The 57671-nt window shown below is 52.8% G+C and carries 56 protein-coding genes and 2 tRNA genes (1 of these 58 running past the window's edge); 24 read left to right on the forward strand and 34 right to left on the reverse strand.

Going from position 1 to position 57671, the window contains the following annotated elements:
- From tssK to tssB, 3 genes are all read right to left on the reverse strand, one after another.
- Nucleotides 1-184, reverse strand: a 184-nt coding sequence (tssK, locus tag KW828_RS12745) for a type VI secretion system baseplate subunit TssK (RefSeq protein WP_218336697.1), incomplete at its 3' end; no start/stop codon positions are given.
- A 13-nt stretch (nt 185-197) separates the two neighbouring features.
- Nucleotides 198-1745 (reverse strand): type VI secretion system contractile sheath large subunit, encoded by a 1548-nt coding sequence (gene tssC, locus KW828_RS12750; RefSeq protein ID WP_218336698.1) that lies wholly within the window; start codon nt 1743-1745, stop codon nt 198-200.
- Nucleotides 1746-1778: 33 nt separating this feature from the next.
- The gene (tssB, locus tag KW828_RS12755; protein WP_218336699.1) at nt 1779-2276 is read right to left on the reverse strand and encodes a type VI secretion system contractile sheath small subunit; all 498 of its coding nucleotides are present in this window, start codon (nt 2274-2276) and stop codon (nt 1779-1781) included.
- Between the two features lie 1177 nt (nt 2277-3453).
- Here tssB and KW828_RS12760 point away from each other — a divergent pair.
- Nucleotides 3454-3831, forward strand: coding sequence for a MerR family DNA-binding protein (locus tag KW828_RS12760; protein ID WP_218336700.1), 378 nt, complete (start codon nt 3454-3456; stop codon nt 3829-3831).
- 70 nt (nt 3832-3901) lie between these two features.
- Here KW828_RS12760 and KW828_RS12765 read toward each other — a convergent pair whose 3' ends face one another.
- Nucleotides 3902-5284 carry a glycoside hydrolase family 28 protein gene (locus KW828_RS12765; protein WP_218336701.1) on the reverse strand — a complete coding sequence of 461 codons (1383 nt, stop codon included), beginning with the start codon at nt 5282-5284 and terminating at the stop codon, nt 3902-3904.
- Between the two features lie 213 nt (nt 5285-5497).
- On the opposite strand from KW828_RS12765, the gene KW828_RS12770 reads away from it, so the two are divergent.
- Nucleotides 5498-6673, forward strand: a complete 1176-nt coding sequence (locus KW828_RS12770; RefSeq protein WP_218336702.1) for an esterase — start codon at nt 5498-5500, stop codon at nt 6671-6673.
- Nucleotides 6674-6730: 57 nt separating this feature from the next.
- On the opposite strand, the gene KW828_RS12775 is transcribed toward KW828_RS12770, so the two are convergent.
- On the reverse strand, nt 6731-8827 hold the full coding sequence (locus tag KW828_RS12775) for a pyrroloquinoline quinone-dependent dehydrogenase (protein ID WP_218336703.1): 2097 nt from the start codon (nt 8825-8827) through the stop codon (nt 6731-6733).
- Nucleotides 8828-8837: 10 nt separating this feature from the next.
- Nucleotides 8838-9203, reverse strand: coding sequence for a hypothetical protein (locus KW828_RS12780; RefSeq protein ID WP_218336704.1), 366 nt, complete (start codon nt 9201-9203; stop codon nt 8838-8840).
- A gap of 267 nt (nt 9204-9470) precedes the next feature.
- Here KW828_RS12780 and KW828_RS12785 point away from each other — a divergent pair, with 267 nt between their 5' ends.
- Entirely contained in the window at nt 9471-9881 is a 411-nt protein-coding gene (locus KW828_RS12785; RefSeq protein WP_218336705.1) for an ASCH domain-containing protein, read from the forward strand.
- A 263-nt stretch (nt 9882-10144) separates the two neighbouring features.
- Nucleotides 10145-11755 carry an FAD-NAD(P)-binding protein gene (locus KW828_RS12790; protein ID WP_218336706.1) on the forward strand — a complete coding sequence of 537 codons (1611 nt, stop codon included), beginning with the start codon at nt 10145-10147 and terminating at the stop codon, nt 11753-11755.
- 324 nt (nt 11756-12079) lie between these two features.
- Here KW828_RS12790 and KW828_RS12795 read toward each other — a convergent pair whose 3' ends face one another.
- Genes KW828_RS12795 through KW828_RS12805 form a run of 3 tightly spaced genes read right to left on the reverse strand, consistent with a single transcriptional unit; the run spans nt 12080 to nt 17463 of the window.
- The gene (locus KW828_RS12795) at nt 12080-13285 is read right to left on the reverse strand and encodes a Bcr/CflA family efflux MFS transporter (RefSeq protein WP_218336707.1); all 1206 of its coding nucleotides are present in this window, start codon (nt 13283-13285) and stop codon (nt 12080-12082) included.
- A gap of 3 nt (nt 13286-13288) precedes the next feature.
- On the reverse strand, nt 13289-16369 hold the full coding sequence (locus KW828_RS12800; protein ID WP_218336708.1) for an efflux RND transporter permease subunit: 3081 nt from the start codon (nt 16367-16369) through the stop codon (nt 13289-13291).
- Nucleotides 16366-17463: an efflux RND transporter periplasmic adaptor subunit gene (locus KW828_RS12805; RefSeq protein WP_218336709.1), complete on the reverse strand. Its 1098-nt coding sequence runs from the start codon at nt 17461-17463 to the stop codon at nt 16366-16368. Before KW828_RS12805 ends, KW828_RS12800 begins: the two co-directional genes overlap by 4 nt.
- Before the next feature lie 173 nt (nt 17464-17636).
- Between KW828_RS12805 and KW828_RS12810 the strand changes: the two genes are divergently transcribed.
- Nucleotides 17637-17963: a hypothetical protein gene (locus KW828_RS12810; RefSeq protein WP_218336710.1), complete on the forward strand. Its 327-nt coding sequence runs from the start codon at nt 17637-17639 to the stop codon at nt 17961-17963.
- Here the strand turns inward: KW828_RS12810 and KW828_RS12815 are convergent.
- A complete protein-coding gene (locus KW828_RS12815) occupies nt 17927-19084 on the reverse strand; it encodes an MFS transporter (RefSeq protein WP_218336711.1) in 1158 nt (385 codons plus the stop codon). The genes KW828_RS12810 and KW828_RS12815 overlap by 37 nt on opposite strands.
- Complete coding sequence (locus tag KW828_RS12820; protein ID WP_218336712.1) at nt 19081-19605, reverse strand: TetR/AcrR family transcriptional regulator; 525 nt, start codon at nt 19603-19605, stop codon at nt 19081-19083. The genes KW828_RS12815 and KW828_RS12820 overlap by 4 nt, the downstream gene beginning before the upstream one ends.
- Nucleotides 19606-19766: 161 nt before the next feature.
- On the opposite strand from KW828_RS12820, the gene KW828_RS12825 reads away from it, so the two are divergent.
- The gene (locus KW828_RS12825) at nt 19767-21218 is read left to right on the forward strand and encodes an AMP nucleosidase (RefSeq protein ID WP_218336713.1); all 1452 of its coding nucleotides are present in this window, start codon (nt 19767-19769) and stop codon (nt 21216-21218) included.
- 45 nt (nt 21219-21263) lie between these two features.
- Here the strand turns inward: KW828_RS12825 and KW828_RS12830 are convergent.
- Nucleotides 21264-21339 (reverse strand) — tRNA-Asn (locus tag KW828_RS12830).
- A 121-nt stretch (nt 21340-21460) separates the two neighbouring features.
- Entirely contained in the window at nt 21461-22897 is a 1437-nt protein-coding gene (locus tag KW828_RS12835; protein WP_218336836.1) for an EmmdR/YeeO family multidrug/toxin efflux MATE transporter, read from the reverse strand.
- 187 nt (nt 22898-23084) lie between these two features.
- On the opposite strand from KW828_RS12835, the gene KW828_RS12840 reads away from it, so the two are divergent.
- A tRNA-Asn gene (locus tag KW828_RS12840) sits at nt 23085-23160 on the forward strand.
- Between the two features lie 728 nt (nt 23161-23888).
- On the opposite strand, the gene KW828_RS12845 is transcribed toward KW828_RS12840, so the two are convergent.
- The 7 genes from KW828_RS12845 to KW828_RS12875 form a co-directional block, all read right to left on the reverse strand.
- On the reverse strand, nt 23889-25376 hold the full coding sequence (locus KW828_RS12845) for a hypothetical protein (protein ID WP_218336714.1): 1488 nt from the start codon (nt 25374-25376) through the stop codon (nt 23889-23891).
- A 249-nt stretch (nt 25377-25625) separates the two neighbouring features.
- Entirely contained in the window at nt 25626-25877 is a 252-nt protein-coding gene (locus tag KW828_RS12850) for an acyl carrier protein (protein WP_218336715.1), read from the reverse strand.
- A 17-nt stretch (nt 25878-25894) separates the two neighbouring features.
- Complete coding sequence (locus KW828_RS12855; protein ID WP_218336716.1) at nt 25895-28099, reverse strand: hypothetical protein; 2205 nt, start codon at nt 28097-28099, stop codon at nt 25895-25897.
- On the reverse strand, nt 28096-29250 hold the full coding sequence (locus tag KW828_RS12860) for a hypothetical protein (RefSeq protein ID WP_218336717.1): 1155 nt from the start codon (nt 29248-29250) through the stop codon (nt 28096-28098). Before KW828_RS12860 ends, KW828_RS12855 begins: the two co-directional genes overlap by 4 nt.
- Nucleotides 29251-29326: 76 nt before the next feature.
- Nucleotides 29327-30421 carry an IpaC/SipC family type III secretion system effector gene (locus KW828_RS12865; protein WP_218336718.1) on the reverse strand — a complete coding sequence of 365 codons (1095 nt, stop codon included), beginning with the start codon at nt 30419-30421 and terminating at the stop codon, nt 29327-29329.
- A gap of 77 nt (nt 30422-30498) precedes the next feature.
- The gene (gene sctE, locus KW828_RS12870; protein ID WP_256350166.1) at nt 30499-32391 is read right to left on the reverse strand and encodes a type III secretion system translocon subunit SctE; all 1893 of its coding nucleotides are present in this window, start codon (nt 32389-32391) and stop codon (nt 30499-30501) included.
- Nucleotides 32372-32920 carry a SycD/LcrH family type III secretion system chaperone gene (locus KW828_RS12875; protein ID WP_218336720.1) on the reverse strand — a complete coding sequence of 183 codons (549 nt, stop codon included), beginning with the start codon at nt 32918-32920 and terminating at the stop codon, nt 32372-32374. Before KW828_RS12875 ends, sctE begins: the two co-directional genes overlap by 20 nt.
- 316 nt (nt 32921-33236) lie before the next feature.
- On the opposite strand from KW828_RS12875, the gene sctJ reads away from it, so the two are divergent.
- The 3 genes from sctJ (at nt 33237) to KW828_RS12890 (ending at nt 35495) form a co-directional block, all read left to right on the forward strand.
- The gene (sctJ, locus tag KW828_RS12880; protein ID WP_218336721.1) at nt 33237-34139 is read left to right on the forward strand and encodes a type III secretion system inner membrane ring lipoprotein SctJ; all 903 of its coding nucleotides are present in this window, start codon (nt 33237-33239) and stop codon (nt 34137-34139) included.
- 80 nt (nt 34140-34219) lie between these two features.
- On the forward strand, nt 34220-34786 hold the full coding sequence (locus KW828_RS12885; protein ID WP_218336722.1) for a hypothetical protein: 567 nt from the start codon (nt 34220-34222) through the stop codon (nt 34784-34786).
- Nucleotides 34779-35495 (forward strand): hypothetical protein, encoded by a 717-nt coding sequence (locus KW828_RS12890; RefSeq protein ID WP_218336723.1) that lies wholly within the window; start codon nt 34779-34781, stop codon nt 35493-35495. The genes KW828_RS12885 and KW828_RS12890 overlap by 8 nt, the downstream gene beginning before the upstream one ends.
- 113 nt (nt 35496-35608) lie before the next feature.
- Here the strand turns inward: KW828_RS12890 and KW828_RS12895 are convergent, their stop codons facing one another.
- Together KW828_RS12895 and KW828_RS12900 are read right to left on the reverse strand one after the other, a co-directional pair.
- Nucleotides 35609-35854, reverse strand: coding sequence for a DUF2543 family protein (locus tag KW828_RS12895; RefSeq protein ID WP_218336724.1), 246 nt, complete (start codon nt 35852-35854; stop codon nt 35609-35611).
- Nucleotides 35855-35942: 88 nt separating this feature from the next.
- Nucleotides 35943-36692: a DeoR/GlpR family DNA-binding transcription regulator gene (locus KW828_RS12900; protein WP_218336725.1), complete on the reverse strand. Its 750-nt coding sequence runs from the start codon at nt 36690-36692 to the stop codon at nt 35943-35945.
- Between the two features lie 84 nt (nt 36693-36776).
- Between KW828_RS12900 and KW828_RS12905 the strand changes: the two genes are divergently transcribed.
- Together KW828_RS12905 and KW828_RS12910 are read left to right on the forward strand one after the other, a co-directional pair.
- Entirely contained in the window at nt 36777-37370 is a 594-nt protein-coding gene (locus tag KW828_RS12905) for an NUDIX domain-containing protein (protein WP_218336726.1), read from the forward strand.
- Nucleotides 37367-37975 carry a class I SAM-dependent methyltransferase gene (locus KW828_RS12910; protein ID WP_218336727.1) on the forward strand — a complete coding sequence of 203 codons (609 nt, stop codon included), beginning with the start codon at nt 37367-37369 and terminating at the stop codon, nt 37973-37975. The genes KW828_RS12905 and KW828_RS12910 overlap by 4 nt, the downstream gene beginning before the upstream one ends.
- Nucleotides 37976-38019: 44 nt before the next feature.
- Here the strand turns inward: KW828_RS12910 and KW828_RS12915 are convergent, their stop codons facing one another.
- A complete protein-coding gene (locus KW828_RS12915) occupies nt 38020-38910 on the reverse strand; it encodes an oxidoreductase (protein ID WP_218336837.1) in 891 nt (296 codons plus the stop codon).
- Between the two features lie 74 nt (nt 38911-38984).
- Complete coding sequence (locus KW828_RS12920; protein ID WP_218336728.1) at nt 38985-39764, reverse strand: SDR family oxidoreductase; 780 nt, start codon at nt 39762-39764, stop codon at nt 38985-38987.
- 155 nt (nt 39765-39919) lie between these two features.
- Here KW828_RS12920 and KW828_RS12925 point away from each other — a divergent pair, with 155 nt between their 5' ends.
- Nucleotides 39920-40480: a TetR/AcrR family transcriptional regulator gene (locus KW828_RS12925; RefSeq protein ID WP_218336729.1), complete on the forward strand. Its 561-nt coding sequence runs from the start codon at nt 39920-39922 to the stop codon at nt 40478-40480.
- Between the two features lie 18 nt (nt 40481-40498).
- Here the strand turns inward: KW828_RS12925 and KW828_RS12930 are convergent, their stop codons facing one another.
- Together KW828_RS12930 and KW828_RS12935 are read right to left on the reverse strand one after the other, a co-directional pair.
- Nucleotides 40499-40885, reverse strand: a complete 387-nt coding sequence (locus tag KW828_RS12930) for a DUF4440 domain-containing protein (RefSeq protein ID WP_218336730.1) — start codon at nt 40883-40885, stop codon at nt 40499-40501.
- A gap of 196 nt (nt 40886-41081) precedes the next feature.
- On the reverse strand, nt 41082-41972 hold the full coding sequence (locus KW828_RS12935) for a LysR family transcriptional regulator (RefSeq protein ID WP_218336731.1): 891 nt from the start codon (nt 41970-41972) through the stop codon (nt 41082-41084).
- 144 nt (nt 41973-42116) lie between these two features.
- On the opposite strand from KW828_RS12935, the gene KW828_RS12940 reads away from it, so the two are divergent.
- Both KW828_RS12940 and KW828_RS12945 read left to right on the forward strand, forming a co-directional pair.
- Nucleotides 42117-43517 carry an amidohydrolase family protein gene (locus tag KW828_RS12940; RefSeq protein ID WP_218336732.1) on the forward strand — a complete coding sequence of 467 codons (1401 nt, stop codon included), beginning with the start codon at nt 42117-42119 and terminating at the stop codon, nt 43515-43517.
- Nucleotides 43518-43552: 35 nt separating this feature from the next.
- Nucleotides 43553-44005 (forward strand): DMT family transporter, encoded by a 453-nt coding sequence (locus KW828_RS12945; protein ID WP_371316125.1) that lies wholly within the window; start codon nt 43553-43555, stop codon nt 44003-44005.
- Nucleotides 44006-44258: 253 nt separating this feature from the next.
- Here the strand turns inward: KW828_RS12945 and KW828_RS12950 are convergent, their stop codons facing one another.
- Together KW828_RS12950 and KW828_RS12955 are read right to left on the reverse strand one after the other, a co-directional pair.
- Nucleotides 44259-45143: a hypothetical protein gene (locus KW828_RS12950; RefSeq protein ID WP_256350152.1), complete on the reverse strand. Its 885-nt coding sequence runs from the start codon at nt 45141-45143 to the stop codon at nt 44259-44261.
- A gap of 319 nt (nt 45144-45462) precedes the next feature.
- Nucleotides 45463-46347: a LysR family transcriptional regulator gene (locus tag KW828_RS12955; protein ID WP_218336733.1), complete on the reverse strand. Its 885-nt coding sequence runs from the start codon at nt 46345-46347 to the stop codon at nt 45463-45465.
- Between the two features lie 99 nt (nt 46348-46446).
- Between KW828_RS12955 and KW828_RS12960 the strand changes: the two genes are divergently transcribed.
- Complete coding sequence (locus KW828_RS12960) at nt 46447-47172, forward strand: SDR family oxidoreductase (RefSeq protein WP_218336734.1); 726 nt, start codon at nt 46447-46449, stop codon at nt 47170-47172.
- Between the two features lie 68 nt (nt 47173-47240).
- Here KW828_RS12960 and KW828_RS12965 read toward each other — a convergent pair whose 3' ends face one another.
- On the reverse strand, nt 47241-47888 hold the full coding sequence (locus KW828_RS12965; protein ID WP_218336735.1) for an EcsC family protein: 648 nt from the start codon (nt 47886-47888) through the stop codon (nt 47241-47243).
- Nucleotides 47889-48059: 171 nt separating this feature from the next.
- On the reverse strand, nt 48060-48506 hold the full coding sequence (locus tag KW828_RS12970) for a helix-turn-helix domain-containing protein (protein WP_218336736.1): 447 nt from the start codon (nt 48504-48506) through the stop codon (nt 48060-48062).
- 100 nt (nt 48507-48606) lie between these two features.
- Here KW828_RS12970 and KW828_RS12975 point away from each other — a divergent pair, with 100 nt between their 5' ends.
- Entirely contained in the window at nt 48607-49824 is a 1218-nt protein-coding gene (locus KW828_RS12975; RefSeq protein WP_371316124.1) for an MFS transporter, read from the forward strand.
- 66 nt (nt 49825-49890) lie between these two features.
- Here KW828_RS12975 and KW828_RS12980 read toward each other — a convergent pair whose 3' ends face one another.
- Nucleotides 49891-50385, reverse strand: coding sequence for a heme-binding protein (locus tag KW828_RS12980; RefSeq protein ID WP_218336737.1), 495 nt, complete (start codon nt 50383-50385; stop codon nt 49891-49893).
- Nucleotides 50386-50391: 6 nt separating this feature from the next.
- Nucleotides 50392-50802: a hydroxyisourate hydrolase gene (uraH, locus tag KW828_RS12985; protein ID WP_218336738.1), complete on the reverse strand. Its 411-nt coding sequence runs from the start codon at nt 50800-50802 to the stop codon at nt 50392-50394.
- A gap of 133 nt (nt 50803-50935) precedes the next feature.
- Here uraH and hprR point away from each other — a divergent pair, with 133 nt between their 5' ends.
- The 3 genes from hprR to KW828_RS13000 all read left to right on the forward strand — a co-directional run bounded on the left by hprR (nt 50936) and on the right by KW828_RS13000 (nt 53486).
- Nucleotides 50936-51616 carry a response regulator transcription factor HprR gene (gene hprR, locus KW828_RS12990; RefSeq protein WP_218336739.1) on the forward strand — a complete coding sequence of 227 codons (681 nt, stop codon included), beginning with the start codon at nt 50936-50938 and terminating at the stop codon, nt 51614-51616.
- Nucleotides 51609-52964 carry a heavy metal sensor histidine kinase gene (locus KW828_RS12995; protein WP_218336740.1) on the forward strand — a complete coding sequence of 452 codons (1356 nt, stop codon included), beginning with the start codon at nt 51609-51611 and terminating at the stop codon, nt 52962-52964. The genes hprR and KW828_RS12995 overlap by 8 nt, the downstream gene beginning before the upstream one ends.
- A 66-nt stretch (nt 52965-53030) precedes the next feature.
- Nucleotides 53031-53486: a GNAT family N-acetyltransferase gene (locus tag KW828_RS13000; protein ID WP_218336741.1), complete on the forward strand. Its 456-nt coding sequence runs from the start codon at nt 53031-53033 to the stop codon at nt 53484-53486.
- 137 nt (nt 53487-53623) lie between these two features.
- On the opposite strand, the gene fos is transcribed toward KW828_RS13000, so the two are convergent.
- Nucleotides 53624-54022 (reverse strand): fosfomycin resistance glutathione transferase, encoded by a 399-nt coding sequence (gene fos, locus KW828_RS13005; RefSeq protein ID WP_218336742.1) that lies wholly within the window; start codon nt 54020-54022, stop codon nt 53624-53626.
- Between the two features lie 411 nt (nt 54023-54433).
- On the opposite strand from fos, the gene KW828_RS13010 reads away from it, so the two are divergent.
- Nucleotides 54434-54940, forward strand: coding sequence for an ATP-binding protein (locus KW828_RS13010; RefSeq protein ID WP_218336743.1), 507 nt, complete (start codon nt 54434-54436; stop codon nt 54938-54940).
- A 242-nt stretch (nt 54941-55182) separates the two neighbouring features.
- Nucleotides 55183-55527: a cupin domain-containing protein gene (locus tag KW828_RS13015; protein ID WP_218336744.1), complete on the forward strand. Its 345-nt coding sequence runs from the start codon at nt 55183-55185 to the stop codon at nt 55525-55527.
- 87 nt (nt 55528-55614) lie between these two features.
- Here KW828_RS13015 and KW828_RS13020 read toward each other — a convergent pair whose 3' ends face one another.
- Nucleotides 55615-56505, reverse strand: coding sequence for a LysR family transcriptional regulator (locus tag KW828_RS13020; RefSeq protein ID WP_218336745.1), 891 nt, complete (start codon nt 56503-56505; stop codon nt 55615-55617).
- Nucleotides 56506-56602: 97 nt separating this feature from the next.
- Here KW828_RS13020 and KW828_RS13025 point away from each other — a divergent pair, with 97 nt between their 5' ends.
- A complete protein-coding gene (locus KW828_RS13025; protein WP_218336746.1) occupies nt 56603-57109 on the forward strand; it encodes a phenolic acid decarboxylase in 507 nt (168 codons plus the stop codon).
- A gap of 357 nt (nt 57110-57466) precedes the next feature.
- On the forward strand, nt 57467-57671 hold the start of the coding sequence (locus KW828_RS13030; protein WP_218336747.1) for a hypothetical protein. 410 nt of this gene lie beyond the right edge of the window; only the first 205 of its 615 coding nucleotides appear in the window; the start codon lies at nt 57467-57469; its stop codon lies off the right edge, out of view.

Consider the following 57671-nt stretch of genomic DNA (forward strand, 5'->3'; position numbering starts at 1 on the left):
TAATCTGGATCAGGCCTGACGAAAGAAGAGTTTCATTAAACTCAATCTTTTCCACACCCCATGGGAATGGGCATGCCAGCGCTGATGCACCGGCACTGCGAAAAGACTCCCATTCTGCCTGCTGCTGGAACTGCTGAGGGGACAATAAAGCCCCCTCGTTCCACAGTGGACGATAAATTTTCATCCCTGCGACCGCCTTATGCTTTTGCTTTAGGCATCTGCGATACCAGTGACAGATTGACGTCCATGCCCTCGACCTGGAAATGAGGCACTGCAAAGAGTTTCACGCGGAAGAAACCCGGATTGTCCTCAATATCTTCAACGATGACTTTGGCATCGCGAAGCGGGTGAGAGGCCTGGAGGTCATCGCCTGGATCGGTCATTTCAGTTACCAGTCCTTTCACCCAGGTATTGAGCTCCAGTTCCAGCAGGCGGCGGTCCTTAGTGGTACCAATATTTTCACGCTGGATGAGCTTCAGGTAGTGCGCGATACGTGACAGCAGGAAGATGTATGGGAGACGGGCATTGATGCGGCTATTGGCGGTCGCATCCGCAGTGTCGTACAACGCAGGTTTCTGAGCAGAGTTAGCACTAAAGAAACAAGAATAATCTCTGTTTTTATAATAACTTAGAGGAATGAAGCCCAGATTCGAAAATTCGAATTCACGGGTTTCAGGTATCATCACTTCGGACGGGATTTTTACCTGATTACCTGTACCGAGGTCGTAAAGATGGATAGGTAGATCCTGAACCGCACCACCAGCCTGCGGACCACGAATTTGTACACACCAGCCGTTATTGATGAAACTTTTCACCATATTGGCGGCGAAGGCAAACGACGCATTCGTCCATAAATATTTCTCGTGGTCAGGCCCCTTCACTTCCTCAACGTAGTTGAAGCTGCGCACTGGTACGGTATCCGGACCATAAGGTAAACGTCCCAGTACACGCGGCATTGTCAAACCGATGTAACGAGAGTCCTCGGAGTCACGGAACGCTTTCCATTTGATATATTCAGCCCTGTCAAAATAGTTACCGATGTCTTTGATGGCGGCGACTTCTTCCATGCTGGATTTATGGAAGAATTTCGGTCCTACAGAACCAATAAACGGCATATGTGCGGCAGCTGAGACTTTTGATATATTGCGCAGCAATGCGACATCCTGAGCGGAAGAATCAAATTCAAACGACGAAATGATAGCGGCGATAGGCTCTCCGCCTGGTTGGTCGTATTCCATCGAGTAGGTATGGTGATAGAGACCACTCTGGATAATTTCCGGCGCGTCTTCAAAATCCTGACGTAGATCGTCTTTAGAGACATCAAGTATTTCTATTTTCACATTCTGGCGGAAATCTGTGCGGTCAACGGTGTGCTTAAGTCCGCGCCAGAGTGACTCTACACGTTGAAATTCTTCGTGGTGCATCACTTCATCGAGCTGGCGACTGATTTGATAATCAAGCTCTGCGATATGCGAATCGAGCAATGATTTATCCAGTTTCTCAACTTTTTGGCCTGATTTTGAAATGACCTGCATGAAAACCTGAATAGCTGCGGTCACGCGCTCATCTGCCGAGGCATCGGCCATGACGCTGTCGTCCTGATATTCAGTAAGGTTACCCAGGCGAGAAACTGGATTCAGATTAATTTTCTCAAACAGCGAGGCATACACACCGCTTGGGTTATTCTCATGTACAGTGGTGTTCCCCTGCACCGATAGTGTTTCAGTATTCACAGACATCAGCATCCTCTCTTAATCCATTAAAAAAACTTTCTGCTGTTATTCGGCAGGTGCAAGGGCATTCAATTCTTGTCTTAATTCTTCGCTCAGCGCCGGGTCTTTCAGAATGGCTTCAAGGGATCTACGGAACTCGGCGTTATCAAGGAGATTTGATTTGAGGTCCCGAAGGAGATTACGCATAGCTAACATGGCCCGGAGTTGCGGTATTTGCTTTGCTACTGCTTCAGGCTCGAAATCTTTCATTTCAGAAAAGCTAAGTTTGATCTTTTCTTCAGAACCATCGCCTCTGAGGGTGTTGGTAACGGCAATGCTGACTTCTGGATTAAACTCAGATAAAACGCTATTAAAGTTGTTTTTGGAAATATTCAACTTACTACGTTCAGAAAGCGGGAGAATTTCTTTGCCGTTACTAAAATCTCCCACCGCGAGGAGTTTTAAAGGTAACTCGACTTTCTTCTGGGCTGAACCTGTATGCAGGTCAAGCTGGATATTGACGCGTGCTTTTGGCACTTCATTCTGGAAGCTGGAGTCTGCCATATCATTCCCTTAGTTGGACAGGAGTGGTAGTTACCACAGGGTATCTTTACAAAATGATGATAGAACATATTGCTCACATAGATCAACTTTACAGATCAAAGATCTGTTATTAGAAAATTCTTAAGAATTTTCTGCTGAGCTGTAAAAAAATGCACCACTATGCATTGAGATCAAAGAAGAGGTGTTAACTACGTATGAAGTCATTTATTGGGACATTAACCATGATTAGCTCTCTTGGTAGTTGAATGTTACATATGTGATTTTTTGTTGATCTATATCAATGCAGTACAAAAAAGATATGATTGAACGCCTCAAAAACGATAACTAACTGTAATCATTGAATTTTTATTAGGTGTCACGTTAATGAAAAACCAGAACGTGAATTCCTCAAATAGCCATTTTTACTGGAATGATTAATTTTTACACTTATTACCCCTGCTCATTCCATAACTGCCTGATGACTTTCTGAACTATGCTCTGCAATCAGCAATAGTAGAGAGTGGAGCAAACACCGTAAAATATCATTCAGCCATTCCCCTTTCACAAAAGTTCAGATACACCGGAATCTGAATTTTATATAAATTATTTGGTTACAGCTCCCCTTTGAAACAAAGTCCTTTTTCGTACAATTGATAATATCTTGGCGTGATGAATACATCATCATTCATTCGCCGTAAAAATATCAAAAACACCAGGCATTACCATGATTTCAATAACTGATTTTCAGCTATAAACACATTCATCCAAAAAATATAAATTCAAATCGGTAATAACAGCGTTGGTTTCCATACTGAAAAAATTATTTAATTATGTTTTCAGCACAGACCGAACGTAACGTTCCGGTGAACTCACATTGACGACACCGCCCCATTCTGTATTCCACCACGTCGGCTAAGCCAATCAGTGCCGGGATATGCTCTGCACGGATCCCAAATTTCCCGGCAATAGAAATAATAGTGCCGTAACTTTGCGTGACGTTACCGCCGCCAAAATGAAACAGCTTTCCGGCACTGTCGCTTCACGTGTCGGTACGGGCCATCAGCGTATCAGCATTGGCGAGAAAAAAGCTTTCCGACAACCATGGCATCGGAAGTGAGCCGCGATACCAGGCGGTTTTCTACATCACCAGTTTTTCGCCGGGGAAAAATCTCTGACACGTAAAAATAATGGCGTAGCAGTGGTGTTCAGCCTGTCGGAGATTCTGCCCTCAACGCTGCGATTTTATGAAAAGAAAGGATTAATTAAGCCGTTGGGGCGTAACGGCCTGCGGCGGCAGTACCATCAAAATGTGCTCAAGACGCTACAACTGATCGCACTCGGGCAGACCGCTGGATTTACCCTCGAACAGATGCGCACGATGTTAACTCCCCAGGGCCACGTCGCCCTCAACCGTGACACGCTACTTCAACGCGGCGCAGAAATTGATGAAACCATTACCCGACTGCAACAGCTAAGCCAGGGCCTGAAACATGTCGCCCGCTGTACGGCACAGACGCAAACCGAGTGCGATGAATTTCAAAAAGTGGTCGCCCGAGGACGCAGGCTCATCAGGTAGCGCTTTTATCTGCCTGGCAGACTGCGCACAAGGCCGGTTTGACCCTGGCGCAGTTGCGAAACAATATCCGTTATTCTCGAACAATCGCCCCCGCATCTTTTTTAATCGCTGGCCCTTCCTTCACCACCAGATTAAGTCCTTTGGTTTCCAGCTCGGCATGACGAATACGTAGCCCCTGCGCCGCTTCGATATTAACATTGCTAAAATGGAATCCACTCAGTGGTGCTTCCGGCGTACCAATAATAAAGGCGGCCGCTTTACTGTCACCAGTAGAGCGTAAATTTTCGACGGTGATATTGCTGAAATGCGGCGTTTTGTACTTATCGAAGGGCTGTTTCGGATCGCTGTCCGGTGGATAGATCTGCTCACCCAGCGTAAAGCCGCCCGCCTCTAGCAACTTCTCGACTTCAGCTTCGACAATAGGTGCAGCTTTATAATAAGCAGAGAAGACCAGCGGCACCTCGACGTTATGCATTTTCGTATTGCGATAAATAATATTTTTGACCTCGCCGCCCTTGCCGCGCGGGCTTTTAATCCGGATACCATACATTGATCCTTCAAAGGTGTTATTTTCCACCAGTACATTATTCACGCCGCCCGCGCTTTCGCTGCCGATGGAAATGCCGCGTCCCTGTTTCAGGGTGTTATTGGCGATATAGATATTCTCCACTACGCCATCCGGGAAACGCGGATCCGCTTTTTCTGCTTTAATAGCGATGTGGTCATCGTTGCAGTCGATATAATTATTGGTGATCCGGATATTCTGACTGTCGATAGGATCAATCGCATCCGTATTAGGCGCGTGCCAGGGTGAAAGGATGCGCGTGCCATTAATATCAACATCGTGTGCATAACGGGTCACCACATGGAAGCTGGGCGAATGGGTGAGCGTCACGCCGTCGATCAGCACGTTATTCGACCGCGTAATATAAATCAGCCGTGGTCGATCAGTGCCGCCCTTTTTACCCGTTGCGCGGATATTTTCCCGCCAGCGCTCCCACCACACCGCCCCCTGACCATCGATAGTGCCTTCTCCGACAATTGCCACGTTTTGCGCATCGGCAATACTAATGAATGGCAGCCAGCCATTCTCAGCTTCGGCATATTTCGTCTTATCATCAGCCCGATAGGCGGCAATTTCCGTTGACGCCACCAGCGTGGCATCTTTCGCAAGCTTCAGCTGAATATTATCTTTCAGAAACAGCGGATTGGTTAAAAAATTACCCTTGGGTATCAATACGGTTCCGCCCCCGGCGGCCGCGCAGTCATCAATGGCTTTCTGGATCGCCCCGGTATTGAGCGCAATCTGTAACCGATGACCTTCTGCGCCGTATTCGGTGACATTACACACCTTATCGGGGAAGTTAACCGCACTTGCAGCCTGGGCGGCGTGAAGCGGTAATATGCCTGCCATCGCAGCGGCAGCCCACAGAGGAAGAGTACGAGGAGACATTTTTTTATCCTTTTTCATCTTATGATTTAGTGTTTTGTAAAATTAGCACCATCGTTTCTTTTTTTTGAGTGCGGGGATCACGCTTTCCAGCATGTAGGTCTTTTGCCTGAAAATCGTGTTGCATTTTTAGGCAAATGGCTGAATTGTGAGGCTTACTCGCAAAATAGCGACCAGAATTACGGCTATGAACCACACCACAACGAAGGACTGACTATGAAAAAGAACATCGCCCTGGCACTTGCCATCACGGCACTTCTTGGCGGCGCGGCGGCACCGGTTATTGCTGCGCCCTTCCCGACCACGCCGGATCAATCCCTGCCGGTCAGCCAATACGTGACCCAGGTCAACGCCGATAAAAGCATCACCTTCCGTCTGTTCGCTCCGGACGCAAAGCGCGTATCGGTGGTCACCGGCTCCAGCCCGGACAGCCTTGTCTCCCATGATATGAGCAAAGATGAACGCGGCATCTGTTCATGGAAAAGTGACGTGCTGACCCCGAATCTGTACGAATACTATTTTGATGTGGACGGTTTCCGGTCGATTGATACGGGAAGCCGCTTCCCGAAACCCCAGCGCCAGGTGAATACCAGCCTGATCCTCGTACCGGGCAGTATTCTCGATGACCGCGCCGTGCCGCATGGCGATCTGCTCACCGTGACATACCACTCGAAACCGCTGGGATCAGAGCGCCGGGTGTATGTCTGGACGCCGCCGGGTTATAACGGCCAGGGCGAACCGCTGCCGGTGCTCTACTTCTATCATGGCTTTGGCGATACCGGGCTTTCCGCCATCGATCAGGGGCGTCTGCCGCAAATCATGGATAACCTGCTGGCGGAAGGCAAAATCAAGCCGATGCTGGTGGTGGTGCCGGATACCGAAACGGATATTGCCGGGGCGATCCCGGAGAACTTCCCGCCCAAAGATCGCCGCAAAACCTTCTATCCGCTCAATGCCAAAGCGGCTGACCGCGAGCTGATGCAGGATATTATTCCGCTGGTGGACACGCGCTTTAACGTACGCAAAGATGCCAGCGGTCGCGCGCTGGCGGGCTTATCGCAGGGGGGCTTCCAGGCACTGTTTTCCGGTATGAACCACCTCGATAACTTCGGCTGGCTGGGTACCTTCAGCGGCGTTACTACCGCCACCGTGCCGGATGCGGGTATTACCGCGCAGCTCAACAAGCCGCAGGAGGTCAACAAGCAACTGCATCACTTCACCGTCGTGGTCGGCGAAAAAGACGCTGTCACCGGCAACGATATTGCCGGGCTGAAACAAGAGCTGGAGGCAAAAGGCATCACCTTTGAGTATAAAAACTATCCCGGCTTAGGTCATGAGATGGACGTCTGGCGTCCGGCCTATGCCGAGTTTGTGCAGAAACTGTTTAAGTAAACGCCAAAAAAAGTGGGGCCATCAGGCCCCACGCTATTTTACATTCGGTATGAACGATTATTCAGGCAGCGCGTACACCACCACCTGGTCACCTACCTGATCCTTCAGGATGGTATTACCACCGGCGACAAACGCCACATACTGACGGCCTTTATACTCATAGACCGACGGGTTAGCCACCGCAGGGGCTTCAACCTGATCGGCCCACAGCTCTTCGCCGGTATCCACCGAGTAGGCACGCACTTTCGCATCCATTGATGCGCCGATGAAGATCACCCCACCCGCCGTCACAGCCGGGCCGCCGATGGTCGGGGAGCCCCAGCTTTCAGGCATAAAGAAGCCATACTGCTGAGATGCGCCAACCGGACGACGCCATTTCACATCACCCGTATGCATATCCAGCGCCACGATCTCACCGAACGGCGGCTGCCAGCACGGCATACCCAGCCAGTTATTCGCCACCATCAGACGCAGACCATAAGGCGCGCCTTCCTGCGGTGCAAACCCGCTTTCGTTGCCGGAATCCTTATCCGCCTTGTCGTAATCTTCGCGGCTGTAGAGCTTCACGTACTGCACAATGTGGGAGGTGTTAACGATGGCGATCTGTTTTTCTGGATCGAACGCCACGCCGCCCCACTGAACGCCACCGGCACTGTCCGGATAGGTCAACGCGCCCTCACCTTTGGTGGTTGGCGGCGTGTACATGCCCTCGTAGGTCAGATTATCCCACAGGCGCGAACACTGACCGGCACCGACCATATCCGCCAGTTTCCAGATTTCCGGCTTTTTCGACTGATCCAGCAATGGCGCAGGTTTGGTCGGGAAGGGTTGCGTTGGCGAAAGCACTTCGCCCTGCACCGATCCGTCGCCCTGCGGCACCGGACGCTCTTCAATCGGCCAGACATCCTCGCCCGTCAGACGGTTTACCACGAACAAGAAGCCCTGCTTGGTCGCCTGGATCAGCGCCGGGATCTTTTTGCCATCAACGGTAATATCCATCAGCGTCGGCGCAGAGTTAATGTCGTAATCCCAGACATCATGGTGCACCCACTGACGGGACCAGACCACTTTACCGGTATTGATATCCAGCGCCGTGGTAGAGGTGCCGAGCGGAATAGGATCGACGCGGTTACCGCCCCAGTAGTTCGGCGATGGCGAGGAAACCGGCAGATAGACCAGACCATTCGCTTCATCGGCAGACATATGCGTCCAGACGTTCGCGGTACCGGTACGTTTACGCACCGCTTCCGGGATCGCTTCGAAGGTCCATTCCAGCTTACCGGTCTGGGCATTAATCGCGAACACGCTGCCCGGAGGCGCCTCCGCATAGGCCCAGTCTTTACCGGCCCAGCCCACTAACAGATGATTGCCAACGACCGTCGGCGGTTGCAGGATCGACAGCGGATATTTGGCGTTTACCGTGTTCCACTGATTAATATCCAGCACGCCATTTTCCGCAAAATCGGTGCACGGTTTACCGGAATCGGCATCGTTCGCAAAGAGTTTGCCATCCACGTTACCCATATAAACGATCTTCTGACACGCCTGCCCGGCTACCGGGTTTTTCGCCTGCCAGTAAGAGACGCCACGGTTTTTCAGTACCGGCTGGGTCAGTGCTTTACGCGAGGATTTTGTATCGTAGTGCCACTTCTCTTTACCGGTGCCGGGATCGAGCGCAATCAGGCGATCAAACGGCGTCCCGATGTACAGCGTCTCGTTGGCAAAAATCGGCGTTGCAGACCACACGGTGGCCGGCGTATCCCCTTTACCGTCTGACACATCGCCGGTATGAAACTCCCACACTTTTTTTAATTTACTGACGTTTTCAGCGGTGATCTGTTTCAGCGGGCTGTATTTCTGGGCGTTAAGCTGACCGTGGAAGCTGTCCCAGGTCGCGCCAGTCGGCACCAGCGAGGTCGCCGTCGTGCTGGCCGCCGCGACGTTTTGTCCGTCGCGCTGACCGGTTGAGGCTTCATCAGTGGTTTTGGTGGTTCCCGCATCCTGCTGATCCGCCGCATCCACATTCACTTTTTCCTGAGTGCCCATCGAGGCTTCAGCTGCTTTATCCTGCGCCTGGAGCGAGAGCGGCGCGACCAGCAGCGCCAGCGCCGTCATGCTGATTTTCATTAATGGATAGTGTTTATCGTTATACACGGGCGATCCCTCAGACATTGACGCGATGGTGGTGATGAACAGAACGGCGGCTTAGCATAATCAGACCGATAAGCCCGACGACCATGGCGGCAGTAATGATGTACTGGTGCAGCAGCGCCGCCGCAAAGCCAATACCGACCAGCATCACCAGCGTAATAATCACCAGAAAAATGCGCATACCGCGGCGAGTTGCGCCACGTAAAGCAAAGGTCAGCAGCGCCAGCACAATGCTGTCGATAGCCACGCCAAGCGCGCCAATGGTGCCGGTGACACCGGTAAGCGGCGTGTACCAGGCGTATAACGCCACTACAAAGCCGATTACGGCAGCCACCAGCAGCAGTAACGTGCCGGGGCGCGAGGGTTGAGAATGCAACATACCAGGAAATCTCCTTAGAAAAACGAGCCAATAAAAAAGGTCTTGCGGGCGGATGCGGCGGGTAGTCACGCAGCGAAATTACTTATAAATCAACGAAGCGGGAAAACAGCGGCATCGATCGCTCAACGCAATGAGTATAGAAGAGGGTTTATTAACAGAGTGTTAAAACGTGTGATATAAGCGGTGAGTTATGCTGGTGCAGCAAGATTTTCTTAACAGGGGATAATTCTCGCCCTTTGCATTATTCATCATTGAGAAGGACTTTTTATGGCTGCAATCGAAGATGTAAAACGAAAGTATCCAGGCGCAGAGGCCTGGCAGATGGGTGACAGCCCGGCGCTGGCCACTGAGCTTGCGGACCTGATTAAAAAAGGGATCAAAACGGCGTCCTGCGGCTCTTTTGCCTCCTATCAACAGGAAGCCTCTGCCCCGCGCATTGGGAGCTATAACATTATTCTTGATGGTCAGAATATCCCGGTCTGCGTGACCCGGCTGATTTCGATGCGGCTGGTGCGTTTTTGTGATGTGACTGAAGCGTTGGCCCGCAAAGAAGGCGAAGGCGATTTAAGCCTTGAATACTGGCAGAAAGAGCATCAGCGGTTTTTCACCCGCGAAGGGCACTTTTCTGAAGAGATGGAATTGATCGCTGAAGAATTCGACGTGGTTGAGGTGCTGTAAATCGGGCAATCTTTCTGAATGCCATAGCCGCCCCCCTCTCCCTGCTTACACGGCTGCCATTGCACGTTGCGGCAGGTTGCACGGTGAAAGGCCGTAACTGAAAGCGTGATCTGGCCGGTTCGTCTGTGATGAACTAGAGTGTTTTTACGTCTATATGGAAACCAGTCGTAGTTTCGTGCCGATAATCACCAGCACTCAGCGTCTGATGAGATCTGACATGGTTCAGCGAAGCGGTCATTCTTAATCAATCGTGAGTGGCAGTAATGAAAAAAATAGCCATCATTGGCTCCGGTCCTACAGGGATCTACACCTTATATTCACTTCTGAAAAACAGCGAACCGGCAGCCATCTCTGTCTATGAACAGGGCAGCGCGGCCGGCGTGGGTATGCCCTATTGCAGTGACAGCAATTCCAAAATGATGCTGGCTAACATTGCCAGTATTGAGATCCCGCCGCTGTTCGAGACGTATATTGACTGGCTCCGCCAGCAGAGCGTAGCGCATCTGGCGCGCTATGGGGTGGACACTGACTCCCTGCATATCCGGCAATTTTTGCCCCGCATGCTGCTGGGGGAATATTTTCGCGATCAGTTTCAGCGACTGGTTACGGAAGCTCGAAAAACGGGCTTTCAGATTGAGGTAAACGTCTCCTCCCGGGTTACCGATATTAAGGCCACGCAGGAAGGCGTTTTGCTACAGATCGAGGGGCATTTTAACCCGGTCAGCTTCGACCTCGCTGTCATCGCCACCGGGCATGTCTGGCCGGATGAAACCCCATCAAAACAGACCTATTTCCCGAGTCCATGGTCCGGACTCATGGAAGCCAAAATACCGGCATGCAAAGTTGGCATCCTTGGGACCTCCCTGAGTGCTATTGACGCCACGATGGCCGTCGTTGCCCAGCATGGCGAATTCATTGAAGAAGATAATCACGCTCTCCGGTTCAGGCTGTATCCGGGCAGTGAAGCATTAAACGTGACGCTGATGTCCCGCTCCGGCATTTTGCCGGAAGCCGACTTTTACTGCCCTATTCCTTATGAACCGCTACGTGTGGCCACGCCTGCCGCAATAACCGCCGAGATAAATGCCGGTCCTGAGGGCCTGCTGGATCGCGTTTTTAACCTGATGGTTGACGAAATCACCCTTGCCGATCCGCAGTGGAGTAAAAACACAGGTCTGAAGGGGATGAAGGTGGACGATTTCTGTGAGGCATGGTTCGCCAGCCGACACGCGAATGATCCTTTCCGCTGGGCCAGAGCGAATCTTGAGGAAGTTGAACGCAATAAACGAGACAAACGCACCGTACACTGGCGCTATGCCATTTTACGTCTGCACGAAGCCGTACAGGACACCGTTCAGCACCTCAATGATGAGGATCGTGAAAGGTTTCACACCACACTGGCCAGAGTATTTGTGGATAATTACGCCGCTATCCCCTCTCAGTCCATTCTCCGCCTGCTGGCCCTGCGTGAAGCAGGCCTGGTCACAATACAGGCGCTGGGACCTGACTACACCACAGAAGTAAAAGGCAGGCAGACCTCAGTGACGGTTGGCAATGACGTCCACACCTATGATGTTTTTATTGATGCGCGTGGTCAGCAAGCCCTCAAAACGAAAGATCTGCCGTTCCCGACACTCCGCCAGCAGCTTGAGGCCGCCGGGGATGATATTCCGGACGTCGGGGATGATTATACCTTACTGGATCCCGCCGAGGCCCGGGGGCGTATCGCCTTTGGTGCGCTGCCCTATCTGATGCACGATCAGCCCTTTATTCAGGGGCTCACCGCCTGCGCTGAAATAGGTGCCGCCATGGCTAAAGCCTGTATCCGCCAGGCGACAAGGGCGCGCAGACGTCTGCCTTTTATGGAAGTGTAAAAACCCTTAAAACGGTCAAGCCACTGACCTGCCTGGATAATCTTGTTCAGATAAGTCAGCAACGTCTGACACAACGCGGGCGTACCGCCTTTAATGCTCCGGTGATTAACCAGGCGCTGCGCCCCATCAGACACAGCACCTGCACCATTACCCCACTACCTCATCAATAACCTTCAAATAGAAAGATCGGCCTGCGCTCTTGGTGGTTTTTCATTCCGTGACGCCAGCCCGTTTCAGCTTTTCGGCAAATCCATTGAAATCTTCGCTTTTAATACCGAAAGCGTAGTGCGTGTAATCCTCGCGCCCCTGGAACAAAACGAACGTTCACCCCCGCACCCACATCGCCACCAGCGCCACCGCGCACGCTATCACCTGAATCCCGCCCAGCGCCACCACAGCCGGAAACGGCAGTATCGCGCTGAGCCATGTCGTCAGTGCCGCCGCCCCCATGGTCAGAAAACCCAGCATCGTGGAGGCCAGCCCGGCCTGTTTACCGAATGGCCCCATGGTGATGGCGGTGCCGAGCGGGTTTGCCAGCCCCATGCCCCACAGAAAAATCACCATCGACAGGCTGTACCAGACCAACCCCGGTGATGGCGGGCCTGCTAACAACAGACCGCCGCCGAGCAACGCAATGACAATCCCCGCGCAGGCAACGGCGTGCGCGCCGAAATGATGCGCCAGTCGCGGCGCGGCCATCCCGGCGGCAAACATCACAAACACCGTGGACGCAAAATACAGCCCCGCCTGAAGCGACGACAGCCCGATGCCGCTCATCAGGATGGCAGGCGCGGCGGCGAACGATGCAAACAGGCCGCTCATTACCAGGCTTACCGCCAGCGCAGGCAGGATGAAGGTGCGGTTTGCCAGCAGTCTGCCGTAGGCCACCAGCACCGCCGACACCGAGTGCGGCGCGCGTCGTTCAGCGGGATGCGTTTCACCAAGCGTGCGGGCGTAAAACACCGCAACGGCAAACGCCGCCAGCCCCACCATGATGAATATCGCCCGCCAGCCGAGCGTGGTCGCCAGTATGCTGCCCGCCAGCGGGGAAAATCCAGGAGCTGCGGCGGTGGCGATCATCGTCAGGGAGAGCGCCCGTGCTAAGGTTTCCCCTGCAAACAGATCGCGGGCGATGGCCCGCGCCAGCACGGCGGCGGCGCAGACGCCCAGCGCCTGGATCACCCGCCCGGCAATCAGCATGGCGAAGGTCCCGGCAAGCCCCGCCACCACTGTGCCGACGATAAACACCGCCAGCCCGCCCAGCACCAGCTTCATACGTCCGTAGCGATCCGCCAGCGGCCCCACTACCAGCTGCGCCAGCGCAAAGGTGATAAAGAAGCTGGAGAGCGTCAGCCCCAGCTCGCGGGCCGATACGCCCAGTTGCGCGCCGATCTCCGGGAACGCGGGCAAAATAATGTTCGTCGACAGCACGCTGATGGCGGACAGCCCCGCCAGCAGGGTGATAATTTTCCCGGTCAGCGGGCGCGCGTCGGCGGTTGCCGCAGGTGAAACCGTTGTCTTGTTTATCATGGTTCATCGACTCGTTGTGTCAGGGGTGAGATCCGGGCGGATTTTGAACCAGATGGCGTACATGGCGGGCAGGAACACCAGCGTAATGATGGTTCCGCCAAAGGTGCCGCCGATCAGGGTGTAGGCCAGCGTCCCCCAGAACACCGAGTGCGTCAGGGGGATGAACGCCAGGATCGCGGCCATCGCCGTCAGCAGTACCGGTCGGGCGCGCTGCACCGTGGCTTCCACCACCGCATGGAACGGCGCCAGCCCTTCCTGTTCGTTGTGGTGGATCTGCCCGATTAAAATCAGGGTGTTACGCATCAGAATACCGGAGAGCGCAATCAACCCTACCAGCGCGTTAATACCAAACGGCTGGTTGAACAGCAGCAAGGTCGGCACCACGCCGATCAGTCCCAGCGGAGCGGTGAGGAACACCATCACCATCGCCGACATTGAGCGCACCTGGAGGATGATGATCAGCAGCGTCATGGCGATCATGATCGGGAACAGCGGCGCCATCGCTTTAGTGGCCTTGCCGGACTCTTCAATGGAACCCGCCTGCTCGATGCGGTAGCCCGGTGGCAGCGTGTCGATGATCGGCTGCAAGGATTTAAGGATGGCGGTGGAAACATCCGGCGGTTGCAGATGTTCAGCGATGTCGCCCCGCACGGTCAGGGTTGGCATCCGGTCGCGGCGGCGCAGCAGCGGATCTTCCATCTGCACCGTCACCTCACCAATCTGCGACAGCGGAATGCGCTGCCCGTCTGCGCCCACCAGCGTAAAACCGGCGATTTTAGCCGGATCGAGGCGAATATCCCCCGCTGCGCGGCCCGTCACCTGCACCGAGCGAATGTCTTCCCGCACGCTGGTGATCGGCACGCCGGAGAGCAGGAACTGTAACTGCTGCGCGACGGCGTTCGACGTCAGCCCTACCGCCTGCAGGCGATCCTGTTTCAGGGTGAAATGCAGCGTCGGCACGCGCTGGCCCCAGTCGGTATTGACGGTGCGCATCATCGGGCTGGCCTGCATCACTTTCTCCACCCGCCCGGCGATGTCGCGCAGTATGGCGGCGTCTGGGCCAACCACACGGTACGCCACCGGATAAGGTGAGTACGGGCCGAATACCAGTTGCGTGACGCGCACACGCGCTTCCGGAGCCAGTCCGGCCGCTACCGCGTCGCGCAGACGGAACTTCAGCGCCTCGCGCGCTTCCTGGCTGTCGGTGAGCACCACGATTTTGGCAAACGACGGATCGGGCAGCTCCGGGGCCATCGCCAGATAAAAGCGCGGCGACCCCTGGCCGATGTACGAGGTGACAATTTTTGCTTCCGGCTGTTGTTGCAGCCAGGCTTCAATTTTGGCGGTGGTGGCGCTGGTCTGCTCAATGGCGGTGCCATAGGGCAGCTGCACTTCCACCAGCACTTCAGGGCGGTCGGAGGTCGGGAAGAACTGTTTTTTCACCAGCCCCATCCCGAGGATCGCCACGGTAAAGATGGCAATCACTGCACCGGCGACCACCCATTTACGGGCAATGACGCGGGTCAGAACGCGGCGGAAACGGTTGTAATGGGGGGTGTTGTAGATAGCGGCATGACCGCCCGCCACGGTTTTGATCGCCGGCAGCATTTTCACGCCGAGATACGGCGTAAATACCACCGCCACTACCCAGGAGGCGATCAGCGCAATGCCGACGATCCAGAACATGTTGCTGGTGTACTCCCCGGCGGTGGACTGGGCAAAACCGTTCGGCATAAAGCCCACGGCGGTTACCAGCGTCCCGGCCAGCATCGGCGCAGCGGTATGGCTCCAGGCATAGGCCGAGGCTTTTACGCGGTCATAGCCCTCTTCCATTTTTACCACCATCATTTCGATGGCAATAATGGCGTCATCCACCAGCAGCCCCAGCGCGAGGATCAGCGATCCCAGCGTGATGCGATCGAAGTTTTTACCAGAAGCTTCCATCACCACAAAGACAATCGCCAGCGTCAGCGGCACGGCGGCGGCCACCACCACGCCCACGCGCCAGCCCATGCTGACGAAGCACACCACCATCACCACCAGCAGCGCGACGAAGAATTTGATCATGAACTCGTCAACGGCAGAGCTGATGTTCACCGACTGATCGGTCACCTTGCTCAGCGTCATCCCCAGCGGCATTTCAGCGTTGATGCTGGCGGTTTCGGCATCCAGCGCTTTACCCAGATCGAGGCCGTTCCAGCCTTCACGCATCACCACGCCCAGCAGCAATGCCGGTTCGCGCTGATTGCGCACCATAAAGGTCGCCGGATCTTCATAGCCCCGCTCCACCGTTGCCACATCCGACAGCTTCAGCGTGCGGCCCTGCGCCACCAGCGGCGTGTCGCGGATCTTCTGCAACGTGTCGAACGCGCCATCAAGGCGGATGTTGATCTGCGGCCCGTTAGTATCAATGGATCCCGCAGGCGTCAGGACGTTCTGGTTATTCAGCGCCGCGAAAATCGCCTGCGGCGAAATGCCCAGCGTGGCGAGGCGGTCATGGGAGAAAGAGACGAAGATCCGCTCTGCCTGCTCGCCAATAATATTGACCTTCTTGACGCCTGGCACGTGCAGCAGCCGCTGGCGCAGGGATTCGGCGTCGCGCACCAGCAGGCGCTGCGGCTCCCCTTTCGCCTTCAGCGCGAACAGCGCAAAGGTCACGTCGGAGAATTCATCGTTGACCATCGGGCCAATAACGCCCGTGGGCAGGTTTTTAGCGTCGTCGCCGAGCTTTTTGCGTGCCTGGTAAAACTCCTCCTGCACCTGCGAAGGCGGTGTACTGTCCTGTAAAGAGAGCGTGGTAAAAGCCATTCCCGGACGAGTGAACGTCTCGGCGCGGTCATACCATTTCAGCTCCTGGAGGCGTTTTTCCAGCGGTTCGGCCACCTGGTCCTGCATTTCCTGGGCGGTCGCGCCCGGCCAGGCGGTAATGATCGTCATTTGCTTCACGGTAAACGGCGGATCTTCCGCGCGTCCCAGTTGAAAAAACGACAGCACGCCCGCCACGGTGATAAGCAGGATCAGGAACAGCGTGATGGAGCGCTCGCGCACCGCCAGCGCCGACAGGTTAAACTTTCCCTGACTCATTTCTGGCTCCCGGCAGCGCCCGCCGCGATGCGCACGGTTTGGCCTTCATGCAGCAGATGCACGCCGAGGGCTACCACCTGCTCGCCTGCCGTCAGGCTACCGGTGATCTGTGCCGCGTCATCCCCCAGCCCCCGCACCTGTACCGGTTTCCAGCGCACAGTGGCGGGCTTACCGGCAATCTGCCAGACGCCCGGCCCTTTTCCGGCATCGTAAATCGCCGCCAGCGGCACCTGCATCAGCGCATCCCGGCCTTCGCCTTCGGCAATGTGCAGCGTCACGGTGGAGCCGAGCGGTGCGGCGGCCAGCGCGCCTTGCAGCACGTAGCGGGCTTCAAAGGTGCGGGTGACCGGATCGGCCGCATCCGAGAGCAGCCGCAGCGTGGCGGGCACCGGCGGATGACTGCTGGCATAGAGGCTGGCCTGCGCCGCGCTGCCGATGGCCGGTCGCAACGTTTCCGGCAGTTGCACGGCCGCCTCCCGCTGCCCGGCCCGGGCGAGTCTGACCACCGGCTGTCCGGCGCTCACCACCTGGCCGGGTTCGGCGAGGGTTTCCATCACCACACCGTCGGCATCCGCCAGCAGCACGGCGTAACCGGTGGTGTTCTGCGCCACATTTGCCTGCGCCTGGGCAGCACTCAGATTGGCGCGGGCGGTGTCGGCGGCAGCTTTAATTTGATCGTAGGCCGACACCGACACCGCGCCGGTTTTCACCAGGCTGCGATAGCGGGCTTCATCGGCAGCGGCTTGTCGCGCACGGGCGCGGGCCGCAGACACGGCCTGTTGCTGCGCCTGGGCTGCCAGACTCAGGTCAACGGGATCGAGGCGCATCAGCGGCTGACCGCGTTTCACCGTCTGGCCGGTATCCACCAGCCGTTCCAGGATCTTGCCCTGCACCCGGAAACCCAAATCGCTCTGTACACGGGCGATCACTACGCCGGTAAAAACGCGAGACGATCCGCTGGCGCTGATCACCGTCGCCGCCCGCACCAGCGGGGGCTGGGTGCGCGGATCGTCGGTGCCGGGGGTGTCACCGCAGGCCGCGAGGGCCAGCGGCAGGAAACAAACAACAAGGGTGGCAGGTTTAAGCCTGAACATGGGATACCTGATCTAATGAACGGAACAATAGCGGCATTCTTAAGCGAGTGACCAAATTTGTCAATGGTCACAAAGGGCGGTATAAGAAGTTTAACGCGGCTATCAGATGCCGATTGACAGCAAGTGACCATTTGATAATGTAGTCACATTTGTAACGGTGGCGGGGGGGAAAGATGAAAAGGACAGGAATTCTCGGCGTGGATGCGCTGACCGACGTGCTGGTCAGGGATCTGTTTCGGACGACACCGGACGCGCAGGTGTTTCTCTCCCCCGCCAGCGGCGAGCGAGTGCAACGGCTGTCGCAGGAATTTCCCTGCTGGACGCTGGACGATCCGCAGGCGCTGGTGGATGAGGTGGAGGTGCTGATCATCAGCCTTGACGCCGACGCGCTGGCGGAACTCTGCGCCCGCGTGCAGCTGCGCCGCGGGTTAACCCTGGTGTCGCTGGTGCCGGGCGTCTCGTCTCAGGCTTTGCGAAAACGCTTTCGCCAGGTGGACTGAAGTGGCACCGTGCCGCTGAACCCGGCGCAGAGCGTCAGCGCGGCAAACATCGCCACGGCATAACCCGCCGACAGACGATCCATGATCAGTCCGAACAGCGGCGATCCGGCAGTCTGCCCCACCGCCAGCGTCAGAAAGCAGATCATCAGCCCCGTCGCCGGACGTTCCGGCAGCGCTGAAACGCCCCACACCAGATAGATACCGGAGATCGTAATATAGGCCGCGCCGAACAGCGCCCCGCCGATAAGCGTCAGCATGGGCGTGGTGCTCTCAAAGCCGATCAGCAGCATACCCGCCGCCATCGCCAGCAAAAACAGCCGGTGCATGAGATCCATACCAAAGCGCGCCACCAGCGTCCCCGCTGCCGCACCGGCAATGCCCGCTGCACCGGTCACCATCCACAGCACGCCCGCGCCGGTATCGCGCCACTCCAGCCGCAGCGCGACCAGCTGACTGCCGAAGGACCAGATCGCCGTGCTGCCCGCGCCCATTAACAGTGAGGCGACGATCAGCCGTTTCAGTGATGCGCTGATCGTCGGCAGACCGCCCGCGCTGTTGCTGGCCGCAGGGGAACGGTGCGGCACAAAACGCGCGGCGGCAATCGCCATTGCAAACGCCAGCGCGGCAAAGAGCGCAAACGCCAGCCGCCATTGACCGCCCATCGCCAGCGCCACGGGGCCTGAGAGCACCACGCCTGCGCCGGTTCCGGCATTAATGATGGTGTTTGCCGCGCCCTGACGATCCGGCTGCACCGCTGCCAATACCGCAGCCGCCAGCGGCGGCGACACCAGGCCCGTACTGGCTCCGGCGAGCATCACGGCAGCCGCCAGCCACAGCGGCGAGGATGCCAGCGCGATGCCGGTCATGCCCAGTGCCGCCACCAGCGCGGCGGTGAGCGCCACCGCGCGAGGGCCGATGCGCTCGGTCAGAACAGCTGCCAGCACGATGGTTAAGCAGTAACCCAGAAACGAGCCGCCGGAAATCAGGCCGCTCAGCGTCGGGGAAAGGGAGAGATCCGCGTCGATGCGCGGCAGAAACAGCCCGAAGGCGAAACGGGCGAAGCCATAGCAGACGGCGATCAGACTGAAGCCGGTGGCAATAAGCCAGGCGTTTTTACTCATGCTTTTGCCCCCGCCAGCAGCATTGCTGCCGTGTCGCGCGCCGTCGCCACGGTGCCCACCCCGCGATAAATGGCGGCCGCCGTTGCGCCCTCAAAGAGGATCAGGATCTGCTCCGCCAGCCGGTCATCTTCATGGCCGATTTCACGCGCCACCAGTTGGCGGATGGTTTGCCAGGTCTTTTCTTTATGGGCGCGGGTCACCGCCGCGATCTGCGGATTGTCACCGCCGGTTTCGCCGTAAGCCCGCAGAAACAGACAGCCCAGGCAGCCCTCTTCGCGCAGCCAGTCGTCCAGCGCGTCGAACAGCGCTTTAATGCTCTGCTCCTCCATCTGTGCGAAGAAGCGTTGATCCCTCTCCTCCAGCACCCGGACGATCAACGCCGTTTTGCTGCCGGCATGTTTATAGAGCGTGCGGCTCGACATGCCCGCCGCCTGCGTGAGCCGATCCATCCCGGTGGCATTAAAACCATGCCGGCTAAACAGGGATCCTGCGGCAGAAATGAGTTTGTTTTTTGTGTCCATCCATTAAAAGTAAAACGATCGGTTTACCCTGTCAAACTGACCGCGCGAATAACTTCCCGTTGCCGTTTCGCTGCTTTTCAGCCTTATCCCCACCCTTTTGTTTCACAATCCTGTGACATACTATCGGTATGGCAGCACATGAGAGAAACAAGGAGATGAACATGGATAACAAGGCGAGCCTTACCCCGGAACAGGCCCTCGACCAGCTCGAAGCGCTGTATGACCAGGCGGTCAGTGATTTGCGCGAGGCGATTGCGCTGTACATCGATCAGGGCACCCTTCCCGACACGCTCGCCCGTGCGCAGGGCAAATTTGTTTACCCGCAGCTGTCGGTGCACTGGGACGGCGACGCGCCGAATGCGCAGAAAACCCGCGCCTATGCACGCTTTACCCATCCTGGCAGCTACAGCACCACCATCACGCGCCCGGCGCTGTTCCGCGCCTATCTGCTGGAGCAGCTCACCATGCTGTATCAGGATTACGGCGCACGCATTGAGGTCGGTCCCTCTCAGCATGAGATCCCTTATCCGTATGTGATTGATGGTTCAGCGCTGACGCTGGATCGCTCGATGAGCGCGGGCCTCACCCGCCACTTCCCGACCACCGAGCTTTCGCAGATCGGCGATGAAACCGCAGACGGCATTTATCATCCGGCGGAATTCTCGCCGCTGTCGCACTTTGATGCCCGTCGCGTGGACTTTTCACTGGCACGACTGCGCCACTACACTGGCACGCCGGTCGAGCATTTCCAGCCGTTCGTGCTGTTCACTAACTACACGCGTTATGTGGATGAGTTCGTGCGCTGGGGTTGCAGCCAGATCCTCGACCCGGACAGCCCGTACGTGGCGCTCTCCTGCGCGGGCGGTATCTGGATCACCGCTGAAACCGAAGCGCCGGAGGAGGCGACTTCCGATCTGGCCTGGAAAAAACACCAGATGCCGGCCTGGCACCTGATCACTGCTGATGGTCAGGGGATCACGCTGGTCAATATCGGCGTCGGCCCGTCGAACGCCAAAACCATCTGCGATCATCTGGCGGTACTGCGCCCGGATGTGTGGCTGATGATCGGCCACTGCGGCGGCCTGCGTGAGAGTCAGTCGATTGGCGATTACGTGCTGGCACATGCTTATCTGCGCGACGATCACGTGCTGGATGCGGTGCTGCCGCCGGATATTCCAATCCCGAGCATCGCCGAAGTGCAGCGCGCGCTGTACGACGCCACTAAACAGGTCAGCGAGATGCCGGGCGAGGAAGTAAAACAGCGACTGCGTACCGGTACGGTGGTCACCACCGACGACCGCAACTGGGAGCTGCGTTATTCGGCGTCGGCGCTGCGCTTTAACTTAAGCCGCGCGGTGGCGATTGATATGGAAAGCGCGACTATTGCGGCGCAGGGTTATCGCTTCCGCGTCCCGTACGGTACGCTGCTGTGCGTGTCCGATAAACCGCTGCATGGCGAGATCAAACTGCCGGGCCAGGCGAACCGTTTCTACGAAGGGGCGATTTCTGAGCATTTGCAGATTGGCATTCGGGCGATTGATCTGCTGCGGGCGGAAGGTGAGCGTCTGCACTCGCGTAAACTGCGTACCTTTAACGAGCCGCCGTTCCGCTAAACGCTGAAAAACAAAAAGCCCGCTAAAAAGCGGGCTTCTTAAATTTGGCTCCTCTGACTGGACTCGAACCAGTGACATACGGATTAACAGTCCGCCGTTCTACCGACTGAACTACAGAGGAATCGTGTGAACGGGGCGAATATTAACGGCGCACTGTAGGCTTGTCAAAGCCTGATTTCAAAAAAGTGCGCGATTGCCGATTTATTCCGCATCCCGTACAAAAAGAGTGCAAATTCAGGCTATCACTCCGCTTTATTACGCAGTGGGCGCGGGTATTTCCCCAGCCAGCGACCGCTGACCATACGCCAGTAGAACAGCGCCCCACGCACCGCCCAGTCAAGGAACATCCCCAGCCAGACGCCGATCACGCCCATACCGAGCACGATCCCCAGCGTATAACCGGCCACCACGCGACAGCCCCACATACCGAGCATCGACACCCACATGGCAAATCGGGCATCGCGCGCGCCCTTCTGCCCGGCGGGTAATACCCAGGAGGCCGCCCAGATCGGCATAAAAGCGGCGTTCATCCACAGCAGGATTTTCACCACCTCCTGCACGTCCTGCTCCGGCGTATAAAACGCGGCGAGCAGCCCGGCGAAAGGCGCAGTGCCCCAGGCAATAATCGTCAGGCCTATGGTCGACAGCCAGAACACGTGCCGCAGCTGCCGTTCCGCCTGGCCGATCTGCCCCTTCCCGAGCCGCTTACCGGTGATAATGGTGGAGGCCGATCCCAGCGCGTTCCCCGGCAGGTTAATCAGCGCCGCCACGGAGAAAGCAATAAAGTTACCGGCGATCACGTTGGTGCCCATCCCAGCAACAAACATCTGCGTCAATAATTTGCCGCTGTTAAACAGTACCGATTCGATACTGGCGGGAATGCCGATGCCCATCACTTCCCAGATAATGGCGAAGTTAAGCGGTTTAAAATAACTTTTCAGCGTGATGCGCAGCGCCGGATTAAAGCCGATCATCAGCACCCAAATAATCGCCAGTGCGCCGATGTAGCGGGAAATAGTCAGCCCCAGCCCGGCCCCGGCAAAGCCAATACCCGGCCAGGAAAACAGGCCATAGATCAGGATGCTGCTGATAATAATGTTGAGGATGTTCATGCCGCCGTTGATCAACAGCGGAATTTTGGTATTGCCCGCCCCGCGCAGCGCACCGCTGCCAATCAGCGTGATGGCTGCCGCCGGATAACTCAGCACCGTTAATTCGAGGTACGTCAGCGCCAGCGCTTTCACTTCCGCCGTGGCTTCACCCGCTACCACATTAATGATCTGCTCGCCAAAATAGTGGATCAGCGCCGCCAGCAGTATGGCGAACAGCGTCATGATCACCAGCGATTGGCGTGCCGCCGAACGCGCCCGCCGCCGGTCGCGTTTACCGAGGCTAAAAGCCACCACCACCGTGGTACCCAGATCGACCGCGGCAAAAAAGGCCATCACCACCATGTTAAAACTGTCGGCGAGGCCCACTCCCGCCATCGCTTCTTTGCCCAGCCAGCTCACGAGGAAGGTACTCAGTACCCCCATCAACAGCACACAGGTATTTTCGAGGAAGATAGGCACGGCAAGCGGGGTGATTTCACGCCAGAAAAGCACACGGTAACTTTTTCGTTTAGCGTACCAGGGCGTACGGGCGACAGCCTGGCGTAAAGCGGCAGTGACGTTCAAAATGGACCTTAAAGAGAAAGTGAAACTTCATTTCAAATGATGAGTGAGAAATGCTAATCCTGCAAAGTATTTTCCACATAATTTGCTGGTAAATCCGGCAAATCGGCGACGGCTTCGCCAGACGAACGCCCGCGCGTAAAATGCGGTTTGACAAAAAGTTTTTCGCCGCTAACATTAGCCCCCACACGATTCCTCTGTAGTTCAGTCGGTAGAACGGCGGACTGTTAATCCGTATGTCACTGGTTCGAGTCCAGTCAGAGGAGCCAAATTTTAGTTTCAGGGCATTCCTGTGAGTCCTGAAGCGTTTAAAAGCAAGACATTATATACCCGGCCGTCCTGAGAAGGATTGCCGGGTTTTTTACATCCACAGTTTTGGGGCTTAATCGGAAATCTCACGGTTCGTTGAGAAAATGGAGCTACCGCCTGTGGCATTAACCGATACCACACTCCACAAACTCAAACCTTCGGACAAACCCAAGGACTTTCTGGAAATTACCGCCCGGGTAAAAAACCACGTAACCGAAATCATGCGTTATGAAGTGAAGATCTTCCAGGCGTTAGCATGCACGCTCTGTTACTGATGAATACGTTGTATCACTGGATGCGAAGACGAAAGACGCTAAACTCATCGCACAATATTACTGGCTCGTTGAATAAACAGCGATTATGTTGCGTTCACCTGATACAAATACTCAATATGGATTTATCTTTGATTGCCACACATTCATCACCCTTAAGCCAATAATTCCCAAACTGATACAGCTTTCCCGCCCGCTTGCGCGGTCTCCCCCCGGATCGTCCTGATCCTCCTTCGGTATCGATTCATGTTCTCTTTATGAGTGAAAGGGCCTGAGAAGGCCTTGAATGAATCCCGTCATGAGCGGGTGCAATGGATTTGTCTGCTACAGATCGAAAGGGTTGCGTGCGTCACTTTCCCGCGATTTCGCAGTCAAAGTGACGCACTGGGCAGGCCGCAGCTGGTCAGGTAGATATCTTATTTAGGATATGAAACTTGCTTAGGTTCAAAATGGTGAAAACTGACTGCGCTGTCCTTATTCAATGCGTAGACTTGACGATATGAGAACTTTTTATCTTTAACAAGTAAACTTGATTCGGGAGCATTGATACCTAAAATATGGTCAATTAACTCACAAGGACGACATTTTAATGGATAAGGGAAATTGGAGTCCTGTAAATACCAAACTCCATCTTTTTTATTAAAACATATCGCATGTGAAATATCATTTTTTCTACTATAGAAACGACAAATTAGACCATCCTGCATTTTCTCCAGAGTTTTTATATCAGCGAGATTGTTATACCAGACCGGCACGGGTAGATAAGGAGTATCAATTTGACCAGGCAGTCCATAAAGTTGATTTATTGCATCCGTTATTTTATCGCTGATGAGATAACCTGTAGTAATAGAATTAAAAATTTTTCCTGAATCGAAAATTTTCTTATAATCGACTACAGAATTTTTATCTAATAGTACCGTTGCTTCTCCGCGACTTAATGTCGATATTGCGGTTCGTCTGGTGATCTCGCCTGCATTTAACCGCTGATGTTGCATGGCTTTCAGTTCGCGTAACTCCGTACCCTTACGGTGTTGAACCGCTGAAAGCAATATTTCTAAGCGTCGTGGCGTAAGGGGCAGAAACGGCCTACCGTCTCTCGCGCACCAGCCCGCAAGATAATGGTTATTGGCATGCAAGACGCACGTCCCCGATTTATTGAACTGCAACTCGTGATACAGACCAGAACGGGAATCGATGCCACGATCGCTGCCCATATGTGGTTTTTGTGCTGCATACTCAAGGCTCTTTGAAAGCATATTATCGGCAGACAACGGCTTTTTGCCTAATGTTCGTGGTTTCGCAATATCCCATTCTGCTTGTTTATTCAAACGTAAAACTCGCAAACAATAGTCAACAATCGCCAGTCTTCGCTCAATAAAAATTTTTTGCAGAATGATTTCTTCGTTACGCGAAATACAGATATTCTTAATGTCTTTTACTTGCTGCTCATTGACTGATGAATTAACTATTTTCCCCTCTTCATCAGCAATCATTTGATACAGCGCCCCATAGAGACGACAATTTTCGCTAGCAGCATCTTTGAGCAACAGGTAACCAAGCCGGGCATTGACAACATCGGAACGAATATTTCCAGGGTTAATATTTGCCGAATTTTCCACCAACGACTTATATCTCACATTGAGCTTATCGTTCAGGCGCTGTAAGCTCTCAAACTGTTTTTCATATTCTGCTTTTCGCGCCTCACGTTGAGCATGGATAGGGTCGGGCAAATCTCCCCTCTGCGTGGTTTTATGTACAGTACTATTGACCGGGTGGACATTCTTAATACCCCTTAATGTCGTTGAAAGAAAATTTTTAACATTTGAATTAGCGCTGGCGAAAGAAAGCTTATACCTAAAGGTATCATTGTAACGCAGGGTTAATGACGGGATTATAATTGGCATAACTCACCTGATTCAGTTATAAAAATGCAATTTATATGCCCCTGTCAGAGAGTGCTATAAACGTTAATTTAATGATAATATTCTCTTCGGCTATACCCCGTTTACTTCATGCGTCTTCTTCAAAACAACGTCATATCCATTGGATATAGATATTGAGTTAAAACGGAGAAGTCAGCACGACAAAAAAGCGTCAATGCAGATTTAGTGAGTCTCTGCATTGACGCAATGGATGGAAAGCAAGCGAACGTTTTACGCTGGGTTACAACGAGCTAAAATAACACGTGATATTGAATCGAGAGTCGTGAAACCGCCTAACTCATCATCGTTGATGCTAATGTTAAGGCAGTCTTCGATCTCTGTTAAAAATTCGATTAGATCAACCGAGTCAAAATATAAGTCGTATAAAATATGACTATTAATACCCACATCTTCACGAGGAAGGGATTTGATTTTAACCACGGCAGAGATCAAGCATTCGCTGATATCTTCTATGCTGCGCATTCATTACTCCGCTTTAATCAATTGCGTGACATATGTAGCCCATCAACCGTCAATGTGATTGGCGATTTGATGTCACCTTTCTCATCAAGATATGGGCTGTAACGTTGACCAGGTATGACGTTAACAGGATTTTCTGCCGTCATATTCAACTTCTGCATATCTCCTGTCTCATTTTTAGCAGAGGGCAATGCGCTACCTTCTGCGGTATTGCTCTGCGCCGTACGGACATCACGGATACTGCTGTTAAAGAAAGAGACCAGGTCACGAACATGGCCTGGAGTAGAAGCCCCACTCTTTGATACCCGCTGAGAACCCGAGTCCAGCGCATCATCCTGAAGCGCCTCAACAGTCTGTTCAGAGTGAGGCGCTTTTTGCGATGCCATATCCTCAGCAGACGATTGACGCTGTGGAGATCTTACCGTACTGGCATCGAACTCCAGACCGTTATCACCTTGATTAACGTTGATATAAGCCCTGGAAATAAACGTTTTATTCTCAAGGAACGGTTCGGAAACCGTTAGTTCGCTGTTATCAACCACGACAGCAGCACTCTGTTGGTTTTGCACAGTGAAAGACGACGAATTGCTGCCCGCAAGATTCGGTCGCAGTAATCCAGTCTGGCTTAAAGTAACGGGATTGCCTGCCCGCTCTTGTTTAGCAATGAACGTATCAGTGGGTGAGGACACCTTCGGTGGAGAAAATCGGATTGCTTCCGACGCAACCGTCTGATTTTGATTAACGAGCTGATCAAAAAAACGTATACGTTCGGCCATTGACGAGGTATCGGCTGTGGTATCCGTCATTTGAACAGCACCCTCACTCACCCTATTCTCCGTGATGTCTGCAGCTTCTATAGCAGCGGATGCACTACTGCCAGATGCAGATTCGTCTCCATCAACATTAATACGGTGTTCTTCGATCATCGCCTCTTCAACACCATGCTCAGGACTGTCTGTAGCAGATTCTGCCTGAATGCTTTCAGAGGATAAGTGATTACTCTCATCATACCCATCAGCAACACCTGACGTGTTAAAGCGCTCTGCATGTAAATCAGGAAATACAGAAGCACCACCACTACGGGGGCCGTTGTCACTTTCAGACACAGTGCTGGATTGGGTGAAGCTTGTAAAATTATGTGGTAGCGAGGAACTACCGTGAACATGCTTACATTCACAAATATGGTAATGATGAATGTGATAAACCGTATTGCCGCGCTCAGCCAGTTTTTCGAGTTTTTCAGCAAGCCTGTCGAGTTTATCACCAAGATCAACATGGACCGTCGGGTTACCAATATTACTGAGGTTGACCACCACTGGTGAAGGGGCAGCCGGTAATGGATGAATAGTCCCATCAGGCTTGCTAACCGGCTCTGCCGGTTCATCTGGAGAGGTGATATTCGGATTCTGGGGCTGCGCTGGTGGCGCTGGAACCGGCGGCTGATCCGCTTTGCTCAATATGTCGCGCAGATAATTCGGATAATTCAACATCGAATTAACGTGGATGGTCGCCTGCTTAATAAAAGCAATCCCCTCCCTGCCTGGGGAGGTAAGATTATTTACAGCGTGACGGATATTTTTTTCAGCGTTGAATGCCGTCTGCTCAAGAAACTGAGGAACAGATGAAATATCCAGTCCATGGTGGCTTAAAACGTCATTACACCGTTTTTGAACATCTGCCATAACAACTTTAGCAAGAGCTTTTGGCGTATCGAACCTGTCTTTTAAAAAGATACCCAACTCATTTACTGCTTTCTGGTAGCTATCACGCTCTTTATTTTTTCTATTGACACTAAAGTTTTGTTCAACTGTAAAATAACTGTCCGGCTTTTTATTACCATTTTTGATAGCCGTAAACCAGGCATTCAATAAGCTCTCAAAATTCGACTTATCGCGATTCTCATCTCCAATGGTATGCGCCTTCGCCAGATAAATCATAGTGGCTACGTTTTCAAGATTGCGCCTCTGTGCTGCGTCACCTTTTTCGTACGCAATTTTGAAGTCATCATTCAATTCTGACATCACATTTGTTGCAATACTTTCGCGATACTGATTGCGGAATCTCAACAAATCAAACTTCGGTGAGTCACTGCCACTTTTCGCGGGTTTTACAGCCGGAGCAGTGTGAACAGATCGCAGATTTATCACCAGATCGGTGAGTTTTGTATCAGCAAGGGTTGGACGATACATTGAAGGGTCGACAGATACACTGCGGGTTAACTTCATAGTTTTTCTCCTTCAAAGAACTTATCTAAAAACTTATCTGGAACAGGGCAAGAATAAACATTCATAAATAAGCGTCCGGAAAGTTTAATAAACTCCGGATTAAATGTTGTTTTTGGAGCGCCCAAAGACGACCAAGGTCTGTGTTGAGTAATACGTGAAACATTACCTGGAGAAATAGTAGAATTAAAAACATCGCAAACCAATAAATCATTCTTTAGTTTGCAGGAACGACGGTGGAATGCTTTATAATATCTGTCAGCACACAGAGTCGCGTAAACATCATCTTTAGATAAGCTTTTTATGCTATTGCCTGTCGGTGTGGCAATGATCAAATTACATGTTTTTTCCAATATTTGATAAAGCACTTCGTCATGATAAGCGAAAATCTGTTTAACAATGTTATTACCACTCTCGCCACTGAAACTTGTTTGCAGATACTGGTCACCAGAAATAAGCATCAGATCATTTTGTACTTTTGAGAACTCCTTTGCGAGAGCCGCATCATAGGCAGCATTACTCATATGCGCAGTTTTTTTGGCAAAATGACGGGTATGGTAATTACCTTTAAGCTGATTGTGAATATCCTTGATACATCGCGTAAATTCTTTTTCATGGTCGTGAATGAAAGGTACAGCCCAATCGGGAATTTTTATGTCTGAATGTATACCATTCCAGTTATTCACATCAGAAATAAGAAATGAAAGTGCTGAGAAAACATCATGGGCGGCAACATTCACATACCGCGCATCGTCGCGGAAACCACTGACCAGGGCAATGATGGTTTCATTCGCAGATTGCGGATTGTCTTTACTCAGATTGGCAGTCACAAACTTAGCCAATCGTCTGTTCAAATCATTGATATTTCCCTGATCGGTAATCCTCAATTCACCGGTAATTTCTGCTAATTCATAGGCCTGCCCACGATATGTTGTTGATTGAGTATCGCCAGAATATTCAAGAGTTGAAGCCCCGTGTGGTCTTACTGTAGTGTTGATTGCCTGCACCACATTTCTGACGGAAAGATCAGTCGTACGTAACGTTCGCTCCATACCCATTGGGGCGCCAGCATTCGACATCACCATGGTAGCCCCAAAATAATCATTGCGGTAAGGCGGCATGGTCAGGCTGGAAACGTCTCTGATATCATTCATATTGACTCCATAAAAAGAGCAGATACGAATAAATTCGTATCTGCCTGGAACTTGAAGCTTGAGATTATTTTCCGGATCAGGCTTTCATGTTATTTGCGAAAGCACCAACCAGATCTGCTTCCGTTCGACGAACGTCATTAAGTAAATTCATCATATTGGCTAACAGTTGCTGTGATTTTTGCGCCTGCTGGCGGGACATTTCTACTGCGCCATCCATCACCTTGGCTTCAGAGCGCTCTTCTGTCTCTTCTTTCTGTTCAGTACTGTGAGCGAGCGAACCTGAACCGTCGGCAACACTGGCACCGGCCATACCAATCGCACGCTGCGCTTCAATCTGAGTTGAGGTCAGACGGGTGCGAGCTTCACCCTGAAGGAACGCTGTGTTAAAAGCATCACGATTACTAATCGTTTCATCAAGATTTCGTGCAGCAACTGCCTGATGTTCAGTACGCAGAGTGCGTTCTTGCTGGCTAAGTTCAGCGAGGCCACCATTTGATTTTTTGACGGATGAAGATGAAGTAGCAATATCACTCAAATCCAGTCGATCATTTTTACTGGCGCCCAGTGAGTTTTGCATCTGGCGTACAGCCAGATCGGATTCATGCATACCCTTCAGGTTTTGATTGATATTAACTTTGGTCGAGGAATAGTTGTTCACCGATTTACGAGTGGCAACACCGGTCCCTGCCATATTAATTGATGAGGAAATAATATTCTTAGAGAAAATAGCCAGGCCCTGGGCTTTTTGCGCATTCGCTGCACTCATACTGCTATTTTCACTCATAATCCCAAACGTGCTACTGAGATCGATATCAGCAATAGATGCCTGATTTGCCAGTTCAATCAGCATACAGATTAACCCGGACTGTTGTGAACTTTTAGGCAACACTAGTTTTACAGTTTCAGCGTCCCCCGGTTTAGCCAGCGCCGTCTGCAATATTTGCTGAGAGTTATTGAGTAGCTGCATAAATTGTGGGCTACGAACACCAGCATGCATATCAACATTGCCATTGTTGCCGGTAGCATTACTGACGAGCTGCTGCGTGATATGATCCGCAATAGCGGAATCGGTGATATGCAATCCTTTAATCTGAGCGCTATCAGCTTCACCAGACTTATTAATCAAAGGAATGTTTAGCATTGAAAAAACACTATTGATATTATTATTCATAATTTTATTCTCGCTTAATATTTTTTTATGATCCCAGCCACACTATCTTCTGGCATCAAAACAGTTATTGACAATGATTATGCCCGGGAATGCGCCAGAATAAAGCGCCCAACCGATTGTTCTTCACCGGCCATATCAGCAGCATTAGTCATTAACATATTCATATTTTCCATTGAGCGACTATAGGTATCTGTCACACTGTCGGAAAATAACTTCATGGTGGCAGAGGCAGAAAGCATCCGGGTAATATCAGCAAGCATTTCATTAATCCGTTTTTCAAACGTGCCAACGGCAATATTGCCAGCAGAATCAATACTTACGTCGGTCATTTTTAACAAGTCATCTGCCAAGTTGATTTTATTACCCAAAGTTTTAACTTTAACTTCATCACTAAAGAAGTCTTTTAAGAAATTCATTTTGGATTTAGCGTTATTACCGATAAATTGATTCAGGGCATTGGTTAACGATTTAGAAAGTTTCGATAATGCAGCTGCCAAATCATCAGTCAGTGATTTCGCACCAGTAATTAAAGGCTTTAATGCTTTGGTTAATGCACTCACTACACCGCTAATGACTTTCTTAACGATGTTGCCAACAATATTCATTAACTTATCGACCGGGAGCTGTTTAGCAACGACAGCGGCACCAATTGCGACGACAATCAATACTACAACTGCGAGGACCGAGGCGATAATTTCTGCGATGTCATTTTTAATACCAAAAGTTTCAAGAACTTTAGAGATAGCATCAGTGATTAACTGAATAATCGGCATTAAAACATGTTCCATGATTGGCTTTAATGCCGCTGCAATAAATGATTCGTTGCCAGTAACTTTTTGATAAACAGTATCCGCAACCATCATTGCGATACCAATGGCGGCTAACGCAATAGAGGCGCCCCCGCTAAACACAGCTGCAACAACAGAAACGATCGTCACAATTGCACCGATGATTTTTCCGATGCAGCCCATGGTCTCCTGCATTTGTCTGGATTTTTCTTGCTGCTTCTCTACTTCTTCTGCATCATTTGCCAGTTTTTCTTGCTGCGCAGCCTGAACCTTTTGCGAAAATTTCAGGTTAAGTTCCATGGTTTCTTCGGTTGACTCACCGATAATTGCGATCAGTTGCGCCATAAGCAACGCGGCAGTTCCGGCATTCCCTTTCACTGATTTGTCTGCTGCGTCATTAACCATAGCGGCATTTTTATTCAGTGAATCAAGATAATTGAGACTGGAACGCAACGCATCAGCTTTGCTTGACAGGTCATTAGTCGCAATAGTGAGCGTCTGGCGCGCAGTGGCCAAAGCTAATTGCTGAGTGGCCATTGACGTCTGCTTTTGCATCAGTTGTGAATTAACACTAGTTAATTGTGCTTTTAGCGCAGAAATTTCATCGGGAGATATGTCAGGATCGCTGAGTCTATTTTCAATAAGCAGTTTAGACTCAAGCAACGACTGAATTTCTTGCTGGAGATTACTGATGATTTGTTCCGTCGCTATTACGTCCTGCATTGCCGTTTTTTCAGCTATTTTTGCAGTGGTGTAATCCCGCTCTTCGTTATCAATTTGTTGTAAAACATCCTGGCTGGCGCTGGAAAACTCTTTACTGTGTTGAGTATACATCTCAGCCCGCGCTTGCAAATCATCGATACTCTGGTCACCCAGCAGCGTGATCAGCTTTGCCATCAACTCGTTGTAAGTCTCCATTCCCCCCTTTTTTACCGTTTCCTGTGCCTCCCTGGCAGCAGAACTCTGCAACGGTGCACGCAGTGAAGGCTTCAGGGTATCGCCATTATTTTGCGACTTATCAAACTGGGTAATAACTTTATTTTCGATAATTTGGCGAGCAGCATCCATTTGCTCACTGCTTATTTTTACAGCTTCACTTTTAGCATTAGCACTGACGTCTTCTTGATATATGTCATTCGACATAGCCGAACTGCGTAATGGATTATTTGTTATCCCATTCATGATTTTCACTCTCTTCTTCGGTTGCGGTGAGTTCGTTAATATTTTTTATGCTATTTATCGATTCCAGATACATTTTTGATTTTTCGACCAATCGCACATCCTGTTCATGCTCGACAACGAGTTCAAAACATTTTTTCGCCCGACCAACGTATCGCAACTGCATATTGCACTGCCCTGCTTCAAACATAGCCCGATAGTCAGTTTTGCTCAAAGCAAACGAAACGGCATAAATATCCAGAGCGCGTTGATATTGCTTTTTTAACTGGTATACAGCGCCTAAACCAAATGCATAGTCGGCATTGTACAGATCATACATAAACAGGAATTTAAAAAAACGCTCCGCCAGATCGAGTTTGCCTTGCTCATAATGCTCATAAGCACATCGATAGAACCCCTCCATCAGATTTTCGGGTAAAGCATGTAGTTGCTTTCTTGACACGCCTGTTTCCATAACTTCCATCAATAGATTTTCACTATCACCGATGTCGAAGCCGTCCAGAACCATGTCCGGATTAACGCTATCGCTCATAATATTTCTCCTTAATTCTACAGTACGTGCATAAGTTGGGAGTTAACATGGTTGGTAGATGTCATAGCATCTGCTTGCAACGTTGCTCCACTTCATGTTCAGTCAACCAGCGATATTTTAGTAGGGCTAACAAGGTATTATTTCTATTGCAGCGAAGATTAAAATAAACAAAAATTTACTTATTTTTATTCCACACCATAAGATTGGGAATTTTTATAGGTTTATTTATACCATCGGTTCTAATCCTCAGATAAAGTAATGTTAAAAAATTCTTTCATCCTGCCCTTACCTGTTAACCTATAATAAAGGAGATACCATGAACATCGTTCCTGAAATCAGAACAAGAACTGCACAAGCAAATCTGAATTTAAATAAAAATTTAGTCTACCCGCAAAACAGCCCCCCCTCAAATATAAGAACAAGCATCAAATTCCTGAATCAATCAGAACAGAGTTACCCAACAGAAACTGCTGCCACCAATGCTGATAGCTCATTAATTTTAAATGATAAATTTTTGCTCATTGCGTCTCTGTTTACACTCACCGGGTGTGATACCGAACTGATCTCTAATGTCTCTGAGCGGCAAGCAAATGAAATTATTGCCCTGCTTGAGCAAAATAATATCGATGCGCAGAAAATCAGAGGCGATAAGGGCGTTTTTTCCATTCGCGTGGATAAAAATTACATGAGTGATTCCGTTGAATTGCTCACGGCTCATAATCTGCCCTCTGCCGAAGACGTTGAAATTGCCGATCAGTTTCCTGCCGATGCGATGGTATCGACACCACTTGGGGAAAAAGCACGTTTGATTTCCGCGGTGGAACAAAGACTGGGACAAACCATCCGGGAGCTGGATAACGTCACCACTGCCAGAGTGCATTTGAGTTACCCGCTGGAGGGAGATTCGGATGCGCAGGCTCTTCCGTCGTCGGTTTCAGTACTTATTATCTATAAAAATGCGATTAATGAAGCAGAGTATATTGATAAAGTTAAACGACTGGTTAAGAACAGCATCAGCAATATTCAGTATGAAAATATTTCTGTGGTTATTTTTAAACGCACCGACACCATTAAGCCGAGCAAACCCGCGCCGTCAACACCGTCCTGGCTAGTGATTGCAGCAGGTTTATTAATAGTTATTCTCTGTGCCATTTTCGTCATCTTTATCTTTTCATTCAAAGAGGGAAAATTGGCGCGTAAACCGAAGCAGCAAGCGTAACTGACTCACTCTAAACTTGAGGGTATTCCATATACCCTCAAGTATTTAACGGACTTCCGCTTTCCGGAAAGGGATTTTTTATGCGTTACCACCTGACCCTGATTGAAATTTTGTACAATCCCGCTAGTTACTGCGATAAAACCTGGCTGACACTATCTGATGCGCCTGCGAAAAATATAAGTATATTACCTGCTTATATGCAAAATCATCTGCTTTTAAAGCATCCTTCTCCAGAAGTTTTTTGCGAAACGGACGTAAAAAATAAAGCCGTGGTTGATCTGTTTATCAATCACTGGCACCACGTTCAGTCTGCTGCGTGGCTCATTGGGCTGAAAATGTTTTCCTCCACTCTGCTTCAGCAGCCCTTATGGATGAAAAAACTAAGCCGTCAGGAAAGAGGATTTCTATGCTTGCCAATAGTGAACAGCCTTCCTGCTGTCGCATTAAAAAGCACTGAACTCACCCACGATGACATTACACAATCAGGCGCCAGCTTTATTTATTCGATTGCTCAACTATCCCTGCCAGCTATTTTAGTTGCAAGATTAAAAATGATTTTTCCAACTGATTTTAACTACGCCACCGTTCCGATCCAGAATGTGAGCAGCTCACTGTCAGCACTTAAATGGGCTTTTGATTATGCTTAAAAAAATCACAACTAAAAACATTCCCGGTGGCCATACCGGCGTAATAATTAAAAAAAATGAAGTTATTCGCTACGATACATTTAATAAAATCTGCCTACAGGCGCAACGCCAGGCACGAAGAATTGTGCAGCAAGCAGAGCTAAATGCAGAAGAGGTACATAACGAGGCATGGAGTAATGGATACGCTGCAGGCATGGCGATAGCCATTCAGGATTTAGCCAAATTCTTCAATGATAATGAAGGCCACAAAAACACCATCATCAACAGCGCGCTGGAGTTGGTATCACGCAAACTTGAAGAATTTTTACAACATGATGAGGCCATTTGTCAGATCCTCAGCGTACTGGCAGATCAATTGAACCAGGAATTACAGGATGCAGGCCGCATCTCAGTGACGGTGCCAGAAAAGTTACACGCCCACAGCTATAAAATTAAGCAACTGTTCGATAGTGCAGGACTGCATGCCGAAATTAAAAAATCCCCCCATGGGGTGATTACCGTAGAATATGGGAAAGAGATCTGGACCTATGAATTAGGCCGCGTAGCCAGCAATCTGACCCAGGTAGTGGTGAAAGAATCACTACTGTCGAATCAATTGCAGGAGCAGTGTCAGGTCAAAAGTATCGCGGCGCTAACCAGTATCCGCGACACCCTGAATAATTACCTTGATAGTTACATGGACAATGAGCAAACGCCGCCTGCTGAATAACACGATGATCGGTGGCCGCTATAGCTATAAAAGCATAATATGTATGGGATTCGTTTGCCGTCAAAGCCCGCTTTTTGTGCGGGCTTTTTGCTGTCTGCCGAGCCGCGCGGCGCTTACTCGTTGCCCCACTGATTCAGGAAATTGGCGATTTCATCAATCCGCTTTTCATTGATACCCGCTTCTGCGGCCATCTCCTGCTGCGCCTCTTCGCTGATCTCTTCGCCATTCATTAAACGGGTGATCAGCATCTCGAAATAACGTGCCACGGCGTCGCGTTCGGTTTCGCTGACCGGCGTTTCCGTCTCCGTCGCGTACTCGTCAGCGATGTCATAATATTTGATGGGTACTTCATTGCTCATATCTGGCCCTCAGGGGTTTTCGCGTTTAGCTTTTTATTATATCGCACACGCAAGGCATAATCGCAGCGTTCATTTTTATGCCCGGCGCTCAGAGCACAGTAATATCCATGCTGTTAAATATACTGCGCATTTTCTCGTCCAGCTCCCCGTCAATGACCAGCGTACTGGCGAGGCTCAGATCGCCAATGGCAAACGCCGATGCCGAGTTGATTTTTTCCGGCGACGCCAGCACCACAGTTTCTGCCGCCCGTTCTGACAGCGCGCGTTTGACGCAGGCTTCTTCGTAATTACCGGTCGTGAAACCGGCACGTTCGTGCACGCCGGTGACGCCCATAAAAAAAAGATCCGCATTGATCCGGCGCAGCGACTCCAGCATGGCCGCGCCGACGGTGACCATCGAATGTTTATACAACTGGCCGCCGAGAACAATAACGTCGACCCGCGGCAGTGTGATCAGCGCGGCGGCAATGGTCGGGCTATGGGTGACCACGGTGAACGCCAGATCCGGCGGCAGCACGTTAACCATCTCTTCCGAGGTGGTGCCGCCATCCAGAATGACGATATTCCCCGGCTGGATCAGCGTGACCGCTTTGCGGGCAATCGCTTTTTTCGAGGCGATCTGCACGCTTTTACGCGTTTCCAGCGAGCCTGTCGCTGCCGATACCGCCAGCGCCCCGCCGTGCACCCGTTGCAGTAATCCTTCCGCCGCCATCTCGCGCAAATCCCGGCGAATAGAGTCTTCCGAGATGTTGAACCGCTGGCTTAAATCACGCGATAACACCTGTTTATCGCGCGCCAGTAAATCGAGGATCAGCTGTTTGCGTTGACCTGACAGCATGGTTTCACCTTTCACGAATGATCTTGATTATGCACGATTGTGCATGATAGCGTGTTGCCTGTCACTCTTTAAAAAGGAAATCCCATGTCAGCGCAACGCCCGAATATCCGCAACCTCCGTGAAGAACTGCTGTCCGATAACTGGTACATCCTGAAAAAATACACCTTCGAGCTACAGCGCAGCGATGGCGTCTGGCAGACGCAAACCCGCGAAGCCTACGACCGCGGCAATGGCGCGGCCATTCTGCTGTATAACAAAGCCAAAGGAACGGTGGTACTGACGCGGCAGTTCCGTCTGCCGGTGTACATCAATGGGCATAATGGTTTACTGATTGAGGCGGCGGCGGGTTTACTGGATGACGCGTCGCCGGAAGCACGCATTATTGCCGAAGCCGAAGAAGAAACCGGCTTTCACGTCACCGCCGTTGAAAAAGTGTTTGAAGCCTATATGAGCCCCGGCTCAGTCACGGAAAAACTCTACTTTTTTATCGCTGAATATACTGATGACGATCGCAGCGGTGCGGGCGGCGGGCTGGCAGACGAAGGGGAAGATATTCAGGTGCTGGAGTGGCCGTTTGAAAAAGCGCTCGCCGCCATTCGCAACGGCGAGATCCAGGATGCCAAAACCATTATGCTGATCCAGCACCTGGCATTACAGGCGATTTTTAAGGAGTCATGATGCGTCACGCCGCAGCACATATTCTCAATATCTATCAACGTCATGCAGACGCCTTTGCCGCGAAGCGTTCGCGCGCGCTCTCTGAAAAACCCTGGCTGGATAAGTTCATTGCGGCAATGGATAAGCAAGGACGCATTCTGGATATGGGCTGCGGCAACGGTCGTCCGGTAGCGGAATATTTTGTCGCGCAGGGCTTTCAGCTCACCGGCATTGATGGCGCTGCGGCCATGCTGAGCCGCGCCCGCGACGATTTCCCGCACCAGCGCTGGCTGGAAAAGGATATGCGGCAATTAGCGCTCGGTGAAACCTTTGACGGACTGATTGCCTGGGACAGCTTTTTTCATCTCACACAGCAGGATCAAATAGCCATGTTCCCGATATTTGCGGCCCACAGCCATCCGGGAAGTGCGCTTATGTTTACCAGCGGGCCAGATCACGGCGTCGCGATGGGCGAATTTGAAGGGGAGCCGTTATTTCATGCGAGCCTCGCACCAGAGGAATATCGTGCCCTGCTGCATGACAACGGCTTCGAAGTGATGGACATGATTAAGGAAGATCCGCACTGCACCGGGCATACGGTCTGGCTGGCGAAGAAAATAATATAGCGGCAGCCGGTGAACAAAGGATGCCGCCGTTCACTGATCAGCCCTCAGCCCGGCCCTTCGCTACCCGCCGCCAGCAGCGGCACCAGCACATCGCTGACCGGCGTTGCTATCCCTTTTGCCCTGCCGTAACGCTGGATCACGCCGTTACGGATGTCCCACTCCAGAGGACGGTTGGCCTGACGGTCAGCCAGAATGGAGGTCCCCAGATCGGCAGGTGAACGCTGAAAGCCCGCCAGAATTTCCTGTGGGACGTCATCGCCGAGCACCGCCCCCTGCGCACGCGCCACCGTCAGACCTTCATGCAGATAAGCCAGCGTCAGCGCGGAAATATCGTCGCGTCGGAACATTCCGGCACGGCGATTCGCCAGCACCATCAGCCCCGCCGCCGCGTTCTGCAACAGTTTGCGCCAGGCAATGGTGAGGAAATCCCCGGACAGCTCGACCGCGCAGCGGGTGCCGCTCAGGGCATCGACAATAGGTTTTGCCGCGGGCACATCCGGCAGGGTCAGACGCGGTTTGGCGCGAAGCCAGACCGACGCATCCGCTTCCCGCTGGGCCGGAAACCACACCACCGAGGGCACCACGGTTGCGCCCTTCACATAAGGGGCTAACTGGTTTTGCTGCTCGACGCCGTTTTGCAGCGCACACACCACGGTGTTCTCGTCGCACAGCTGCGCCAGCCACCCGGCGCTGTCGGCGTCCTGGGTGGTTTTCACCGCCACAAACAGCAGATCGACCGGCTGGCTGACCGCCGCCGGATCGTTGAGTACCGGACCTGGCACCACCACTTCGCCGTCGTCATCACGCAGTGTTAACTGCGGATGCGCGGTGCGCCCGCACAGCAGCGGCGTGCGGCCCGCCTCATGTAGCGTCGCCGCAATCGTGGTTCCAATAGCGCCCGGACCAAGCAGGGCAATAGCAGGACGATCGGACATCATGTGCTCTCCTGTTCTGGTTAATTAACCAACAGTGTATCAGCCGCATGTAAAAAGTGATCCGTCATTCTGCTTCAGGCGCGGTAGCGCGCGGCGGCTTCAGCCTGATTGATGTCGGCGATCAGGGCCTGGCGGTTCGCGTCAAGGGCATCCCAGTGTTCGGCGTGGCGTAACGGCGGAATGGTCACCGGTTCACGGCGATCAAACCCGACCAGCGCGGCATCCACCAGCTCGCCCACCTCCATATATTGCGTGGCGTGGGTAATGTCGATCCCGGCGCGCTCCCAGATTTCGGTGTACGTGCCGGCTGGCAGCACCGCCTGTACATACACGCCGCCGGGGGCCAGTTCGACCTGCAATCCCTGCGACAGGAACAGCACAAAGGCTTTGGTGGCGCCATATACCGACATGGCAAATTCCGGCGCCAGGCCGACCACGGAGCTGATGTTGACGATAGCGCCCTCTCCTGACTGAACAAATCGTGGGGCGACGGCGCTGGCCAGCCGGGTAACCGCTGTCACATTCAGCGCGATAAGGCGCTCAATGGACGCCGGATCCTGATCCACCAGCCTGCCGGTCTGCGCAATGCCCGCATTGTTAACCAGAATGCCGATCCGGGCGTCCTCGCGCAGACGCGTTTCGACACGCGCAACGTCATCGGACTGAGTGAGATCGGCGGCGAGCACATCGACGTTCACCCCGGTTTCCTGATGCAGACGCGCGGCCAGCGCATCCAGTCGGGCTTTGTCGCGCGCTACCAGCACAAGATCGTGGCCGCGGCGGGCGAAACGTTCAGCGTAAACGGCACCGATACCTGAGGATGCGCCGGTAATAAGGACGGATGGAGTGGTCATAACATACCCTTCATGAATGAGTGATCGGATCCCGGCGTACCGGATGGAAGTCCGGATTAATGATGATGATCGTAATCTATAATGTCAACACTTTTGATTATGGTCATCATCAATGTATACTGATGGCATGAAGGTTCAGCATTGAAGGTGAAACAATGAAAGTGTCTAAAGAGCAGGCGCGTGAAAACCGCAGGCGTATTGTGGAAACGGCGTCGGTACTGTTTCGTGAACGGGGCTATGACGGCGTGGGCGTGGCGGAACTGATGGCGGCGGCGGGCTTAACGCACGGCGGGTTCTATAAACATTTTGCGTCGAAAGCGGATTTGATGGCGGAGGCCACGCAGTGCGGGTTTGCGCATTCGGCGGAACATTCAGCCGGCGTGAGCCGTGAGCAGTTTATTACCCGTTACCTCTCGCGCCAGCATCGGGATAACAAGGGCCAGGGCTGTGTGATGTCAGCGCTGGGTGCGGACGCCTCCCGCCAGTCTGAGACGATTAAAGCGACCTTTGCGGCGGGTCTTGAACAGCAACTGGCGCAGTTGAGCGGTGACCATGACGCAGACGGGGAAAGGCGCGCCGATCTTATCGACACGCTGGCCCATCTGGTCGGTGCGATGGTACTGTCCCGCGCCTGCCCGGACGATTCCCCGCTGGCAGATGAAATCCTCGCCGTATGCCGCGCGCGCCTTCTGGGTGAGAAAACGCCGGAGCAGTAAGTGTTGGCAGTGCGATCGTCAGAGCCAGGTTTCGTGCAGATGTCGCCAGATCACCCGGCCATCCGCGGCGATTTCAAACACCGCGGTGGCAAAACGCAGCGTCTCGCCCTGACCTGGAATTGTCTGCCGCTCTTTATAAGTCACGGTGGCACCGGCTTCGTTTTCCGTCACGATGTGCAACTCTTCAATGGCAATCGTCAGCCCCGCCCGCACACCGCGCTGGCTGCGGAACAAGCTATCTACGGCGCTAAAATCCATGATGATCCCGCGCGGCGTGACCATCGTGAACGCCGGGCTAAAGCGCGCTAATAACGCGTCGCATACTGCATCCGGCGTGTGGGCATCTCCCAGACAGTCACGGATCAACGCGTGGGCATCCCGTACTTCCTGAAAATAACGATTCATTGCTGCTCCTGATTAACGATGAAATAACTTGCAGCTGAGGCAACGCCGCGGAAATTAACGACGCAGCACCGTCAGGCATGTCGTGGTGCGTAGGTTATCTGATGGCCTCCATGGGACCACTATTGCCGGGTAAAGTCTACGGCTGGAGATTTTGTTTATACTCGGATAATGATTCGTTTTTTAAGGGTGCAGGCCATTACGTGCTGAAAAGCTCTGCTACCCAGTCAGCAAAAGTGCGCACAGCTGGAGACACAAAGCGCTGATGAGGATAAAGCAAGGTGACGGGAACGGAAGGCGGTTGCCAGTCGGCCATCACTTCCACCAGCCTCCCCTGCTGTAGATGCTCAGCAACAATACTCTCGGCCAGCTGGGCCAGCCCGAATCCCTCAAGACACATTTTAATATAGAGTCCCGTTTCGTTAACGGCTCCCTGGCCGCTGACCGATACGGAAAGCGTCTGCGAACCCTGCAGGAAACGCAGCTCGTCATTACGCCGGGTCTGACCGGAAAAATAGTGGATGGCCCGGTGGTGAGATAAGTCTTCAGGCGACTGCGGAATACCGTATTCCCTGAGATAATCCGGAGAGGCGCATGTCACCCAACGTAATCGCCCCAATGGGCGGGCAACAAGCGTGGAGTTGCTTAACTCCCCTGTTCTTATCACACAGTCGATCCCCTCCTGAATAAGATCCACCTGCCGATCGCTCACTCCCATCATCAGGTAGATATTCGGATAACGGCGGTAAAAATCTTTAAGCCTGGGCATGACAATGAAACTGGCGATGCCGCCTGGCATATCGACACGCAACCGCCCCTGCGGGCCGTTGGCGGCATCCATCAGCGTGGATTCTGTATGTTCGATTAACGACATTATTTCCCGGCATTGTGCAAGATACTGAAGCCCCTCAGGGGTCAGACTTACCCTCCGCCTTGTACGATTAAGCAGGCGTACCTGCAGGTATTTCTCAAGCCCCTTAATCGCGCTGGTCACTGTGGAGGAAGGCAGTGCCAATGTTTCCGCTGCCCGCACAAAGCTTCCGGCTTCAGCCACCCGCATAAAGATCTGCATTGCCTGGATACGATCCATTTACCTGCTCCCGTGCATCTTTGGTCTGTCTGCATTTGATAACATTATTCGTAAATATTGAATTATAAAAACGCGTTAAGCGCCTTTTTCATATTAATTGGCTGACGTATCGTTTTCCTGTTGAACCGGAAAGAGAACATATACATGAACGACTACAGCAGAACGCTTGTTAATAACCAGACCCCGACCCCACCGGTGACGCTGATCCGTGGCGCGACCATTTTGAGCATGGATGAAAACGTCGGCAATCTTGAACGCGGTGATATTCTTATCACCGGCTCAACCATCACCGCCGTAGGTCTGAACCTTGACGCCCAGGACGCGCATGTCATCGATGCCACGAACATGATTGCCATGCCTGGAATGGTGGATTCTCATCGACACGCCTGGGAAGGGCAGCTGCGCCGCATCAACCCGAATGCTACCTGTCTGGACGACTACAGCAACGCCACGCACTTCTCGTTCGCCAAATACTACCGCCCTGCAGATATTTATATCGGTAACCTGCTGACTGCACTTGGCGCTATTGACGCAGGTATCACAACAATCATCGATAACTCGCACAACAGCCGCACCGCTGCACATTCGAATGCAGCCGTAGAGGCGTTGCTTGACGCAGGCATTCGCGCCATCCACGCCTCCGGTGCGCCAGTGTCAGGCGACTGGGACAGAGCACACTGGCCCGGTAACTGGCAGCGTCTGCAGGATAAGTACTTCAAAGATAATCCTGAGGGCCTTGTGTCTCTTGGGGTGATGGCCCAGCTGGAGCCGGAATTATGGGCCGAGGCCCGCAGGCTGGGACTACCCATCGTGACTGAATTCTTTGGCGCTGAGATGGGCGCTGAGCTGGAACCGTTGCATAAGCAAGGTCTTCTTGGTCCGGACAATATTTTTAATCACTGCACAGCGCTGCCAGACGAAGGATGGAAAATCCTGCGCGAAGCCGGTGTCCGGGTGAACGTTTGCCCACGCTCCGATGCGCACTATGGTATCGAGGACGGCATGTTCGCCATTGAAGCGGCCCTTCGTCATGGCATCACGCCGGGTCTGAGCGTTGACAACGAAACGTCATACAGTACCGACATGTTTATGGAAATGCGTGTGGCATTTTATCTGCAGCGAGTCATGGGCATGCATAAGCGACAGCACTGCTGCGGCACAGAGCATTCGCTGACAACGCTCCCGGCAGCGCAGCTTCTCAAGGCAGCGACCGTCGATGGCGCTTACTGTGCTGGACTGCAGGATAAAGTCGGCAGCCTGACGCCCGGCAAACAGGCCGATCTGATCCTGATTAATACCGGTGACATCAACCTCTTCCCGAACGGGAATGCCTTTGGCACCGTGGTCCATGCGACAGAACGCAGTAACATTGATACCGTCATGATTGGCGGGCGCATTGTCAAACAGAGCGGCACGTTGGTGGGCATTGACCGCGCGCGTCTTCACGCAGCGATTGATGAATCTCGCGAGCATCTGTTTGCCGCCGCCGGGTATAAACCCGACATGTTTGCAGAAACTTTCCTCCCCCTGGTGCAGGCAGACTGAAAGGCAGGCAACGCATGAACATGCTCTATTAACTCATCGCGTTTACCGCGGGTCTTGGGATCACCCTGCAGACCACACTGAACAGTCAGCTTGCGCGAGGACTCGGCGGCGATTCGGTCACCGCCGCTTTGTTTTCCTTTACTGCGGGGGCGTTCACCTTGGGGATTTACGTGCTGCTGCGCGGGGGAGTATTCACCTCGCTCGCGGCCATTCCTTCCCAGCCACTGTGGAGCCTGGCGGGCGGACTGATTGGAGCCGGGGCGTTGTTCAGCTATGTGGTGCTGGCACCGAAAATCGGGTTTTCAGCCCTGCTCGGACTGGCGATTGTCGGGCAGTTACTCTCGTCACAACTGATCGACCATTTCGGCCTGCTGGGCGCGATAAGACGGCCGGTTTCGCTGGTCAGGCTGGGTGGAATGCTGGTTATGTTGACCGGACTCGCCGTGATGCTTTTTGGCGATAAGCTTTCTGAGCGCTTTATTCATTAGCAGAGTGAAATACAGCACCCTGTTTCTTACGGACTTTTGCCTGGCGGCATAGGTCCGTAAGCTTTTCCTGAAGCGTCATGCCGGTTTTATCTCTGGCGAAGTAAGCTGACAGGAACTCAAATCAGACATTTTTCTGCCAGATATATATGGCGTATGCCAGTTTCTGGCACGAAATGGGCCGAAAGCAAGGTCATAAGGTTCGCCAGGAGTGAGAAGCTGAAATTAGTACTTATCTGCCGTCAATTAGAAATGATTATGAAAGCAATGGATGTTCAGTTCGGACCAACACTACAGCACGTGGAGTTGATAGCTCAACTTTCCTGGAGGGTTCTTCACGTGTCAATTCAAACCCTTCGACCAACTCATTTGGTAGCTCAGAGTCAGGGTGCATTTTCTGGAGTGACGATAGTATCCTTCCCAACCAAATTCGCATTTCAGTGGATCCATTTGAACCATATAAAACCTGCTGAAGAGGTGTCCCTATCAAGCCCAATTCAAGTGACTGTCCAAAGGTATACGTACAGCAAGTTGCAGTTATTTCATCATAATGGCCAATTTTGCGAACTTGTCCTATTTGAGTTTTCCACTGTAGTGTCCCCGATGGCTTATAGTTATTATTCAAGGGATTAAGTCCGTTCGCAACAAAGTAAGCAAAATCGAACCCTTGGCCTTTAGGATAAAAAACTCCAAATGTACCCACTGATGGTAGTAGGGCGTTAGAAAGTAGATCGGCGGGGAGGTTAATTTTTGCTGTAGTAGCACTTATTGAAGGTCGACTTGATAGCAAGTCCCACTGCTCTAAATTTGCACGAAATTTGTATGGTGCAAACACCTGTGGAGCACATTGTAATGGGTTAGAAGATACCTTTGCTTGATTGAAAGTAACGCGCGCTGCTCTAGGGTTTCCCGCTGGGTAATGGATAATCATTACGTCACATAATTCACAGCGTGGAACTGGTCGGCCTGAACCGCGATTAGCACTGAATTTCACTTGGTAACGATTACCGTGATATTCTTGCGCCAGTGCATTTGAACCAAGTGAATTGAAAGCCCGGATGAATGCACGGAATAGTGCTATTTCACCACGCGCAGCCAATGACGCTATGTGAAAGGCATTCTGAAGAGTTGATCCAATCATTAGACTTATAGTCTCCTTATTTATGAAACTCTTAAAGATAGTGATAATACTATAACGAATAAGTGAGTCATAAAATGTTAACTATTAGTATTTCGCTCATTTTAATCTTACTTCTTAGGTATCCTTACATTATCCCTTTAACACTTTCGTTTTTTCATAGCATCGAAGAAAATCGACTAATAATGAGTCCTTAAATGAAATCTAAAAAAGGAATCACTTATTTAATACGTTTATTTGAAAAATGTCCGCTTCTGGCACAAAGCACTCACCCTTCCGACGTTAACCCAGGTGCCACGCCCACCCCGCGCAGCACCTGCCCTCACATCCGCACATGCTCAATAAACGCCCGCAGCTTTGGCGGCATATGCTTTCTGCCGGAGAAATAAAGGTAAAAGCCCGGAAAGGTCGGCAGAAATTCATCCAGCACCGTCACCAGCTCACCGCGCGCGAGGTAAGGCGCGTACGTCTCTTCCATGCCAAAGCTGATGCCGCCCCCGGCGCAGACGGTACGGATCATCACCCCCATATCATTGGTGGTCAGCTGCGGATTAACGTCCACATCAAATTCGCGGCCCTGCCAGGCAAACTCCCAGCGATAGGGCGACACGCCGGGGGATTTTCGCCAGCCGATACAGCGATGATCCAGCAGATCCTTCGGGTGCTGCGGCGTGCCGTACTGCGCAAGATAATCAGGCGAGGCGACGGCAATCTGCCGCTGCATGGCAGACACCGGCACCGCGATCATATCCTGGGCGATCACCTCCCCCAGTTGCACGCCCGCATCAAACCCCTGCCCCACAATGTCGTACGCCTCGTCGGTGATGGTGATGTCCAGTTCGACATGCGGATAGGCCGCGATAAACGACGCCAGCATGGTGCCGCCGATCACACGTTCGGCAATTGACGACACCGCCAGCCGTAGCTGGCCGCGGGGTGCCGCCAGTTGATCGGCAATATCGCTCACCGCGCCGTTAAGCTGTTCGATGGCGGGCGCGACCTCCGCATAAAGCCGTTGGCCCGCTTCGGTGAGGTTAATACTGCGCGTGGTGCGCTGCATTAATGACACGTTCAGACGATCCTCGAGCCGTCGCAGCGTCTGGCTGATGGCCGGGCGCGTCACCCCCAGCCGTTCGGCGGCAAGACGAAAATTGCGCGTCTGCGCCACGATCACAAACACCTCAAGCGCGTTTTTATCCACTGTCATTGGTTAGCCACCGTTACCAGTCTGTTAAGTAATGAGCGGATTATCTTTATAGTCTGCCGGGCGTAAGATCACCAGCGTTAACCGAACAGGAGAAGACCCATGACGAATAAAGTGATCTTAATTACCGGCGCATCCAGCGGCATTGGCGCAGGCATCGCCCGCGAACTGGCAAAAACTGACGCGGTGTTACTGTTGGGCGCTCGTCGCGAAGATCGCCTCGCCGCGCTGGCGGACGAGCTGCGTTTTAACGGCGCAGAAGTGGACGTGAAAGCGCTGGACGTCACTGACCGCCGCTCCGTGGAGGCGTTCGCCGCCTTCGCGCTGGAAAAATGGGGCCGCATTGACGTGATCGTTAATAACGCCGGTATTATGCCGCTGTCGCCGATGGCCTCGCTGAAGGTGGAGGAGTGGGATCAGATGGTGGATGTGAACATTAAGGGCGTGCTGTATGGCATCGCGGCGGTGCTGCCGTCGATGCTGGCGCGCGAGTCGGGGCATGTCATTAACATCGCCTCCATTGGGGCGCTGGCGGTGTCGCCGACGGCGGCGGTCTACTGTGCCACCAAGTTTGCGGTGCGGGCGATTTCCGACGGTTTACGCCAGGAAAACAGTCAGCTGCGGGTGACCTGTATCCATCCGGGCGTCGTGGAAAGTGAACTGGCGGGCACCATCACGGATCCGACAGCCGCCGAAGCCATGAAAAGCTACCGGGCGATTGCCCTGCAACCGGACGCCATTGGCCGCGCGGTGCGTTACGCCATTGAGCAGCCGGATGATGTGGATGTGAATGAAATTGTCGTCAGACCGACGCGCACCACAGCGTAATAACAAGAACGGCCTGCATCGCAGGCCGTTATTCATGCACAGCAGTCAATATCAGTAACCGGTAAAGATTACATTTCGGTAATTGCACTTCCTTCGACAAAAGTTTTGCGCGCAACGTTACCGACAACGTTAGTTGAAATACCATCGAATGTGCCGCCAATAACGCCGCCGACCAGCGGGATCATTTTGCCTAAATTAATGGCGCCTTTTTGACCAAACTTGGTCAGCAATCTGAAGCCAACCATTTTGTTAATGGCGAAAATCGTTTCTTTTGAAATGCTCTTAATCAGCTGCGTGGACATTTTCGTGCCAATAACGATCCCGGTACCCTTAAGAATATCTTTGGCAGCGTTACCCGCAAGGCAGGTATAAACCAGCGCTTTTACGCGGTCGTCCTTAACGTCATATCCACCCATGATAGCGATGGCCGTTATCATACGGATTTGAACATAAATAACGGTCGCAATGCTGGCCGGGATGGCGACGGGCATAGTAATAATGCCGCCAAGGCCGGATACAAAACCCGTAGTGACAGATTTGGTGTTTTGCCATCTGATAAGAGAATTGACCTTCTCGGCTAAATCCCCCTCTCCCTTCAGGTAATTCTCAGCCATTTCATATGCCGAGTCGGTTCCCGGAATACTGCCGTCTAACGCTTTATCATAAGCCCAATTAAGGGCTTGCATGATTTTCCCTTCACTCAGTTTTTCTGCCATTGCCCTGTCCTTATTTTAAAAGTGAAAACCTGATCTTTATCGACCCCGATAAAATTTTCTTTATGGTCAACACCCACTTAAGTCGGTTTTCAGCGGCTACCTACCAGAACAGGGGGGATACTGGCTGGGGTGGAATTCTCCGGGCGTCGCGACGAAAGTCGGGTCGTCACGTCAGGTCACTTTCCGCACTTCGGTATCCTCCGGTAAGACCGCCGTGCCGTCCTTCCCCTGCACCCTGAGCGGCAGCAACGGTTTTCCTGTTCGCCTGTCGATAAGCTGTGAGTGCGGCTCACCCGCCGCAAACAGATGCTGCTCCCCCCACTGGCGCAGCGCCACCACCACCGGAAACAGGCTTTGTCCCTGCGGTGTCAGCACATAGTGCTGGTAAGCCGATCCGTCCGGGGCGTCCTCGCGCGCCAGAATGCCCGCCTCCACCAGCCTGTAAAGCCGGTCGGTAAGAATGTTTCTCGCCACGCCGAGGCTGCGCTGGAAATCGCTGAACCGGCGCATGCCGTCAAAGGCGTCGCGCACGATCAGCAGCGACCAGCGATCGCCAATCAGATCAACGGTACGCGCCACCGGACACGGGGCGCTGCTCAGCGCAGTACTGGATTTCATGACATCTCCTGAAAAGGATGAACTTGTATTGGTTGCATTTTAAAACCACTTCACTTAGCCTTCAATAAGTTTTGTTTTGAAACCAGAATGGACAACTCCTGTGAGCGAAAACGCCTGTACTGTCACTTCTTCAGCGGTGCCCCTGTCACGCAGCCTGATATGGCTTTTCGCCATCGCCTGCGGCCTGAGCGTGGCGAACGTCTATTACGCCCAGCCGTTGCTTGATGCGCTGGCGCGGGATTTCAGTATCAGCCACGCGGCGGTGGGCGGCGTGATCACCGCCACGCAGATCGGCTGCGCGCTGGCGCTACTGTTTCTGGTGCCGCTGGGGGATTTGCTGGAGCGCCGCCGTCTGATGGCGATCCAGCTGCTGGCGCTGCTCATCGCGTTGATGGTGGTCGGCCTGGCGCGTTCTGCCCCGGTGCTGCTGGCAGGGATGCTGGCCGTCGGGATGCTCGGCACAGCAATGACGCAGGGACTGATCGCCTATGCGGCCAGCGCCGCCGCGCCTGGTGAGCAGGGCCGTGTGGTGGGGGCCGCGCAGGGCGGCGTCTTTATCGGGCTGTTGCTGGCGCGGGTGTTTTCCGGGGCGGTGAGCGATCTGGCAGGCTGGCGCGGCGTCTATTTCAGTGCCGCGCTGCTGATGCTGCTGATCGCCCTTCCCCTGTGGCGACGGCTGCCCGTGCTGTTACCGGCTTCGCATGGCTTAGGTTATCTGCCTCTGCTGGCCTCAATGCTGACGCTGTTGCGCGAAGAAAAGGTGCTGCGCGTAAGGGGGACGCTGGCGCTGCTGATGTTTGCCGCGTTTAACATTTTCTGGAGCGCGCTGGTGCTGCCGCTGAGTGCGCCGCCGTTCAGCTTTTCGCACACCGCGATCGGCGCGTTCGGGCTGGTGGGCGTGGTCGGCGCGCTGGCGGCCTCCCGTGCCGGGAAATGGGCGGATCAGGGCCACGCCCGGCGCACCAGCGCGATGGCACTGCTGCTGCTGGTGCTTGCCTGGTGGCCGTTGTCGATGATGGAAAGTTCGCTGCTGGCGCTGGTGATCGGCATCGTCCTGCTGGATCTGGGCGGCCAGGCGCTGCACGTCACCAGCCAGAGCCTGATTTTCCGGCTGCGACCGGAAGCGCACAGCCGTCTGGTGGGACTTTATATGCTGTTTTACGCCGTCGGCAGCGGGCTGGGGGCGATCAGCACCACCCTCACCTGGGCTGCCGCAGGCTGGGCGGGCGTGTGCCTGCTGGGTGCGGCGGTCAGCCTGCTGGCGCTGGGGTTCTGGTGGATAATAGACAACACTGATGTGCCGTCAGAGCCGATCTGAGGTGTGATCGACCAGACCATAGCGTAATGCAAAGGGCGAGGAAATGATTTCCCCGCCCTTTTACCCTTACTTTTGCGAGGCGCTTTCGCCCAGCACATTGTGAATGGCGTCGGCACCACAACGATCGTCCGAGTCGCCGCCGCCGGTGCCCGCAAGGCCAATGGCTCCGATCACCTGGCCGTGGTATTTCACCGGCACACCGCCGCCGAGTAGCAACAGCTCATGCACGGTATTCAGGTTCACCGTATCCGGTGATGACTGCGCTTTTCTGGCAAACGCTTTGGTCGGCGTTTTGGTGGACAGCGCGGTGAACGCCTTACGCCACGCCGCCTGGGTATTATGCGGCCCGACGTTGTCATCCCGCATCAGCGTCACCAGATTGCCGCCGCGATCCACCACGGCCACGACGCCCTGGCGATCCATACCGTGACAGACCGCCAGCGCCTCGGTTGCCAGTTTATTACTCAGCGCCTGCGTCATGTCGTAAACCGTGGCAGGCCCGGCGGCAAAGGCCATGACCGGCCCCGTCGCCAGCGCCAGGGCAAGCATAAAACGTTTCATTCAGGCTCAGCTCCCGCGGTAGGTGGAGTAACCGTACTGGCTCAGCAACAGCGGAACGTGATAGGTGGTGTTCGTGTTCGTGATATGGAATTCCACCGGGATTTCCGGGAAGAAGCTGTCCTGTTTCTGATCCGCGAAGTATTTGCCGGTTTTAAAGGTCACGCGATAGTCGCCCGCTTCGAACGGTTTGCCCGGCCACAGTGCGGCCACACGCCCATCGTCGTCGGTGCTGGCGGTGTTCAAAACTTTCCAGTTCTCACCCTGTTTCTGCTCCAGCGTCACCGCCACATGCGGGGCGGGCATACCGGTCTGCTGGTTCAGCACGTGCACGCTGATCGGGTTCTTACTGGCGGCAAAGGTCACGCCAGGCGCAGCCAGCAGCATAGCGAGGGATAAAGCAGCGATAGAATTTTTCATGGTTGATCTCCTTGTTAATCACCGTGCTGTTATACCCCCGTGGTTGCGCCGATTGCCTGTCAGAAAGATGACCATATTGTCATCTGGCCCTGAAACGCTGGGGCGACCCAAAATTTCGTGGCAAACTTACCCCATGAAACTGTTACTCATTGAAGATAACCAGAAAGCCAGCGCCTGGGTGCGCAAAGGGCTTGAGGAAGCGGGCTTTATCGTGGATCACGCGGCAGACGGGCGCGATGGCCTGCATCTGGCGCTGGCGCATCCTTACAGCCTCGTCATCCTCGACATTATGCTGCCGGGCATGGATGGCTGGCAGGTACTGAAAACCCTGCGCACCGCCAGCAGCACGCCGGTGATCTGCCTGACCGCGAGAGATTCGGTGGAGGATCGCGTTAAAGGTCTGGAGCTGGGCGCGAACGATTATCTCGTCAAACCCTTCTCCTTTGCTGAATTGCTGGCGCGGGTCAAAAATCAGCTGCGCCAGCATCAGCCGCACAGCACCACGCTGCGTGTGGCGGATCTGGTGATGGACTCGGCGCGCTTTCAGGTGACGCGGGATGGCATACCGGTGACGCTGACGCGCAAAGAGTTCATGCTACTGTGGCTGCTCGCCAGCCGTCACGGGGAGATCTTGCCCCGTACGCTGCTCGCCAGTGAAATCTGGGGGGTGAATTTTGACAGCGAAACCAACATCGTGGATGTCGCCATTCGCCGCCTGCGCCGTAAAGTGGACGATCCCTTCCCGCACAAACTCATCACCACGGTAAGAGGCATGGGGTATTGTTTGTCCGATCAGGAGCCTGGCCGTGTTTAGCCCTTCCCTCACCCTGCGGCTGACCGCGATCTTCACGCTGATTATGGCGCTGGCCTGCGGTGGCATCAGCCTGATCCTGTATAACGCGTTGCGCAGCGAGCTGGTGTGGCGCGACGATCAGACGCTGATCAACCGCGCCGCCCAGTTACGGCAGTTGCTGGAAGACGGCGCGCATCCCGATTCTTTGCCGCTCTATTTCAACCGTATGGTGGATATTCGTCAGGATATTCTCAGCATCCGCTCGCCGCATGCGCAGAACGTCAGCATTAATCATACCGGCGTGACGCTGCCGGCGATGTCCCCTACGCCGGTCAGTACCCCGCCTGGCGAGCAGCAGTTGCACCGCTGGGTCAATGCGGATCAGACCGAAGCCTCGGCGCTCAGCCTGCAGGCCCGTTCGCAGGAAGGACCGGTGACCATTACGCTGGCGCGGGTCGCGCGGGAGCGGGCGCTGATGCTGGAGCAGTATCGCCGGCAAAGTATTCTGGTGTCGCTGGCGGCGATCTTGCTGTGCGCCGCCGTCAGTCCGTTATTGATCCGCCGCGGGCTGCGCGCCATTGGCCGCTTAAGTCAGATCATGGCGGAAACCGGCAGCGACCGGCTGACCCATACCGTGCCGCTTCAGGCGATCCCGAAAGAGCTGTTGCCCCTTGGCGAGGCGCTGAATGCCATGCGCCAGCGCCTGTCGACGGACTTTATCCGTCTGACCCAGTTTGCCGACGATCTGGCCCATGAGATACGCACGCCCATCAACGTGTTGTTAGGCCAGAACCAGGTGGCGCTGGGCCATGCGCGTTCCACGAAGGAATATGAGGCGCTGCTGGAAGGCAATATTGAAGAGCTGGAGGGCCTGTCGCGGCTGACGGAAAACATTCTTTTTCTGGCGCGCGCCACCCACCACAATATTAAACTCAATAAAGAAACGTTCTTGCTGCATGACGCGCTGGAAACCATTATCGATTTTCTGGAGCCGCTGGCGGAAGAGCGGGAAATGGTGATCACACTCCACGCTGACGGCAGCCTCACCGCCGATAAAATGCTGTTCCAGCGGGCGATGACGAACCTGCTGATCAACGCCATTCGTTATGCGCCTGGTAAGGGCACGATAGCGGTCAGCACCCTTCATCGTAGCGAGGCTACCGACATCGAGGTGGCAAATGCCGGTGCTCCGCTGGCCGAACCGGAGAAATTATTCGAACGGTTCTGGCGCGGCGATAACGTGCGTCACACCGCCGGCAGCGGCCTTGGGCTGTCGCTGGTAAGCGCTATTGCCGCCTTACACGGCGGCAGCGCGTACTACCGGCACGAAGACGGGTTGACTATTTTTGGGATGCGTCTGGGTGGCTGAATAAGCGCAAATAGCGGACGTTCTGTCCTGGTGCTAACAGTAGAATGCTGAAATAAGGGGATGAGAATGAGCGTTACAGCGATACGTGAATGGCATATGAAGGATTTCCTGATAAGCACAGACAACGAAAAACTGGATGTGCATGCGGTACATCAGTATTTAACGAGATCTACATGGGCAAAAGGAATTGATCTGGAAACCGTTATTGCCTCCACTGAGAACAGCCTTAACTTCGGCATTTATCATAATGATTCTCAGATAGGCTTTGCGCGTCTAATAACAGACTATGCCACTTTCGCTTATCTTTGCGATGTCTATGTACTTGAGCAATACCAGGGCGACGGTCTGGGAAAGTGGCTTATGGCATGTATTCACGATCACCCGGTTTTCGCAACGCTACGCAGAATTATGTTGTTCACCACAACGGCGCCCTGGCTTTATGAAAAGTTTGGCTATGAACCCGTTAACCGGGAGAATTACGCGTGGACAATTACACGACCTGACATCTACCTTCACAGATAACAGTGGAACCGGCATGACATTAGCCAGCGATCAGGCGTTGCATCGTGTGTCGGCATCTGGGGCAAAGCGGGAATAGTTGGCAGGCAGCGTATCTGCGGTAAAACGCGCCTGCTCGTGTTATTAGCCCGGACCTGATATTAGAAAAATTCCATCTGGTCGTAGGGATGTTCTCTGCACGCGCTCAGGCGGCTGGCTAAATCACCCTCATGAATTTCCAGCTTGTGTCCATCGGGATCTAAAAAATAGAAAGATCGCCCTTCGCTCTTATTGGTTTTCCATTCCGTGACGCCCGCCCGTTGCAGCTTTTCGACAAACCCTTCGAAATCTTCGCTTCTGATGCTGAACGCGTAGTGCGTGTAATCCTCATGACCGCCAACCGTATCAGCCGAGAGACACAGCCACAGATCCCCCAGCGTCAGGTAAGCGCCACGCGCCCATTTCGCCGCAGGAGTAAAACCAAGCGTATTCACATAAAAATCAAAGCTTCTGGATACATCACTCACTGCGAGGGTGATGTGATTGAGGGCTTGCAGCATAACGGTTCTCCTCAGCAGGATGCATGAGGTTATAACGCTAGCATAAAAGCGCGTCGCGCACCGAATGTGGGGGGAAGCAGTTATGTTAGCGGTGAGAAGCTCTCTGTATCAAAACAAACGTATGGCTCGATCGCTCTTGTTCATGAAAGTGCCAGGAGCTAACACGCGGGGTAAAAACCCTAAGATCGGGGCGTCAGAGGTCTGCGTTGCGCGAGGAGGGGCCATTCACTATATAAATGAAAAAGTACTGATTTTGCATTCAGACACTGTTAACTTAAATGAAGATGAAAACACACGCTATAGACTTCCATTCAATCATTATTATCACCTGTCGGAATCAGGTGGGATAACGTTCGCCATTTTCCCGCCGGTAAGGCGGGCCTTACCGGTAACAATCCAGTGAGGTAAATAATGGACACCGCTACAGTAACAACGTCAGAAAAACCTACTTTGCACCTTTTATGTGGAAAAATTGCATCAGGAAAATCCACACTGTCAGCAAAATTAGGATCTTCACCCGGCTCCGTAATTGTCAGTGAGGATTATTGGCTAGCTGCCCTCTTTGCCAATGAAATGCAATCTGTATCTGATTATGTGCACTGCTCCTCAAAACTCAGAAGCGCTATGCAGCCCCATTTGGTGGCGCTACTACAAGCGGGTTTATCCGTTGTCCTGGACTTCCCGGCAAACACACGCACTCAGCGTGAGTGGATGATGAGTATCATTAAGGAGTCAGGTGCTGATAATCGTCTGCATTATTTGAAAGTGTCTGATGAAGTCTGTAAAACCCGGTTGCACGCCCGTAACGCAGAAGGTACGCACGACTTTTCAGCTACAGATCAACAGTTCGATAGCATAACGCGTTATTTCTCAGAACCGACGGTTGAGGAAGGGTTTAATATTATTGAATACCTCTAAATGCATCATCCGTGTATAAGCCGCCAGCGGGCGGCTTTTTTTATACGAGTTGATGGCATCCATTATGCCATAGCGCATACAACGTCCGCTTCTGGCACAAAGCGGACATTCTTATTCAGTCAAAAGTCCGCTATGAATGAGAAGAATTCTGAATAGGGTGGTAGTGCTCTCTACCTTGTCGCGTTAGTCTGCCTGTCTCTGAATGAATACCAGCAAGAAAATGACACACAGGAGAAAAAACGGTGATTTCAAAAGACAATGCTGAGCATTATACCTGGGGTGATGATTGCGACGGTTGGTATCTGGTAAACCGGCAGGATATGCTCATTATTCACGAAAAAATGCCTCCAGGTACGCACGAAAAGCGACACTTTCACTCTTTTTCCAGACAGTTTTTTTATGTCCTTGAGGGTACCCTGACGATGGAAATGGAAGGTGATAAACATGAAATCAAGTCCCGGCAGGGAATTGAAATCCCGCCGGGGGCAAAACATCAAGCTGGGAACGACAGCCATCAACCCGTCGAATTTATTGTCATCTCTCATCCGACAACCCGGGGCGATCGTTCTGATCTCTCTTCCTGTTGATAAAAGCTCTCCGACAGCGGATTTGAACACCAGTTTAATAACTATCAGGACGTTTGGTCGCAAGTGGTAAACCCTGTAATCAGGTGCTTACTGGGGCGCCGCATCGGGGGGTGTGGTGTCCAGCGCCATTTTCAAAGCTGATACCAGGAAACTGACCGGCTCATCCGGCGGAACGTCCTGACGCAGGATGATGTGTAAAGGCGTGACCCGGTGGGTGCCGTGGCTGAGGGGCAATGGTTGCAGTATGCCTGCCGCCAGTTGTTGGTGAATATAGGCCTGCGGCAGCCAGCCATACCCCAGGCCAGCCATGACTGCGCCTGCCGCCGCATCCAGCGTAGAGAAATCCCAGTTCTGGCTATCCCCTGCGGCACTTTTACCGCCATCTGTTATTTGTATCCGAGGCCAATTGCCAAGCAGTGCTTCGGTCAGGGTGCCTGATACCGACAACAGCGGATGATCGCGATGGGCCACGGCAATAAAATCCACATTCATCAGCCACTCTCCCCGGCCAGTAATATTTTGCCGGTCGGTCACGATCATCACATCAGCATCGTCCACCGCCGGCATGATGGGGAACATGCTCTCCGTGACTTCCGTAAGCCTCACCCGAATATGCGGCCAGCGTTGTTGGAATTGTTGCAGGGCAGAGAACAGGCGCTCCCGGGGATAGATAACGTCCACCAGTACATTAAGCTGCGACCGCATCCCGTCCTGTAGAGCCGCTGCCTGGGCCTCCACATAACTGAATGTTTTCAGGAGTGGGCGTACCTGGCGCAGCAACGTGGCTCCAGTGGGGGTTAATACCGTACGTCGCCCTTCCGGAACCAGCAACGTCACGCCCAGTAGCGTCTGGAGTTGCGCGAGATTATAGCTAACAGAAGACTGGCTGCGGTGTAGCGTTTCGGCGGCGCGGGCAAAGCTACCGGTGGTGACGACACAATCCAGGATTGACCATTGTTCAAGGGTGGTTCTGTTCATAATGATTCACTTTTTAGATTAAAATCATCATAAATTAGCGCTATTCAGCCAAATATTAAATCATTAGACTAACTTTATCGAACAAAGGAGACCTGATATGAGCAACTTTGATAAGCATGATTTAAGCGGTTTTGTCGGTAAACATCTGGTGTACACCTACGATAACGGCTGGAACTACGAAATTTATGTTAAAAATGAACAAACCCTCGACTACCGTATTCACAGCGGCCTGGTAGGAAATCGTTGGGTTAAAGATCAGCGGGCTTATATTGTCCGCGTAGGTGAGAATATTTATAAAATCTCCTGGACCGAGCCAACCGGGACGGATGTGAGCTTAATTGTCAATCTGGGGGATAAACTCTTCCATGGCACTATTTTCTTCCCGCGCTGGGTGATGAATAACCCCGAAAACACGGTTTGTTTCCAGAATGACCATATTCCGCTGATGAATCAGTACCGCGATGCCGGTCCGGCTTACCCGACGGAAGTTATTGATGAATTTGCCACCATCACCTTTATTCGTGACTGCGGGGCCAATAACGACAGCGTGATTGCCTGCGCAGCGAGCGAACTGCCGGAAAATTTCCCCGATAATCTGCGTTAAATAAGAAAGCGTTAAATTTAAAAGAAACCGGTCACGACGACGGTTTCTTATTTTGCTACAAAACCAGGACGTTGCCACTAAACCGCAAATTTGACCCCTTTTATCCATACTGGCGGTATGGATAAAAGTGACCGGGCTATCGCGGAAGTACTGCAGGGTATTAATAGGAACATTCTTAATTAAAAAACAGGACCCGGATGACTTTACAGGCAAGCAACATTATTAAAAGAAAATGATAGCCGCGGACTGCTGGTACCTTCACAACCTACTTGATGGCAATTTATAGCATTAAGTTGCAAAGCAAAATTTGCGGAGGTAAATTACCCTCTCAAATTCAAAGAAATTATCAGAGGGAAAATGAAAATTCGCCTGCAATACCCATTATATTTGGTAGTTTTATCTTCTTCATTTATGTCTGTATCAGCAAATGCGATACCTCCTGTTAAAGCCGTAGACGTTAAATCATTTGATGTCGGTGGTGTTAAAACAGGTATGAGCATTGAGGAAGCGCAAGCGGCAATGCAGAAAAACTTTGGTATAAACTCTGCTCAAATAAGAGCTT

It is taken from the genome of Enterobacter sp. ENT03 (genome assembly GCF_019218745.1).
Lineage (GTDB): Bacteria > Pseudomonadota > Gammaproteobacteria > Enterobacterales > Enterobacteriaceae > Enterobacter_D.

Excerpts from the sequence above, each read along its gene's own strand:
- sctJ (WP_218336721.1), top strand. The coding sequence starts at position 33,237 with ATGAACATCGTTCCTGAAATCAGAACAAGAACTGCACAAGCAAATCTG.
- KW828_RS13025 (WP_218336746.1), top strand. The coding sequence starts at position 56,603 with ATGAGCAACTTTGATAAGCATGATTTAAGCGGTTTTGTCGGTAAACAT.
- KW828_RS12845 (WP_218336714.1), bottom strand. The coding sequence starts at position 25,376 with ATGCCAATTATAATCCCGTCATTAACCCTGCGTTACAATGATACCTTT.
- tssC (WP_218336698.1), bottom strand. The coding sequence starts at position 1,745 with ATGCTGATGTCTGTGAATACTGAAACACTATCGGTGCAGGGGAACACC.
- KW828_RS12805 (WP_218336709.1), bottom strand. The coding sequence starts at position 17,463 with ATGTTCAGGCTTAAACCTGCCACCCTTGTTGTTTGTTTCCTGCCGCTG.
- sctE (WP_256350166.1), bottom strand. The coding sequence starts at position 32,391 with ATGAATGGGATAACAAATAATCCATTACGCAGTTCGGCTATGTCGAAT.
- KW828_RS12955 (WP_218336733.1), bottom strand. The coding sequence starts at position 46,347 with ATGACAGTGGATAAAAACGCGCTTGAGGTGTTTGTGATCGTGGCGCAG.
- KW828_RS12765 (WP_218336701.1), bottom strand. The coding sequence starts at position 5,284 with ATGTCTCCTCGTACTCTTCCTCTGTGGGCTGCCGCTGCGATGGCAGGC.
- KW828_RS12790 (WP_218336706.1), top strand. The coding sequence starts at position 10,145 with ATGAAAAAAATAGCCATCATTGGCTCCGGTCCTACAGGGATCTACACC.
- KW828_RS12890 (WP_218336723.1), top strand. The coding sequence starts at position 34,779 with ATGCTTAAAAAAATCACAACTAAAAACATTCCCGGTGGCCATACCGGC.
- KW828_RS12920 (WP_218336728.1), bottom strand. The coding sequence starts at position 39,764 with ATGACCACTCCATCCGTCCTTATTACCGGCGCATCCTCAGGTATCGGT.
- KW828_RS12810 (WP_218336710.1), top strand. The coding sequence starts at position 17,637 with ATGAAAAGGACAGGAATTCTCGGCGTGGATGCGCTGACCGACGTGCTG.
- KW828_RS12905 (WP_218336726.1), top strand. The coding sequence starts at position 36,777 with ATGTCAGCGCAACGCCCGAATATCCGCAACCTCCGTGAAGAACTGCTG.
- KW828_RS12800 (WP_218336708.1), bottom strand. The coding sequence starts at position 16,369 with ATGAGTCAGGGAAAGTTTAACCTGTCGGCGCTGGCGGTGCGCGAGCGC.
- KW828_RS12865 (WP_218336718.1), bottom strand. The coding sequence starts at position 30,421 with ATGAATAATAATATCAATAGTGTTTTTTCAATGCTAAACATTCCTTTG.
- KW828_RS12885 (WP_218336722.1), top strand. The coding sequence starts at position 34,220 with ATGCGTTACCACCTGACCCTGATTGAAATTTTGTACAATCCCGCTAGT.
- KW828_RS12895 (WP_218336724.1), bottom strand. The coding sequence starts at position 35,854 with ATGAGCAATGAAGTACCCATCAAATATTATGACATCGCTGACGAGTAC.
- KW828_RS12925 (WP_218336729.1), top strand. The coding sequence starts at position 39,920 with ATGAAAGTGTCTAAAGAGCAGGCGCGTGAAAACCGCAGGCGTATTGTG.
- KW828_RS13020 (WP_218336745.1), bottom strand. The coding sequence starts at position 56,505 with ATGAACAGAACCACCCTTGAACAATGGTCAATCCTGGATTGTGTCGTC.
- KW828_RS12780 (WP_218336704.1), bottom strand. The coding sequence starts at position 9,203 with ATGTTGCATTCTCAACCCTCGCGCCCCGGCACGTTACTGCTGCTGGTG.
- KW828_RS13000 (WP_218336741.1), top strand. The coding sequence starts at position 53,031 with ATGAGCGTTACAGCGATACGTGAATGGCATATGAAGGATTTCCTGATA.
- KW828_RS12820 (WP_218336712.1), bottom strand. The coding sequence starts at position 19,605 with ATGGACACAAAAAACAAACTCATTTCTGCCGCAGGATCCCTGTTTAGC.
- KW828_RS12855 (WP_218336716.1), bottom strand. The coding sequence starts at position 28,099 with ATGAAGTTAACCCGCAGTGTATCTGTCGACCCTTCAATGTATCGTCCA.
- KW828_RS12910 (WP_218336727.1), top strand. The coding sequence starts at position 37,367 with ATGATGCGTCACGCCGCAGCACATATTCTCAATATCTATCAACGTCAT.
- KW828_RS12850 (WP_218336715.1), bottom strand. The coding sequence starts at position 25,877 with ATGCGCAGCATAGAAGATATCAGCGAATGCTTGATCTCTGCCGTGGTT.
- KW828_RS12965 (WP_218336735.1), bottom strand. The coding sequence starts at position 47,888 with ATGGCAGAAAAACTGAGTGAAGGGAAAATCATGCAAGCCCTTAATTGG.
- tssB (WP_218336699.1), bottom strand. The coding sequence starts at position 2,276 with ATGGCAGACTCCAGCTTCCAGAATGAAGTGCCAAAAGCACGCGTCAAT.
- KW828_RS12795 (WP_218336707.1), bottom strand. The coding sequence starts at position 13,285 with ATGATAAACAAGACAACGGTTTCACCTGCGGCAACCGCCGACGCGCGC.
- uraH (WP_218336738.1), bottom strand. The coding sequence starts at position 50,802 with ATGAAAAATTCTATCGCTGCTTTATCCCTCGCTATGCTGCTGGCTGCG.
- KW828_RS12825 (WP_218336713.1), top strand. The coding sequence starts at position 19,767 with ATGGATAACAAGGCGAGCCTTACCCCGGAACAGGCCCTCGACCAGCTC.
- KW828_RS12860 (WP_218336717.1), bottom strand. The coding sequence starts at position 29,250 with ATGAATGATATCAGAGACGTTTCCAGCCTGACCATGCCGCCTTACCGC.
- fos (WP_218336742.1), bottom strand. The coding sequence starts at position 54,022 with ATGCTGCAAGCCCTCAATCACATCACCCTCGCAGTGAGTGATGTATCC.
- KW828_RS12970 (WP_218336736.1), bottom strand. The coding sequence starts at position 48,506 with ATGAAATCCAGTACTGCGCTGAGCAGCGCCCCGTGTCCGGTGGCGCGT.
- KW828_RS12900 (WP_218336725.1), bottom strand. The coding sequence starts at position 36,692 with ATGCTGTCAGGTCAACGCAAACAGCTGATCCTCGATTTACTGGCGCGC.
- KW828_RS12770 (WP_218336702.1), top strand. The coding sequence starts at position 5,498 with ATGAAAAAGAACATCGCCCTGGCACTTGCCATCACGGCACTTCTTGGC.
- KW828_RS12940 (WP_218336732.1), top strand. The coding sequence starts at position 42,117 with ATGAACGACTACAGCAGAACGCTTGTTAATAACCAGACCCCGACCCCA.
- KW828_RS12875 (WP_218336720.1), bottom strand. The coding sequence starts at position 32,920 with ATGAGCGATAGCGTTAATCCGGACATGGTTCTGGACGGCTTCGACATC.
- KW828_RS12980 (WP_218336737.1), bottom strand. The coding sequence starts at position 50,385 with ATGAAACGTTTTATGCTTGCCCTGGCGCTGGCGACGGGGCCGGTCATG.
- KW828_RS12960 (WP_218336734.1), top strand. The coding sequence starts at position 46,447 with ATGACGAATAAAGTGATCTTAATTACCGGCGCATCCAGCGGCATTGGC.
- KW828_RS12950 (WP_256350152.1), bottom strand. The coding sequence starts at position 45,143 with ATGATTGGATCAACTCTTCAGAATGCCTTTCACATAGCGTCATTGGCT.
- hprR (WP_218336739.1), top strand. The coding sequence starts at position 50,936 with ATGAAACTGTTACTCATTGAAGATAACCAGAAAGCCAGCGCCTGGGTG.
- KW828_RS13010 (WP_218336743.1), top strand. The coding sequence starts at position 54,434 with ATGGACACCGCTACAGTAACAACGTCAGAAAAACCTACTTTGCACCTT.
- KW828_RS12915 (WP_218336837.1), bottom strand. The coding sequence starts at position 38,910 with ATGTCCGATCGTCCTGCTATTGCCCTGCTTGGTCCGGGCGCTATTGGA.
- KW828_RS12815 (WP_218336711.1), bottom strand. The coding sequence starts at position 19,084 with ATGAGTAAAAACGCCTGGCTTATTGCCACCGGCTTCAGTCTGATCGCC.
- KW828_RS12930 (WP_218336730.1), bottom strand. The coding sequence starts at position 40,885 with ATGAATCGTTATTTTCAGGAAGTACGGGATGCCCACGCGTTGATCCGT.
- KW828_RS12785 (WP_218336705.1), top strand. The coding sequence starts at position 9,471 with ATGGCTGCAATCGAAGATGTAAAACGAAAGTATCCAGGCGCAGAGGCC.
- KW828_RS12935 (WP_218336731.1), bottom strand. The coding sequence starts at position 41,972 with ATGGATCGTATCCAGGCAATGCAGATCTTTATGCGGGTGGCTGAAGCC.